The organism is Mycobacterium sp. IS-2888 (assembly GCF_001954215.1).
In the GTDB taxonomy this organism is placed as follows: Bacteria; Actinomycetota; Actinomycetes; order Mycobacteriales; family Mycobacteriaceae; genus Mycobacterium.
Genome location: NZ_MBET01000053.1, coordinates 55,503 through 109,427, shown reverse-complemented (window position 1 = coordinate 109,427; position 53,925 = coordinate 55,503). Strand labels below are relative to the sequence as shown.

At 68.1% G+C, this 53,925-nt stretch carries 62 protein-coding genes, 4 tRNA genes and 3 pseudogenes (1 of these 69 cut by a window edge); 40 read left to right on the top strand and 29 right to left on the bottom strand.

Features of this window, described 5'->3' with window-relative positions:
- Positions 1–6: 6 nt before the first annotated feature.
- Positions 7–618, bottom strand: a complete 612-nt coding sequence (locus tag A5745_RS09455; protein WP_076115846.1) for an ABATE domain-containing protein — start codon at positions 616–618, stop codon at positions 7–9.
- Between the two features lie 65 nt (positions 619–683).
- Between A5745_RS09455 and A5745_RS09450 the strand changes: the two genes are divergently transcribed.
- Both A5745_RS09450 and A5745_RS09445 read left to right on the top strand, forming a co-directional pair.
- The gene (locus A5745_RS09450) at positions 684–1,613 is read left to right on the top strand and encodes a DMT family transporter (protein ID WP_076115845.1); all 930 of its coding nucleotides are present in this window, start codon (positions 684–686) and stop codon (positions 1,611–1,613) included.
- Positions 1,614–1,629: 16 nt separating this feature from the next.
- A complete protein-coding gene (locus A5745_RS09445; protein WP_076115844.1) occupies positions 1,630–3,162 on the top strand; it encodes a long-chain-fatty-acid--CoA ligase in 1,533 nt (510 codons plus the stop codon).
- Positions 3,163–3,166: 4 nt separating this feature from the next.
- On the opposite strand, the gene A5745_RS09440 is transcribed toward A5745_RS09445, so the two are convergent.
- Positions 3,167–3,997, bottom strand: coding sequence for an enoyl-CoA hydratase/isomerase family protein (locus A5745_RS09440; RefSeq protein ID WP_076115843.1), 831 nt, complete (start codon positions 3,995–3,997; stop codon positions 3,167–3,169).
- 96 nt (positions 3,998–4,093) lie between these two features.
- Positions 4,094–4,387 carry a hypothetical protein gene (locus A5745_RS09435; protein WP_076115842.1) on the bottom strand — a complete coding sequence of 98 codons (294 nt, stop codon included), beginning with the start codon at positions 4,385–4,387 and terminating at the stop codon, positions 4,094–4,096.
- Positions 4,388–4,628: 241 nt separating this feature from the next.
- Between A5745_RS09435 and A5745_RS09430 the strand changes: the two genes are divergently transcribed.
- From A5745_RS09430 to A5745_RS09420, 3 genes and pseudogenes are all read left to right on the top strand, one after another.
- Positions 4,629–5,921 carry a hypothetical protein gene (locus A5745_RS09430; protein WP_254848532.1) on the top strand — a complete coding sequence of 431 codons (1,293 nt, stop codon included), beginning with the start codon at positions 4,629–4,631 and terminating at the stop codon, positions 5,919–5,921.
- A gap of 115 nt (positions 5,922–6,036) precedes the next feature.
- Positions 6,037–7,569, top strand: a pseudogene (locus A5745_RS25230) (NHL repeat-containing protein); the annotation flags it as partial.
- 155 nt (positions 7,570–7,724) lie between these two features.
- Positions 7,725–8,723 carry a hypothetical protein gene (locus A5745_RS09420; RefSeq protein WP_076115840.1) on the top strand — a complete coding sequence of 333 codons (999 nt, stop codon included), beginning with the start codon at positions 7,725–7,727 and terminating at the stop codon, positions 8,721–8,723.
- A 103-nt stretch (positions 8,724–8,826) separates the two neighbouring features.
- Here A5745_RS09420 and A5745_RS09415 read toward each other — a convergent pair.
- Positions 8,827–8,898, bottom strand: a tRNA-Val gene (locus A5745_RS09415).
- Positions 8,899–9,076: 178 nt separating this feature from the next.
- Between A5745_RS09415 and A5745_RS09410 the strand changes: the two genes are divergently transcribed.
- The 3 genes from A5745_RS09410 (at position 9,077) to A5745_RS09400 (ending at position 9,340) form a co-directional block, all read left to right on the top strand.
- Positions 9,077–9,149 (top strand) — tRNA-Gly (locus A5745_RS09410).
- A gap of 28 nt (positions 9,150–9,177) precedes the next feature.
- Positions 9,178–9,251 (top strand) — tRNA-Cys (locus tag A5745_RS09405).
- 14 nt (positions 9,252–9,265) lie between these two features.
- Positions 9,266–9,340 (top strand) — tRNA-Val (locus A5745_RS09400).
- Positions 9,341–9,354: 14 nt separating this feature from the next.
- On the opposite strand, the gene A5745_RS24295 is transcribed toward A5745_RS09400, so the two are convergent.
- Entirely contained in the window at positions 9,355–10,353 is a 999-nt protein-coding gene (locus A5745_RS24295) for a hypothetical protein (RefSeq protein WP_139329520.1), read from the bottom strand.
- A 232-nt stretch (positions 10,354–10,585) separates the two neighbouring features.
- Here A5745_RS24295 and A5745_RS09390 point away from each other — a divergent pair, with 232 nt between their 5' ends.
- Entirely contained in the window at positions 10,586–11,656 is a 1,071-nt protein-coding gene (locus A5745_RS09390; protein ID WP_139329519.1) for a phosphotransferase family protein, read from the top strand.
- A gap of 57 nt (positions 11,657–11,713) precedes the next feature.
- Positions 11,714–12,031, top strand: a complete 318-nt coding sequence (locus tag A5745_RS09385) for a hypothetical protein (RefSeq protein ID WP_076115837.1) — start codon at positions 11,714–11,716, stop codon at positions 12,029–12,031.
- Between the two features lie 9 nt (positions 12,032–12,040).
- On the opposite strand, the gene A5745_RS09380 is transcribed toward A5745_RS09385, so the two are convergent.
- Positions 12,041–12,349, bottom strand: coding sequence for a hypothetical protein (locus A5745_RS09380; protein WP_076115836.1), 309 nt, complete (start codon positions 12,347–12,349; stop codon positions 12,041–12,043).
- A 21-nt stretch (positions 12,350–12,370) separates the two neighbouring features.
- Between A5745_RS09380 and A5745_RS25010 the strand changes: the two genes are divergently transcribed.
- Positions 12,371–12,775, top strand: a complete 405-nt coding sequence (locus A5745_RS25010; RefSeq protein WP_254848531.1) for a hypothetical protein — start codon at positions 12,371–12,373, stop codon at positions 12,773–12,775.
- Positions 12,776–12,784: 9 nt separating this feature from the next.
- On the opposite strand, the gene A5745_RS09370 is transcribed toward A5745_RS25010, so the two are convergent.
- Complete coding sequence (locus A5745_RS09370) at positions 12,785–13,036, bottom strand: hypothetical protein (protein WP_076063813.1); 252 nt, start codon at positions 13,034–13,036, stop codon at positions 12,785–12,787.
- Between the two features lie 368 nt (positions 13,037–13,404).
- Here A5745_RS09370 and A5745_RS09365 point away from each other — a divergent pair, with 368 nt between their 5' ends.
- Positions 13,405–13,740 carry a DUF732 domain-containing protein gene (locus A5745_RS09365; protein ID WP_076063811.1) on the top strand — a complete coding sequence of 112 codons (336 nt, stop codon included), beginning with the start codon at positions 13,405–13,407 and terminating at the stop codon, positions 13,738–13,740.
- A gap of 189 nt (positions 13,741–13,929) precedes the next feature.
- Here the strand turns inward: A5745_RS09365 and A5745_RS09360 are convergent, their stop codons facing one another.
- Positions 13,930–14,286 (bottom strand): DUF732 domain-containing protein, encoded by a 357-nt coding sequence (locus A5745_RS09360; RefSeq protein WP_076115835.1) that lies wholly within the window; start codon positions 14,284–14,286, stop codon positions 13,930–13,932.
- A gap of 86 nt (positions 14,287–14,372) precedes the next feature.
- On the opposite strand from A5745_RS09360, the gene A5745_RS09355 reads away from it, so the two are divergent.
- On the top strand, positions 14,373–14,990 hold the full coding sequence (locus A5745_RS09355) for a hypothetical protein (protein ID WP_076115834.1): 618 nt from the start codon (positions 14,373–14,375) through the stop codon (positions 14,988–14,990).
- 3 nt (positions 14,991–14,993) lie between these two features.
- Here A5745_RS09355 and A5745_RS09350 read toward each other — a convergent pair whose 3' ends face one another.
- Complete coding sequence (locus tag A5745_RS09350; RefSeq protein ID WP_076063806.1) at positions 14,994–15,335, bottom strand: DUF732 domain-containing protein; 342 nt, start codon at positions 15,333–15,335, stop codon at positions 14,994–14,996.
- Between the two features lie 107 nt (positions 15,336–15,442).
- Between A5745_RS09350 and A5745_RS09345 the strand changes: the two genes are divergently transcribed.
- The 3 genes and pseudogenes from A5745_RS09345 to A5745_RS09335 all read left to right on the top strand — a co-directional run.
- Positions 15,443–16,174: a Clp protease N-terminal domain-containing protein gene (locus A5745_RS09345; RefSeq protein WP_076115833.1), complete on the top strand. Its 732-nt coding sequence runs from the start codon at positions 15,443–15,445 to the stop codon at positions 16,172–16,174.
- 27 nt (positions 16,175–16,201) lie between these two features.
- Positions 16,202–16,726: a hypothetical protein gene (locus A5745_RS09340; protein WP_076115883.1), complete on the top strand. Its 525-nt coding sequence runs from the start codon at positions 16,202–16,204 to the stop codon at positions 16,724–16,726.
- Positions 16,714–17,220 (top strand): annotated as a pseudogene (locus A5745_RS09335) (GNAT family N-acetyltransferase); the annotation flags it as partial. The gene A5745_RS09340 and the pseudogene A5745_RS09335, both read left to right, overlap by 13 nt.
- On the opposite strand, the gene zapE reads toward A5745_RS09335, so the two are convergent.
- A complete protein-coding gene (gene zapE / locus A5745_RS09330; RefSeq protein ID WP_139329518.1) occupies positions 17,204–18,280 on the bottom strand; it encodes a cell division protein ZapE in 1,077 nt (358 codons plus the stop codon). The pseudogene A5745_RS09335 and the gene zapE sit on opposite strands and share 17 nt — an antisense overlap.
- Here zapE and A5745_RS09325 point away from each other — a divergent pair.
- Genes A5745_RS09325 through msrB form a run of 4 tightly spaced genes read left to right on the top strand, consistent with a single transcriptional unit; the run spans position 18,279 to position 22,322 of the window.
- On the top strand, positions 18,279–19,043 hold the full coding sequence (locus A5745_RS09325) for a pyrimidine reductase family protein (protein ID WP_076115831.1): 765 nt from the start codon (positions 18,279–18,281) through the stop codon (positions 19,041–19,043). The two genes, zapE and A5745_RS09325, sit on opposite strands and share 2 nt — an antisense overlap.
- A 14-nt stretch (positions 19,044–19,057) precedes the next feature.
- Positions 19,058–20,617 carry an alpha/beta fold hydrolase gene (locus tag A5745_RS09320; protein WP_076115830.1) on the top strand — a complete coding sequence of 520 codons (1,560 nt, stop codon included), beginning with the start codon at positions 19,058–19,060 and terminating at the stop codon, positions 20,615–20,617.
- Between the two features lie 20 nt (positions 20,618–20,637).
- A complete protein-coding gene (aftC, locus tag A5745_RS09315) occupies positions 20,638–21,915 on the top strand; it encodes an arabinofuranan 3-O-arabinosyltransferase (protein ID WP_076063795.1) in 1,278 nt (425 codons plus the stop codon).
- On the top strand, positions 21,912–22,322 hold the full coding sequence (msrB, locus tag A5745_RS09310) for a peptide-methionine (R)-S-oxide reductase MsrB (RefSeq protein WP_076115829.1): 411 nt from the start codon (positions 21,912–21,914) through the stop codon (positions 22,320–22,322). Before aftC ends, msrB begins: the two co-directional genes overlap by 4 nt.
- A gap of 16 nt (positions 22,323–22,338) precedes the next feature.
- Here msrB and A5745_RS09305 read toward each other — a convergent pair whose 3' ends face one another.
- From A5745_RS09305 to hemE, 4 genes are read right to left on the bottom strand one after another with little or no spacing between them, the layout of a single operon-like run.
- On the bottom strand, positions 22,339–23,088 hold the full coding sequence (locus A5745_RS09305) for a class I SAM-dependent methyltransferase (protein ID WP_076115828.1): 750 nt from the start codon (positions 23,086–23,088) through the stop codon (positions 22,339–22,341).
- Positions 23,085–23,780, bottom strand: coding sequence for a hydrogen peroxide-dependent heme synthase (gene hemQ, locus A5745_RS09300; RefSeq protein ID WP_076115827.1), 696 nt, complete (start codon positions 23,778–23,780; stop codon positions 23,085–23,087). Before hemQ ends, A5745_RS09305 begins: the two co-directional genes overlap by 4 nt.
- A gap of 5 nt (positions 23,781–23,785) precedes the next feature.
- Complete coding sequence (locus tag A5745_RS09295; protein ID WP_076115826.1) at positions 23,786–25,159, bottom strand: protoporphyrinogen oxidase; 1,374 nt, start codon at positions 25,157–25,159, stop codon at positions 23,786–23,788.
- Complete coding sequence (hemE, locus tag A5745_RS09290) at positions 25,156–26,226, bottom strand: uroporphyrinogen decarboxylase (RefSeq protein WP_076115825.1); 1,071 nt, start codon at positions 26,224–26,226, stop codon at positions 25,156–25,158. The genes A5745_RS09295 and hemE overlap by 4 nt, the downstream gene beginning before the upstream one ends.
- Positions 26,227–26,278: 52 nt before the next feature.
- Here hemE and A5745_RS09285 point away from each other — a divergent pair, with 52 nt between their 5' ends.
- The 3 genes from A5745_RS09285 to A5745_RS09275 all read left to right on the top strand — a co-directional run bounded on the left by A5745_RS09285 (position 26,279) and on the right by A5745_RS09275 (position 29,060).
- Positions 26,279–27,085, top strand: a complete 807-nt coding sequence (locus A5745_RS09285; protein WP_076115824.1) for an enoyl-CoA hydratase/isomerase family protein — start codon at positions 26,279–26,281, stop codon at positions 27,083–27,085.
- Positions 27,086–27,229: 144 nt separating this feature from the next.
- Entirely contained in the window at positions 27,230–27,766 is a 537-nt protein-coding gene (locus tag A5745_RS09280; protein ID WP_233147926.1) for a DUF3000 domain-containing protein, read from the top strand.
- Position 27,767: 1 nt separating this feature from the next.
- Positions 27,768–29,060, top strand: a complete 1,293-nt coding sequence (locus A5745_RS09275) for a ribonuclease D (protein WP_076115823.1) — start codon at positions 27,768–27,770, stop codon at positions 29,058–29,060.
- Here the strand turns inward: A5745_RS09275 and dxs are convergent.
- Entirely contained in the window at positions 29,057–30,970 is a 1,914-nt protein-coding gene (gene dxs, locus A5745_RS09270; RefSeq protein ID WP_076115822.1) for a 1-deoxy-D-xylulose-5-phosphate synthase, read from the bottom strand. The genes A5745_RS09275 and dxs overlap by 4 nt on opposite strands.
- Positions 30,971–31,040: 70 nt before the next feature.
- Between dxs and A5745_RS09265 the strand changes: the two genes are divergently transcribed.
- Both A5745_RS09265 and A5745_RS09260 read left to right on the top strand, forming a co-directional pair.
- Positions 31,041–31,484 (top strand): CBS domain-containing protein, encoded by a 444-nt coding sequence (locus A5745_RS09265; protein ID WP_076063777.1) that lies wholly within the window; start codon positions 31,041–31,043, stop codon positions 31,482–31,484.
- 33 nt (positions 31,485–31,517) lie between these two features.
- On the top strand, positions 31,518–32,807 hold the full coding sequence (locus A5745_RS09260) for an SLC13 family permease (protein WP_076115821.1): 1,290 nt from the start codon (positions 31,518–31,520) through the stop codon (positions 32,805–32,807).
- Here the strand turns inward: A5745_RS09260 and A5745_RS09255 are convergent.
- A complete protein-coding gene (locus A5745_RS09255; RefSeq protein ID WP_076115820.1) occupies positions 32,804–34,009 on the bottom strand; it encodes a class I SAM-dependent RNA methyltransferase in 1,206 nt (401 codons plus the stop codon). The two genes, A5745_RS09260 and A5745_RS09255, sit on opposite strands and share 4 nt — an antisense overlap.
- Complete coding sequence (locus A5745_RS09250; RefSeq protein ID WP_076115819.1) at positions 34,006–36,000, bottom strand: APC family permease; 1,995 nt, start codon at positions 35,998–36,000, stop codon at positions 34,006–34,008. The genes A5745_RS09255 and A5745_RS09250 overlap by 4 nt, the downstream gene beginning before the upstream one ends.
- Positions 36,001–36,089: 89 nt before the next feature.
- Here A5745_RS09250 and A5745_RS09245 point away from each other — a divergent pair, with 89 nt between their 5' ends.
- Complete coding sequence (locus tag A5745_RS09245) at positions 36,090–36,773, top strand: TrkA family potassium uptake protein (protein WP_139329517.1); 684 nt, start codon at positions 36,090–36,092, stop codon at positions 36,771–36,773.
- The gene (locus tag A5745_RS09240) at positions 36,770–37,444 is read left to right on the top strand and encodes a TrkA family potassium uptake protein (protein ID WP_076063767.1); all 675 of its coding nucleotides are present in this window, start codon (positions 36,770–36,772) and stop codon (positions 37,442–37,444) included. The genes A5745_RS09245 and A5745_RS09240 overlap by 4 nt, the downstream gene beginning before the upstream one ends.
- On the opposite strand, the gene A5745_RS09235 is transcribed toward A5745_RS09240, so the two are convergent.
- Together A5745_RS09235 and A5745_RS09230 are read right to left on the bottom strand one after the other, a co-directional pair.
- On the bottom strand, positions 37,441–38,121 hold the full coding sequence (locus A5745_RS09235; RefSeq protein WP_076115818.1) for a DUF3159 domain-containing protein: 681 nt from the start codon (positions 38,119–38,121) through the stop codon (positions 37,441–37,443). The genes A5745_RS09240 and A5745_RS09235 overlap by 4 nt on opposite strands.
- On the bottom strand, positions 38,118–38,486 hold the full coding sequence (locus tag A5745_RS09230) for an OB-fold nucleic acid binding domain-containing protein (RefSeq protein ID WP_076063766.1): 369 nt from the start codon (positions 38,484–38,486) through the stop codon (positions 38,118–38,120). Before A5745_RS09230 ends, A5745_RS09235 begins: the two co-directional genes overlap by 4 nt.
- Positions 38,487–38,622: 136 nt before the next feature.
- Between A5745_RS09230 and A5745_RS09225 the strand changes: the two genes are divergently transcribed.
- Positions 38,623–39,321: a hypothetical protein gene (locus A5745_RS09225; protein ID WP_076115817.1), complete on the top strand. Its 699-nt coding sequence runs from the start codon at positions 38,623–38,625 to the stop codon at positions 39,319–39,321.
- Here A5745_RS09225 and A5745_RS09220 read toward each other — a convergent pair.
- Positions 39,318–40,052, bottom strand: a complete 735-nt coding sequence (locus tag A5745_RS09220; RefSeq protein WP_371336887.1) for a DUF3710 domain-containing protein — start codon at positions 40,050–40,052, stop codon at positions 39,318–39,320. The genes A5745_RS09225 and A5745_RS09220 overlap by 4 nt on opposite strands.
- Positions 40,049–40,513 (bottom strand): dUTP diphosphatase, encoded by a 465-nt coding sequence (gene dut, locus A5745_RS09215; protein ID WP_076115815.1) that lies wholly within the window; start codon positions 40,511–40,513, stop codon positions 40,049–40,051. Before dut ends, A5745_RS09220 begins: the two co-directional genes overlap by 4 nt.
- A gap of 25 nt (positions 40,514–40,538) precedes the next feature.
- Between dut and A5745_RS09210 the strand changes: the two genes are divergently transcribed.
- Positions 40,539–41,015: a DUF3093 domain-containing protein gene (locus tag A5745_RS09210; protein WP_076115814.1), complete on the top strand. Its 477-nt coding sequence runs from the start codon at positions 40,539–40,541 to the stop codon at positions 41,013–41,015.
- Positions 41,016–41,021: 6 nt separating this feature from the next.
- Here A5745_RS09210 and A5745_RS09205 read toward each other — a convergent pair whose 3' ends face one another.
- The gene (locus A5745_RS09205) at positions 41,022–41,324 is read right to left on the bottom strand and encodes a DUF4193 domain-containing protein (protein ID WP_003919098.1); all 303 of its coding nucleotides are present in this window, start codon (positions 41,322–41,324) and stop codon (positions 41,022–41,024) included.
- A 188-nt stretch (positions 41,325–41,512) separates the two neighbouring features.
- On the opposite strand from A5745_RS09205, the gene cei reads away from it, so the two are divergent.
- Positions 41,513–42,163: an envelope integrity protein Cei gene (gene cei, locus A5745_RS09200; protein ID WP_076063758.1), complete on the top strand. Its 651-nt coding sequence runs from the start codon at positions 41,513–41,515 to the stop codon at positions 42,161–42,163.
- Between the two features lie 14 nt (positions 42,164–42,177).
- Here the strand turns inward: cei and A5745_RS09195 are convergent, their stop codons facing one another.
- The gene (locus A5745_RS09195) at positions 42,178–43,050 is read right to left on the bottom strand and encodes an inositol monophosphatase family protein (RefSeq protein ID WP_076115813.1); all 873 of its coding nucleotides are present in this window, start codon (positions 43,048–43,050) and stop codon (positions 42,178–42,180) included.
- A 79-nt stretch (positions 43,051–43,129) separates the two neighbouring features.
- On the opposite strand from A5745_RS09195, the gene ppgK reads away from it, so the two are divergent.
- The 3 genes and pseudogenes from ppgK to marP all read left to right on the top strand — a co-directional run.
- Entirely contained in the window at positions 43,130–43,939 is an 810-nt protein-coding gene (gene ppgK, locus A5745_RS09190) for a polyphosphate--glucose phosphotransferase (RefSeq protein WP_076063755.1), read from the top strand.
- 177 nt (positions 43,940–44,116) lie between these two features.
- Positions 44,117–45,655: an RNA polymerase sigma factor gene (locus A5745_RS09185; protein WP_076115881.1), complete on the top strand. Its 1,539-nt coding sequence runs from the start codon at positions 44,117–44,119 to the stop codon at positions 45,653–45,655.
- A 229-nt stretch (positions 45,656–45,884) separates the two neighbouring features.
- Positions 45,885–46,529, top strand: a pseudogene (marP, locus tag A5745_RS09180) (acid resistance serine protease MarP); the annotation flags it as partial.
- Positions 46,530–46,543: 14 nt separating this feature from the next.
- On the opposite strand, the gene A5745_RS09175 reads toward marP, so the two are convergent.
- The 3 genes from A5745_RS09175 to A5745_RS09165 form a co-directional block, all read right to left on the bottom strand.
- Positions 46,544–46,882, bottom strand: coding sequence for a hemophore-related protein (locus A5745_RS09175; RefSeq protein ID WP_076063751.1), 339 nt, complete (start codon positions 46,880–46,882; stop codon positions 46,544–46,546).
- An 87-nt stretch (positions 46,883–46,969) separates the two neighbouring features.
- Entirely contained in the window at positions 46,970–47,326 is a 357-nt protein-coding gene (locus A5745_RS09170; RefSeq protein WP_076115811.1) for a DUF732 domain-containing protein, read from the bottom strand.
- A 42-nt stretch (positions 47,327–47,368) separates the two neighbouring features.
- Positions 47,369–47,782, bottom strand: a complete 414-nt coding sequence (locus A5745_RS09165; RefSeq protein WP_076063747.1) for a nuclear transport factor 2 family protein — start codon at positions 47,780–47,782, stop codon at positions 47,369–47,371.
- Between the two features lie 94 nt (positions 47,783–47,876).
- On the opposite strand from A5745_RS09165, the gene A5745_RS09160 reads away from it, so the two are divergent.
- Complete coding sequence (locus A5745_RS09160; RefSeq protein ID WP_076063745.1) at positions 47,877–48,272, top strand: RidA family protein; 396 nt, start codon at positions 47,877–47,879, stop codon at positions 48,270–48,272.
- On the opposite strand, the gene A5745_RS09155 is transcribed toward A5745_RS09160, so the two are convergent.
- A complete protein-coding gene (locus A5745_RS09155) occupies positions 48,239–48,640 on the bottom strand; it encodes a DUF952 domain-containing protein (protein WP_076063744.1) in 402 nt (133 codons plus the stop codon). The genes A5745_RS09160 and A5745_RS09155 overlap by 34 nt on opposite strands.
- 137 nt (positions 48,641–48,777) lie before the next feature.
- Between A5745_RS09155 and A5745_RS09150 the strand changes: the two genes are divergently transcribed.
- Together A5745_RS09150 and A5745_RS09145 are read left to right on the top strand one after the other, a co-directional pair.
- Positions 48,778–48,963: a hypothetical protein gene (locus A5745_RS09150; RefSeq protein WP_076063742.1), complete on the top strand. Its 186-nt coding sequence runs from the start codon at positions 48,778–48,780 to the stop codon at positions 48,961–48,963.
- Between the two features lie 82 nt (positions 48,964–49,045).
- Complete coding sequence (locus tag A5745_RS09145; RefSeq protein WP_076115810.1) at positions 49,046–50,020, top strand: YihY/virulence factor BrkB family protein; 975 nt, start codon at positions 49,046–49,048, stop codon at positions 50,018–50,020.
- Here the strand turns inward: A5745_RS09145 and A5745_RS09140 are convergent, their stop codons facing one another.
- A complete protein-coding gene (locus A5745_RS09140) occupies positions 50,021–50,260 on the bottom strand; it encodes a DUF3039 domain-containing protein (RefSeq protein ID WP_076115809.1) in 240 nt (79 codons plus the stop codon).
- 53 nt (positions 50,261–50,313) lie between these two features.
- Here A5745_RS09140 and A5745_RS09135 point away from each other — a divergent pair, with 53 nt between their 5' ends.
- From A5745_RS09135 to A5745_RS09125, 3 genes are all read left to right on the top strand, one after another.
- Positions 50,314–50,757, top strand: coding sequence for a DUF3099 domain-containing protein (locus tag A5745_RS09135; RefSeq protein ID WP_139329515.1), 444 nt, complete (start codon positions 50,314–50,316; stop codon positions 50,755–50,757).
- A gap of 98 nt (positions 50,758–50,855) precedes the next feature.
- Complete coding sequence (sigB, locus tag A5745_RS09130) at positions 50,856–51,869, top strand: sigma-70 family RNA polymerase sigma factor SigB (protein WP_371336884.1); 1,014 nt, start codon at positions 50,856–50,858, stop codon at positions 51,867–51,869.
- Positions 51,870–52,001: 132 nt separating this feature from the next.
- Positions 52,002–52,697 carry a metal-dependent transcriptional regulator gene (locus tag A5745_RS09125; protein WP_076063733.1) on the top strand — a complete coding sequence of 232 codons (696 nt, stop codon included), beginning with the start codon at positions 52,002–52,004 and terminating at the stop codon, positions 52,695–52,697.
- Positions 52,698–52,721: 24 nt separating this feature from the next.
- Here the strand turns inward: A5745_RS09125 and A5745_RS09120 are convergent, their stop codons facing one another.
- Positions 52,722–53,780 carry a DUF4192 domain-containing protein gene (locus A5745_RS09120; protein WP_076115807.1) on the bottom strand — a complete coding sequence of 353 codons (1,059 nt, stop codon included), beginning with the start codon at positions 53,778–53,780 and terminating at the stop codon, positions 52,722–52,724.
- Positions 53,781–53,893: 113 nt separating this feature from the next.
- On the opposite strand from A5745_RS09120, the gene sthA reads away from it, so the two are divergent.
- Positions 53,894–53,925: the 5' end (the start) of a Si-specific NAD(P)(+) transhydrogenase gene (sthA, locus tag A5745_RS09115; RefSeq protein WP_139329522.1), read on the top strand. Its footprint extends 1,375 nt past the window's final position; 32 of the gene's 1,407 nt are visible here — the first part of the coding sequence; its start codon is at positions 53,894–53,896; its stop codon lies off the right edge, out of view.

The window sequence follows — 53,925 nt, the reverse complement described above, 5'->3', positions numbered from 1 at the left end:
CGCGCGCTACTGACCCGGCCGGCCGTCCCGGGTGCGCTCGTAGAACCGTCGGACCCGCGCCCGGTTGCCGCAGTCGGCCGTACTGCACCAGCGGCGGTTCTGCCGGTGACTGCCGTCGACGAACAGCCAGCCGCAGGCAGAGTCGCCGCATCCCTTGATGCGCGAGAAAGGGACGGTGGTCAACAGCGTCACCGCTTCGGCGGCCAGCCGATGCAGCGGCGTTTGGGCGATCAGCGTCGCCTCATGCCATGCGCCGACATCCCCGTCGATCGTGAGGCGTTGGGCCCGCAGCGCGGATCGGTACGCGTCGGCGATCGCGCCGGCGTCGCGGGTCGACCCGCACCCCGTCCAGACGCGATGGAGCGCCTCTCTGAGCCGGACGGTCTGACGCAGCGCTTTGCCGGCGGCATCGCGGTGCGAGTCGGCCCACTGGGCGAGCTCACGCGCCTCGCCTGGGGACAGCACACCGGCGTGACGCGCCCACGCCGCGAGGTCGAGGTAGTCCTGCAGGTATTCCGTACGGCGCTGCGGGTCACCCCGCCACGCCACCGTATTGACCAGGTCGACCGCGGGATGACCCCCACGCAGGTCGAGTAGGGCAGCCTCCGAGCGCACCATCAGCCATCACCGCCTAATTCCTAAATATCGATTTAACCATTAGGCAGTGGGGTACGCGTATCGGTATGAGATGCGTACCTGCAGACCGGGTCGGATTGGGCGTCGGCGCGCTGTGCCTGTCCGCCTCGGCCGTGTTCCTCAAATTGGCCGCGACAACGCCGGCGACCGCGACGGCCGCACGCTGCCTGTTCGCGCTGCCGGTGGTCGTCGCGCTCGCTATCCCGGAATGGCAACGTGGCCGTGGTCTGTCACGACGCGGCCTGCTGTTGGCCGTCTGCTGCGGTGTCCTGTTCGCCGGCGACATGTTGCTGTGGACGCAGGCCATACCGGAGGTGGGGGTGGGCCTGTCGACCGTCCTGGTCAACACCCAGGTCGCCGTCGTCCCACTGTTGAGCTGGCTCGTCGACCGGGAGAGGGTCTCACTCCAGTTCCTGCTGGCGCTGCCCGCACTTTTGGTCGGCGTCGCGCTCGCCGGCGGGGTGCTGGAGCACGGGATCTCAGGCAGCAACCCTGCGCTGGGCACCGCGCACGCGATCGGTGCCGCGCTGTGCTACTCGGGATTCCTGTTTCTGCTGCGACGCGGCGGGCAGGCCGGCCAACCCATGCAGACCTACGCGGTGCTACTGGCCACGTCGGCTGCTGTGGCGGTCGCCGCCGAACCCCGGTGGCACGGCCTGGACCTGTGGCCGGGCTGGCGCGCCTTGGGGTGGTTGATGCTGGTCGCCGTGACGGGCCAGTTGCTCGGCTGGTTGTTCGTGGCTTTCTTCTCGGCCCGCGTCCCCAGCACCGTCAGCTCTGCGCTGCTATTGCTGACTCCGGTGGGCGCGGTCGTATTGGGCGCCGCCGTGCTGGGCGAGCGCCCCTCCGTGCTGCAGCTCGGCGGTTGCGCGATGGTGCTGTCCGCCGGCTACCTCGCCAGCGCGCATCGATCCGAAACCCCGGCCCGCCGCCACATGCCGGAGCGGGACCGCGTATCACAGAGTGGAACAAATTGAGATCAGCGGAGGGCTTATGGACAGCACGACGCTCGCCGGGCTGGTCGAGCAGCACGCCCGGCGGCGGCCCGACGACGTCGCGATCCGCTACGGCGAGCGGCAGTGGTCGTGGGCCCAGTGGTGGTCGCGGATTCGGCGCGCGGCCGGTGCGCTGCAAGCCGCCGGCGTGCGGCGCGGCGACTGCGTCGCGTTCCTGGACAAGAATCACCCGGCCTGCCTGGAAATCCTGTTCGCCGCGGCGTCGATCGGCGCGGTGACCACCGTCGTCAACTGGCGAGTGATGGGCGATGAGCTCGCGCACGTGCTGGCCGACAGCCGCCCGCGGTTGCTGTTCGCTGGCGCCGAACTGCGGGCCGCCGCCGAGGCGGCCGCCGCGCGAGTCGACGGCCTGGACCGCATCGTGGTGATCGACGACCAGTACGAATCCCTGCTCGCCGCAGCGCAACCCGCGCAGGCCGCCGAGGTCGACGCGGGCGAAACCGCGCTGGTGATCTACAGCTCCGGCACCACCGGGCGACCCAAGGGCGTGCTGCTCAGCCAGCGCGCGCTGGTTAATCACGCGGCGAATCTGGCGCCGGCGTTCCCGTTCGCCGACGGCGACGCGAATCTCGTGGCGATGCCCCTCTTCCACGTCGGCGGAATCGGGTATGCGCTGTTCGGCATCGCGGCGGGGGCGCCGACGATCATGACCCGCGAGCCCGACGCCGCGGCATTGATCGGGGCGGTGCGGGCTGGCGCGACCCACGCGTTCTTTGTGCCACCCGTCATCGCCCGGTTCCTGGACGCCGGCGAGTCGGCGAGCGCCGCGATCGCGGGCCTGCGCTACATCGTCTACGGGGCGGCGCCCATGCCGTCGCCCCTGCTGCACCGCGCGCTCGAAACCTGGCCCGAGACGAAGTTCGTCCAGGTGTACGGGCAGACCGAACTGTGCGGGGCCGTCACGGCGCTCGGCGACGACGACCACCGCGACCCCGACCGGCCGCACCTGCAGCTGTCCGCCGGAAAAGCCGTGCTGGGCACCGAGATTCAAGTCGTCGATCCCGAAACGGGCGAGCGGTTACCCGCCGGCGAGCCGGGCGAAATCTGGGTGCGAAGCAACCAGAACATGACCGGCTACCTGAACCGTCCGGAGGCCAGCGCCGAGACGATCACCGCCGACGATTGGGTGCGCACCGGCGACATCGGCCGCCTCGACGCCGAGGGCTACGTCTACATCGAGGACCGGCTCAAGGACATGGTCATCACCGGCGGCGAGAACGTGTACGGCCCCGAGGTGGAAAGCGTGCTCATCAAGCATCCCGCCGTCGCCGACGCCGCGGTCATCGGCGTGCCCGACGACTACTGGGGCGAATCCGTCAAGGCGATCGTGGTGACCACCGATGACGTCGACGCCGGCGACATCGTCGAGTTCTCCCGCCGGCACCTGGCCGCCTACAAATGCCCGCGAACCGTCGAGTTCGTGCCGGAACTGCCCCGTAACGCGAGCGGGAAGATCCTCAAAACCCAGCTGCGCGAACCCTATTGGAAGGACCGCACGCGAAAGGTCTAGGGATCTATAGCCGTCCCTCAACCCGCAGTTCCGGATGCACCCAATCGGGTGAGCGGCGTTCCTTGAACGCGCGGAAGCCCTCTCGCGCCTCGGCGTCGCCGAGGCTGGCGGTCATGCCGATGCGGTCGTAGAGGCCCAGGTAGTTGTCAATGCTGGACTTGATGACACCGCGGGCACGCGGCGCCGTCCGGCACACCTGCGCGAGCAGGTCTTTGGCCGTTTCGAGCAGGTCCTCGTGGGGCACGACCCTGGTTACCAGGCCCCAGTCGAGGGCCTCGGCCGCCGACAGCACCCGTCCGGTGAACATGAGGTCGCGGGTGCGTACCGGGCCGATGAGCCGCACCAGCATCTGGCTGTAATACGTGTCTGCGTAGCCGCGGAAGAGCTCGGGCACGCGGAAGGTTGCCCGCTCGCTGACCACGGACAGGTCGCTGCACAACGCGATCTGCATGCCGCCGCCCTGGCATAGCCCGTTGACCGCCGACACGATCGGCTTGCCCGAGGTGCGAACGGCGTCGAACGGCGTGACGTCCATGCCCAGCGCCGAGCCGAAGGTCATCCAGTTGTCGATTGCTCCCCCGCCGCCCATGTCGCCGCCGGGCGCGAAGACGTCCCCGGTTCCGGTGATCAGCAGCCCGGCCAGATCCGGGTCCTCGTTGAGACGGCCTACCGCATAACGGATTCCGAAGTACATCGCCGGTGTCATCGCGTTGCGCGCGTCCGGGCGATCGATCGTGCAGACGGCGATCGGCCCGTGGCGGTCGAACGACAGATACGGGGTGCCCAGCCAATCCCCTTCCGGGGCACGGGGGCTGGGTGTCGGATTCTGCGCCACGGGACTCCTCTCATGCGGCGCCGCCGTCGGTGCCGCATCGCGCCGTAGGCTCGCTACTGTAGCGATTACAGTAGGCGCCGCCGCGGCTACCCCGGGCTACAGGTACTGCAGCGTCACCGTGTCAATTGTCTCGGATGCGCTGTCGATCAGGGTGCGGAGTTTGCCCTGCAGCGTGGTCGTGGTCTCCCCCACCGGTTTCTCGCAAAAGCGGCAATTCGTTGTGAACTGCGGCTGGTCCTGCTCATCCGGCCAGAACCGCCGCGGCCCCACCTGGGCTCCCGGGTCGTAGACGACCGACTGATGCGGGGCCTCCTTGAGAATCCTGCCCACCGTGTGCATCTGTGGGCATTCGAGTTTCAGGGTGCCGATCCCCTCTTGATTGCCAACCATGGTCCACCATCCTTCACCGCCGGGTTTGGTCTCGCGCCCATTGTCGCGCGGGTTCCTGGCTTCGCGGAGGGGGCGGTGGGCTGCGTCACTCGGTGACGAGCGCGTACGTACTCGCGGCGGGGCGCACAAGAACCCCGCAAGAATCACGCAAGGTATGAGCGACATCGTTGCCGCAATTGCCAGAGCAGCCGTGAACGGCGACTGCTCCCGACCACTTACCGCTCGCGGGAAAGGAACCGAAATGATCACGAGTTCGTGCCACTTCACCGGCGGCCACGAAGCCCCGGGGTCCGGTGCCGACGGTGCATCGGTCCCGGGGAGGACATGGCGACGGCGCGCAGGCCTCGTCGCGCTGGCCGCGGTTCTGGCGGCTGGGTGCTCGTCGAACGATGCGACCGCATCGCACCAATCGCCGGGTAGCCCCACGACATCCGTGCCGGCCGCGGCTGCAGAGATGGCGGCTCATGGGGTCGAGAAATCGATCGGCGACGTGCCCTGGTCGCAAGTCGGTCCGGGCTGGATGCTCGCCACATGGAGCCCGGCCGAGAGCGTGCCTCCCGGCGGGTCGCGGCCTCCGGGCTCGCCGGCGCCCGACACTGTCCCCGTCACCCTGTACCTCGTCGACCCGGCGGGCGGTCGCTACGCGATCACCACCTTCCCTCCGAACGCCGAACCCAGTGGGGTCGACTGGTCGGGCGACGGCAGCCACGCCGTTTGGGCCTCCGCGGGCCCCGGAAAATCGACGGTGATCACCGAGCTCGACCTGCACAACGGCACCCGCACCACATTCACCGTTGATGGCTCGTCTGTCGCACCTCGTTTCACGCGCCCCGACGGCAAGGCGCTGCTGCTGACAGTGGACAAGAAACTGATGCGGGTCGACCTGGCCGGCAATCCGCAGCTGACCTATCCGACCGACAAGCTCGCGAGCGCCTACGACGGTCAGTACCTCGCAACCCCGGACGGCACGCAGCTGGTGCTGGGTACCGCCTCCGGCCTTGCTCTGATGGGCAACGACGGAACAGTCGGTAAGGAGCTGTCGTCTGCGGCAGGAAGCTGCTCACCGGTGCGATGGTGGGACGCCGACGCGAAAACCGTCCTCGCCAACTGCAGTGTCGCAAACCAGCGCGCACGGCTCTGGCTGGTCCCCATCGACGGTTCGGCACCGACCGCGCTGACCGCGCCGATAACGGACCCGGCGTCGCACGACAACGGCGACATAAGCGCATGGCAACTGCCGGCCGGCACCTATGTCCAGTACGCGGGTGGATGCGGCGCCATCCACCTCGGCAAGCTCAACCCCGATGGCACGGTGTCCAAGGTGTCGGTGCCCAACGTCGATCCGAGTCACAGCATCTACGTGATCGGCGTCCACGGCGGGAACCTCGACCTCAAAGCCACGGTCGCCGGTTGCGGGCCCGCCCAGTCGCTGCTCGAGTACGACCCCGCCGCCGGCACCACCAACGTTCTGCTGGGACCGCCGCTCAACGGCGGCGCGGTCATCAGCGCAGTGCCTTACCCGGGCGAGAAGTAGCGTGCGACCGCACCAGCGGCCGTGGCGGCAACGCGCAAACGCCACAATCGTCGCCCTCGCCGTGGCCGTCACCGGCGTCGCAGCGTGCCACTCGCGGTCGACGCCGGCGCCCCAACAAAGCGTGCTGCCGCTGGGCGGTCTCAACCACCCCGCCGGCGTCGCGGTGGATACCAACGGCGCGGTGTATGTCGCCGACAGCGGCAACCAACGGGTGGTGAAGTTGGCCCCCGGGTCGAACAGCCCGACGGTGCTGCCGTTCAGCGGGCTCAACTACCCCGACAGCGTGGCGGTGGACAAAGCCGGCTCCGTCTATGTCACTGACGACCACAACAACCGGGTCGTGAAACTGCCGGCCGGGTCCAACACCCAGACGGTGTTGCCGTTCACGGGCCTCAACGGCCCGGACGGCGTGGCAGTGGATGCGGCCGGCGCCGTCTACGTCGCCGACTACCTCAACGCTCGGGTGGTCGAGTTGACCGCCGGGTCGACCACCCAGACGGTGCTGCCATTCACCCACCTCGGCCTCCCGCGCGGTGTCGCGGTTGACGGCGCGGGCACCGTCTACGTCGCCGACTTCGGCGGCAAGCGGGTGGCGAAGCTGGCGGCCGGCGCGACCACCCAGGCCGTACTGCCATTCGACGGCCTCCGAGGCCCCATCGGGGTGGCGGTGGACACCGCTGGAAGGGTTTCCGTGACAGACTATTTCAACAACGCCGCGGTGACGTTGGCAGCCGGATCGTGCAGCCAGACGGTGTTGTCGTTCACGGGCCTCACCGGCCCCGAGAGTGCGGCGGTCGACACCGCCGGAAGTGTGTATGTGGCCGACGGCCAAAACAACAGAGTCGTGAAGCTCTCGTCGGCGCAGTCGACGGCGCCGCCGGCGTGCCGACAGACGATACTGCCCTTCACCGGCCTCGACGATCCCTGGGCCGTGGCGGTGGACAACGCCGGCAATGTCTATGTCGTCAACAACAGCCCGGGCGAGCACCGCAACCGGGTAGTCAAGCTGGCGGCCGGGTCCAACACCCAAACCGACCTGCGGTTCGCCGGCCTCGGCTTCCCCGAGAGCGTGGCGGTCGACACCGCCGGCAACACGTACGTCGTCGACAACACAACCAATCGAGTGGTGAAGTTGGCGCCGGACTCCAATACCCAGACCGTGCTGCCGTTTTCCGGCGTCGGCCCCCGGGATGTCGCGGTCGACACCGCGGGCGATGTATTCGTCACCGATTACCGCAAGAATCGGGTGCTGAAGTTGGCCGCCGGGTCTAAAACGCCAATTGTCCTGCCGTTCACCGGCCTTGGCGACCCTGGGGGGCTTGCGGTAGACACCGCCGGCGACGTCTACGTCGTCGACTTCGACAAGGTCATGAAGCTGGCGGCCGGGTCGAACACGCCAACGGTCCTGCCGTTCACCGGCTTCAGCCGAGTCGGCGGCCCGCACGGCGTAGCGGTGGACAAGGCGGGCGCCGTCTACGTCGCCGACTCGGCCAACAAGCGTGTCGTGAAGCTCGCGGCCGGGTCGAACACCCAAACTGTGCTGCCGATTGCCGGCCTCGGCGACCCGTGGGGGGTGGCGGTGGACGCGTCGGGCGCCATCTACGTCACCGACCGCGACAACGCCGAGGTGGTGAAGGTGGCGGCGGACTGATGCGTCGCACGATTTTGCCTGCACTGCAAGGTGTTTGAACCGGCACAAGAACCAAGCAAGAAACACGCAAGGCGCCCACCGCAGCCTTGGCGTGACCGACCACACCAGCCGCTCCCGGCGACCCGCTGTTCGGCGGAAAGGAAAGCCAAGTCATGAAGAACGCAAAAATCGCGGCGCTCTCCATCGCGACCGCCGCGACAGCGCTGGTGCTGCTCGCCGGGGCCGACATCGGCGTCACCGGATGCAGTAAGACGCCGCCGACTTACCGGGTGACCGCCACGGTGCCCGTCGGCAAGTGGGCGTCGGGCGTGGCGGTGGACCCGGGTACCCACACCGCCTACGTCACCAACGTCGACGACAGCACGGTGGCGGTGATCGATGGCTCGACGCGCACCGTCGCCGCCACCGTGCCCGTCGGCAAGAGTCAGGACCCGGTCGGGGTGGCGGTGGATCCGGGCACCCACGCCGTCTACGTCATCAGCGCCTATAACAAGGTGGCGGTGATCGACGGGTCGACGCGCACCGTCACGGCCACCGTGCCGGTCGGCGACCACCCGATCGGGGTCGCGGTGGATCCGGGCACCCACACCGTCTACGTCGCCAACAGCGGCCCCGCGCTGCCGGTGTCGGTGATCGACGGCTCGACGCGCACGGTCGTCGGCACCGTGCCCGTCGGCACACACCCGGTCGGGGTCGCGGTGGATCCGGGCACCCACACCGTCTACGTCGCCAATCAATTCGACAACACGGTAACCGTGATCGACGCCTCGACACGCACGGTCGTCGCCACCGTGCCCGTCGGCGGCCACCCGGGCGAGGTGGCGGTGGACTCGGGCACCCACGCCGTCTACGTCGCCAACGAAGGCGACGGAACGGTGTCGGTGATCGACGCCTCGACACGCACGGTCAGCGCCACCGTGCCCGTCGGCAAGCAGCCGGACGGGGTGGCGGTGGATCCGGGCACCCACACCGTCTACGTCACCAATAACCGCGACAACACGGTGTCGGTGATCGACGCCTCGACGCGCACCGTCACCGCCACCGTGCCCGTCGGCACGCACCCCGGCGGGGTGGCGGTGGATCCGGCCAGCCACACCGTTTACGTCGCCAACGGCGGCGACAACACGGTGTCGGTGATCGAATCTCGATAGTGGTTGCAAGGGCCCGCCGGGCGACGGATTGTCTTGTACGCCAAGGAGCGTGGGTGCACCAAACCTGTACCAAACCCGGCTGCGTTCGTGCAGGTCAGCAGGGTGGTCCCGGCTGGGATCGAACCAGCGACCTTCCGCGTGTGAAGCGGACGCTCTCCCACTGAGCCACGGGACCGGCGCCGAGAGGCGAACGACGTCGAAGGGTAGCACGACCCGGACTTCGCGGGACGCCAGCTGCGCCCGCGAGGGTCGCGCGATAGCCTGGACACGGCCCGCGTCAAGAGATTTGTGTGGGCCCGCTTACGTGGACTATCGTCGTCCTTCGCACCGGGCGACGATCTCGTCCGTTGCGCGCGGATGTAGCGCAGTTGGTAGCGCATCACCTTGCCAAGGTGAGGGTCGCGGGTTCGAATCCCGTCATCCGCTCGAAGGTGCAAGTGGCATCAATCCCAGCGGTGGAGTGGCCGAGTGGTGAGGCAACGGCCTGCAAAGCCGTGCACACGGGTTCGATTCCCGTCTCCACCTCCAAAGTTCGACTCCCAGCGCGATTAGCTCAGCGGGAGAGCGCTTCCCTGACACGGAAGAGGTCACTGGTTCAATCCCAGTATCGCGCACCAGCGGCCGCAGTGCCCTATTCGCTCATCGCGGAAAATTCCAGCCACATGTGTTTCTTGATCACGCTCACGTGAGCTAGCGTCACGACTATCAAACTGCTCAGCGCGCCTCCCGCAAGCCCCACTACGAGCGCAATCAATACCTTGTGCTGGGGCGCCGATTCCCATTGGTGGAGGATCGGCGCGGCCAATCCTTCGTAAAGTCCTACCAATACAGCAAACGAAAGAATTGGAACTCCGGTCAACGCCAGCCGCTGTTCGGTCGTATCTAGTTGGATCCCCAGGCGCGGCGCGGCTTTCGCCACCAACAAGTAAACGCAGGTAGTAAAGATGATGGCGCCCGCCGCTGAGACAAATCCGAGCAGGACCAGATTCGCCGTCAACGAAAACACCAAGAGGCCACCAATGCATTGCTGTATCCAAAAAATAAGCGCCAGCAACAAGCCGCCCCACAGTCCGATAGCGAATGGATGGGCCACTCGCACAATAACCGCACCGTTAAGCCTAATCTTTAACCTGCGGAAGGCGACGTAATTCAGCAACAGAGAAATTATCAGCGCCCCGACAAATCCTATGACTACTCCATATACGCCAATGACCGCCATTCTGGTGGCAAACGATACGGGGTGGGCGGTCGATTTTACGTTAGGCCCAGTTTCCAAAAATAAGGGCACTAAAGGAACCGTGATGCCTTCTAAGAGCGCAAACAGCCAGACCAGATGCCAAGACAAGTTGACGTCGACTTTTGCACATCGCTCCTGCATCGATCTCCTGTCGGGCGTCGCGTACTCGCTCGGGATCCCGGGCGCGCGAACAGAAAATTCGACGGCACATCGGCGTTTGACGAAGGTCTGCCCGCACCCTTGGCAAGACTTTATCGTGACATCGGGTGTGAACAGCAATTTGTGCGCCCGATAGAACCAAGAATGCACCGGCCACTGTTCGGCGCAAACTTGGTCAATCCGGCGCCCGGCACCGCGCCGTGCGGCCGACTGACCTCGCAGAATCTGACCCACAACGGCGCCACGCAAGCAGCGCCGTTGTGGGTCAGCAGAAGTGATTTAGGCGCAGGTTACTGTTCCGGGTATCGAACCGCTGCAACCAGTTATCGTGCATCCGGTCGAACCCAACATCACCGCGACCAATGCCACGGCCGCCGCGCCAGCTTTCAACATCCGCCGCTTGCTGCTCTTAGCGTTCATCGGATGCCCTTTCATCTCGGGTTGAACACCTGTCTAACAACGTTTGATGCTACCGCCGTCGGACGGAACGGGGAAGAACATTTTTGCCGTTTTGAGGTCGAGTGTCGGCGCCCATAAAGCACCGAATGCGCCGCACTATAAATGGAGTCAACAAACTGATAACATGCTGCAGCTCAAACCGAGTTTTCCGGTCAAGATCCAAAATTATGCATTCATCATGAACCCACTGGAGCGAGCGGTCGCGGGTTTCGTGGCGCGGCAACTTGGCTGTCAGCCCGACCGCGTTATCCGGGTCGATTCCTTCGCCACCAACGCGGTTTACGAGGTCGACGCGGGCGGACGTCGATTCGTCGTGAAGGCGTCGACGAGCCATGACGCGTTGGCGGCCGAGGCGTGGGCATGTGCGCGGGGCGCGGAGGCGGGCTGTGGCGCTCCGGAGATCCTGGCGCTGGGGCGCCTCGGTGGGAAGGACAGCATGAGCGCCCTGGCGATGAGCGGCGTCCCCGGCGAACCGATCGCGCCGGGGCATCCGGCGATTGTCGAGGTCGGGGCCGCGCTGCGACGCTTGCACGACACGAGATCACCAGGCTTCGGCTGGCTTGCGGAGGCGACGTGGAACGAGAGCGGCGGCTTCTCGCCGCCGCACACCTCCTGGCCCGGCTTCCTACAGAACATCTGCGGCGAGGTTCGTCGCATGGCCGGCGGCGATTCGATCGCAGGCACCGTGGCTGACGAGGCGGCGGCGGCACTGGGCGCTCACGCCGGAGCGCTGGCCGCCGTCGAGGTCGGGGCGTTGTGTCACGGCGATCTGAAGGCTTCCCACATCCTCGTCGATGCGGGCGGGCTCTCCGGCGTAATCGATTGGGGTGACGCGGTTGTCGCGGATCCCCGGTGGGACATCGCGCGGTTTGCGCATCGCGCCGATACGGCGTCGCTCTCCTTATTGCTTGAGGGGTATCGCCCCGACCGCGCGGCGAGCGACGAGCTGGCCTGGTGCATTCCGCTCTATGCGGCGCTGTGGATGCTCGTCGACGCGTCCGTCGCGCACAATCTGGGGCGCCCCGCCGAGGCGCCGCTGGCCGAGGCGATGGCGCATTTGCAACGGCTACCCGGCTAGCGCGCGCGCCGCGGAATCCGTGCAATGATCGAGTGGCAGTAGTCCAAGGGAGACGCCATGACTGCATTCAAGATCACGTCGCGGGGGTTATCCGTCTTCATCATCGGCCTGGGCGCCGCACTGACGGCCGCAGTGCTGATCGCCGCGGCGCCGCCGGCCAACGCCGGCTGCCAGTACGGAGGACCCGTTATCAGCAAGTGCGATGGACCCGTCCAGCCCGATGGCACCTGGCAACGTTGCGTGGTATCTACCCATTGGATCCTGAACGGCATGAGTTCCTACCAAGTGCCCGAAAGGCGTTGCGATCCGATGGGCCCTGGCCAGCAGCCGTGGGGTTCCGGCTTCGCCGACCCGCCTACGCACATCGACGACTGAAAGGCTCCGCTACGGGTGCTCCTGCATGACGCATTGCACGATCCCGTTGGCGACGCGCGAGTCGAATCCGGTCTGCTCCAATTTCTGAGCTTCCGCGGCAGGGGAAACACCGGCCTTGAGATCCATCTGGACCGATCCGGCGAGCTGCTGACTTTGTGGGTTGGGTTCGCTCAGCGGGATTTCCGTAATGGTTCCCACGCAGCGCCGGTACCCGCTCATATCAGCGCGGGCGGACGGCGCCTCCATCAGCACGAGCGGGGCGATTGACAGGACGGCCATTACGATGCCGGCCGCCGCGGCGACATTGGTGAATCGCATTCACGCATAGTATCGCCGAGAATGCCCAAGGTAAACGGCCATTTGGGGGTCGTCGTCCGGCGAGAAGCGTTGGTGGACAAGGGCGCCGGAATGGTAGATGGCAAAATGGAGACCCGGCTGGCAGTTGACGAGGGCAAAGCAGAGGACACAGTGAGGATCGCTACGAAAATCGTCGCCGGCGGGCTCGTCGGCCTCATGTCATTGTTTTGCGCCGGCGTCGCCCAGGGCGATAGCGACCAGGAGAAGGAGGCATGCCAGCTGATGGACGATCCCCAAGCCGCTCAATTGGGTTATGCGCCAGCCGAATACGCCTTCATGTTATTGCGTGCGAAGATGTCGGCCGAGACCGCCAGGGTTGTCATGTCCGAGGCCGCCCATGACGTCTGCCCGAATCACATCATCGACCTACCGGCCGGCTGGCGGTAACGCCCGAAGTTAGTCGGCAACCATGAGAGACGCCGCGAGCGCGTAGGCCCGGACGGCGGTCGCCAATCTCAGCCGCGAGCCGTTGAATCGAGCCCATCCAAATGACGCATCGATCAAGAGATCGGCGAAGCGGGCCAGCTCACGGTCCTCCGGCGGATTGTCGGCGACCGCGATGGCCGCTCTGCACAATCGGCCGGGGTCGACGTTGTCCTCCCGCACAACGGCTTCCGCGAGCATGATCAATTCGGTAGTGCTGTCCACTTTTCTCCCGTTTCGGTGTTGAATCCGGACGCAGTCAACCGCCCGTATAAGAGTGTGTAGCGGGTCGTATTGGCCATCTGCGTTTGCCGCCCGAGCGACAAGGCGGTCACCGGCATGATCGGTGCGGGCCGGAGACGCCAGCCGTTTCATGTTATCAACGGTGCAAACGTGACTACAGATGCAGTAGTCACTATTGAGATACAAGTGGTTCACAGCGGGGAAACGTATCGACCGGGGTTGACCTGGGACGACGCCTCGTATCGGGTTCGTCAAGAATTTATTGAGAAACCATATAGGCCCTGTGCCGATTCTGTTGTCAACGCAAAACAGCGCCCCCCACAACACACATCAGCACAAGGAGTACCCCGATGTTCACTCGCCGTTTCGCAGCCCCCGCAGCCCGCGCCACCCTGACCGCCGCCGCGCTCGGCCTCGCCGCACTCGGCTTCGCCGGCACCGCAGGCGCAACCACTGTCGATGACGCCTTCCTCGCGCAGCTGCAAGCCGACGGAATCACGCCGCCCACCGCGGCGCGCGCCATCAGCGACGGCCACGCCGTCTGCAAAGCCCTCGACAACGGCCACTCGAGCCAGGAGGTCATCAGCGCGGTGGCCCAGTCCACCGGCCTGAGCACCAAGAGCGCCAAGACGTTCGCCGTCGACGCCGCCTCGGCCTACTGCCCGCAATACGTCACCTCGACCTAACAGCCACCACCGTCGATGCGGGGGCCCGCCCGGGCCCCCGCATCGAGCCGTGTAAAGGACTGCGCCGCAGCCGTTTACGGTGGACCGCTGACCGCGGCGAAATCGCTCCCGCAGCTGTGGATCGTTTTCCCACCCAGAGCACCATGGCGTTGGCAACACAGGTGGGCTGCGCGGGGCCGGCCGCGCCCGTCAGCGCCCCAAGGCGGCGAGCGATGCGTCCTGACGCGCGCGGGCGAGGGCGGCGGGGCAGTACGCCTCCGCCGCGATGCCCGTGAACTTCGCCGCACCGTCGCCCGCGAAGCCGGGGTTGTATTGCTCCAGGTTCTTGACGACGTCCACGGCGGCCATTCCCCCGTTGACCAGATCGCACACCTTTTTGCCGGCCGCCACCGCGCGGTCGGGATCCTGATATGTCAGCCCGGCCTGGTTGAGCGCGGCGAGAAAGGCTTGATCGTTGCCGTTGCCCCCGTCGCTGTTGTCGGCGTGCGCCGGCGCGGCCATCGCGACCATGGTGGCGACGCTCAACAGCATCGGCAGACGTCTCATAGCCCCCCGATTCTGGCAGAGGCCACGCCGGTGCGCATCCCGGGCGAGTGCCGAGCCGGTGGGCGGATGGTGTTATCTAGGACGACGTGGCGGCCATCATCGTTCTCGACGTCTTTGTCGGCATCATCGCTGTGCTCGGGCTGATCGCCCTCGCGAATCGCCTACGGGCACAGCGCAAAAACCCGCGCGCCAAAGGCGTCGTGATGGTTATCGATCGGCTCACGCCGCGCCGCCGGGGCCAGGCCCGGCTCGAGGTGAGGCTGCGGATGGCGGGGCCGACCGTGCGTTACGAAGTGGGGCTCGACCTCGAAGCGGACGGCAATCGGTTCGACGTCTCGACGCCCAAACCCGCGATACGCCCGTCGATGGGCTGCGACGACGAAGAACTGTCGTGGGGTTTTGAGATTCCCGACGAGGACCTCGACAGGGTCTGGGTGATCGCCTCGTGGATGGAGGCACGCGGCACCGGCCTCAGGATGGCGGCGCTGGCGTGGAATCTGAGCACGCGCGAGGTCTACGAGTGGAGGTGGGCGGCCGACTGGCGACTCTCGCGGGCAGGCCACTGGCGGAAGCGACGATCGGCACCGACGCCCCCGCGCACCATTCCCGGGCTAGGGCCGCTGGAACTCGGCCGGGCGCCCGCAGGTCGGCGGGCACCGACCACGGAACCCGACGAGGGCGAGGCGGCACCGGCCGAAGGTTGACTCCTACGACGGCGCGGGGGTCTCAGAGCTCGGGCTCGAGCTGGTGTCCGAGGCGGTATCCGGGCAGTACGTGGTCTGGGCGATGGCCGCGAACTTGGCGGCTTTGTCCGGGTTCAGCGAGGCGTTCTTGGTTCCGAGCGTCTTGACGACAGTCGACATGTCGGTGCCTCCGCTGACCTTGTCGCACACCCATTTTCCGGCCCCTACCGCCGCATCCGAGTCGGAATAAGTGATACCGGCCGCTTTGAGTGAGGCGAGGAATGAGTCGTCGCTGCTATCGGCGTGGGCGGGCACGGCCAGGCCGATTGCCGCGGCAAAACCTGCCAGGGTCAGAAGTAGTTTCATGAGTCAGCATTGTCGCAGCGCAGGTACCCGGTCGCACTACGTGTAACAAAGCATTAACCGTCAACCCTGAGTTGACATCGCAAGGGCGTCAACCTACCGTTGACGACATGGCCGATTCCACGCCCATTGCCTATCCCGTCCGCCTCGACGAGATGATCAACGCGATCAAACAGGTGCACACTGACGCGCTTGATCAACTGGCCGACGCCGTGCTGGCGGCCGAGCATTTGGGTGAGATCGCCGACCACTTGATCGGGCACTTCGTCGACCAGGCGCGCCGATCGGGAGCATCCTGGACGGACATCGGCAAGAGCATGGGCGTCACCAAGCAGGCGGCGCAGAAGCGGTTCGTCCCCCGGGCCGAGGCCACCACGCTGGATCCCGAACAGGGTTTCGGGCGCTTCACGCCGCGGGCCCGCAACGCCGTCGTCGCGGCCCAGAACGCGGCGCACCAGGCAGCCAACGCCGAGATCACTCCCGGCCATCTGCTGCTCGGCGTGCTGGACGATCCGGCCGCACTGGCCACCGTGCTGTTGACGCGACAGCGGGTCGACCCCGAGGCCCTGCGCGCCTCGATAACGCTGCCCCCCGCCGGATCCGAGCCACCGGAGCTCATCCCCTTCAGCGGCCCGGCGCGCAAGGTACTCGAACTGACCTTCCGGGAGGCACTTCGGCTGGGCCACAACTACATCGGCACCGAACACCTGTTGCTGGCCCTGCTCGAACTAGAGGACGACGCCGGACCGCTGCACACCGCCGGTGTCGACAAACAACGCGTCGAGACCGACCTGATCGCCGCGCTCGAATCGCTGACCAGCGGCAAGAGCCCCTCCCCCTAGCCGTAGTCGGTGTGCAATCATGCGATGATGCATCGCTGGCTGATCGCCCTGTCCGCCTTACTCGTTGCCGCCGCGAGCGTCACCACCTCCGGGGTCGCGGCTCCGCCCGCGCGGGCTCAAGACGCACCGATCGGCCACATCGGCGACACGCTGCGGGTGGCCACCGACACCTACATCGCCGACGTCACCGTCAGCAGCGTGGCCCCCTGCGACCCGCCGCCCGGCTTCGGCTACACGCGCAGCGGCGTTCCGATCAAAAGCTTCCCCGGCAGCACCCCCAACCGGGCAGATGTGACGGTCCGCGCGATCCGGGTGCCCAACCCGTTCATCTTGGCGACCGTGTTCAGCTTCGACGGGGTGACTCCATTCGCCGACGCCTACAAGCCGCGTGCGACCGACGCACCCGACGCGCTGGACAACGTGCTCACGAATGCGCCAAACGGGGCGATCGTCCGGGGCGGGGTGTACTGGGACGCCTACCGCGATCCGGTCTCCAATGTCGTGCTGCTGGACAAGAAGACGGGGCAGCATCTCGCGCAGTGGAACCTCTGACGCTCGAGGTTCACCTCGCCACGACGGATTGCGTCGACGAGCTGGCCGCGGTGGCCGCGCGCACCTTCCCGCTGGCCTGCCCGCCGTCGATGGCGCCGGAGAACATCGCGTCGTTCGTCGACACCCACCTGTCGGCCGACCGCTTCTCGGACTACCTGGCCGACCCGCAATACGCCGTGCTCATCGCCACGAAGAACCGCCGAATCATCGGGTACGCCACGCTCGTTCGCGGCTTGGACGACACCAGCAGCGCCGAGCTGTCGAAGATCTACGTCCTGCCGGAGTTGCACGGCACCGGGGTCTCGACGGCGCTGATGGAGCGCGCGCTGGCCCTGGCCGGCGACTGGAGCGTGCGCCGCGTCTGGCTCGGCGTCAACCAGAAAAACCAACGCGCGCAACGCTTTTACGCCAGGAGCGGTTTCGAGGTCAGCGGCACCAGGACGTTTCAGGTGGGCGACGCCACCGAGCACGACTTCGTCATGACCCGCGAGGTGCGTCGACCCCGGCGGTCAGCGCCAACAGCCGAGACGTGGCCCGCAAATACTTCTTTCGGTACCCACCGGCCAGCATCTCCTCGCTGAAGATGGTGTCCAGCTTGGCCCCGGACGCCACCACCGGGATGCCGGCGTCGTACAGCCGATCGGTCAGCGACACCAGCCGCAGCGCGACGTTCTGGTCATCGATGCCGTGCACGCCGGTCAAAAACACCGCCGTCACGCCCTCGATGAGAGTCAGATACCGCGACGGATGCATAGTCGCCAGGTGCGCGCACAACGCGTCGAAGTCATCGAGCGTCGCGCCCTCGACAGCCGCGGCACGCGCGGCGACCTGATCGTCCGGCAGCGGCGGCGGCGCCGGGGGCAGATCGCGGTGCCGGTAGTCCGGGCCTTCGATCCGCACGGTCGTGAAAATCCTTGCCAGCGTGTTGATTTCACGCAGAAAGTCCTGGGCGGCAAATCGGCCCTCGCCGAGTTGCTCGGGCAGCGTATTGGAGGTGGCGGCCACCGACACCCCCCGCTCGACCAGCGACGAGAGCATCCGCGAGATCAGGGTGGTGTTGCCCGGGTCGTCGAGTTCGAACTCGTCGATGCACACCGCCGTGTAGTCGGCCAGCAGATCGATGCACTCGGCGAAGCCGAACACCCCGGCCAGCTGGGTCAGCTCCCCAAACGTCGCGAACGCCTTGGGGTCCGGCAGCTCGTAGTAGGCCGAGGCCAGCAGGTGAGTCTTGCCCACCCCGAAACCGCCGTCCAGATACAGTCCGACGCCGGGCAATACCGCCCGCCTGCCGAACAGCTTTCGGCGACCGGCCCGGCGTTGCACCGCCTCTCCGCAGAAATCCCGGCAGGCCACGACGGCGGCCGCCTGGGTGGGTTCGGCCGGATCCGGGCGGTACGTCGCGAAGCTCACGTCGGCGAACGTTGGCGGCGGCCGCAATTGGGCGATCAGCCGCTCGGGCGACACGGTGGGATGCCGATCGACCAGGTGAGCCACCCGGCCGGAAGCGGACCCGTGCATGCAGGAACTGTAGCGGCGTGCTGCAATCGAGCCCATGCCCCTTCCTGAGGCGCCGCCGCTGACGCTGCTCGGCTCGGCACGCGAACTCGACGACGGCGAACTCCCGCAGCTCTACGCGTATCCCGACAAAGACGGGACATGGGTGCGCGCGAATTTCATCACCAGCCTCGACGGCGGCGCCACCGCCGACGGCAAAACCGGCACCATGGCGGGGCCCGGAGACCGATTCATCTTCCACCTGCTCCGCGAGCTCGCCGACGTCATCGTGGTCGGCGCGGGCACCGTGCGGATCGAGGGATACTCCGGGGCGCAGTTGGGCGCCGTCCAGCGCCAGCGCCGACAGGCCCGCGGTCAAAGCGAAGTCCCGCAATTGGCGATCGTGACGAAGTCGGGTCACCTCGACCGGGACATGGGGGTGTTCACCCGCACCGAAGTGTCACCGCTGGTGCTCACCTGCACGGCGACCGCCGATGCGACACGCCGCCGGCTCTCCGGTCTTGCCGAGGTGATCGACTGCTCCGGCGGCGATCCGGACCGGGTCGACGAGGCCGCCCTGCTGGCTATCCTCGGGGCGCGCGGCATGCGCCGCGTCTTGACCGAGGGCGGGCCGATGCTGCTCGGCGCGTTCGTTCAGCGCGACCTGCTCGATGAGCTGTGCCTGACCATCGCGCCCTACGTGGTCGGCGGCCTGGCCCGGCGCATCGCGACCGGCCCAGGCCAGGTGCTGGCCCCGATGCGCTGCGTGCATGTTCTCAGCGACGACGCCGGCTACCTGTACACCCGCTACGTGAAGGTCTAGCTACTGTGGTCGGCATGAGTCGGCAGCTGGCGTCCGCGGCGATCCTGGTCGCGGCGAGCGTCGCGGTGGCCGGTTGTGTCCCGGGCCTGGGCGCAGACCCGCGGTTCGCCACGAATTCCGGTGCCCGCCCCCAGGGCGCGGCCACGACGAAGCCGCCGCCGGCCGGTCCGCCGCCGATCGCCGCGCCCAAGAACGACCTGTCCTGGCACGACTGCACGTCTCAGCTTTTCAATGACGCGGCGCTGCGGCCCCCGGCCGGAATCCAACTCGACTGCGCGAACTACGACGCCGACCTCGACCCCGTCAACGGCGGGTCCGGAACGGTGACCATCGGCGTGGTCCGCGCTCGGTCGAGCCAGACCCCGAAGGACGCCGGGCCCCTCGTCTTCACCACCGGCTCCGACCTGGCGTCCTCGGCGCAGCTGCCGGTCTGGCTCTCGCAGGCGGGCGGCGACGTGCTGCAGACCCACCCGATCGTCGCGGTGGACCGTCGCGGCATCGGCATGTCGAACCCCATCGACTGCCGGGATCACTTCGCCCGCACGGCGATGCGCGATCAGGCGCAATTCCAGACCGGCGACGACCCGGTGGCCAACCTGTCCGACATCGCCAACACCGCGACCACCAATTGCACCGACGCCATCGCGCCCGGCGACAACGCTTACGACAACGCACACGCCGCGTCGGACATCGAGCGGCTGCGCAGCCTGTGGGACGTGCCCGCCGTCGCGTTGGTCGGCATCGGCAATGGTGCCCAGGTGGCGCTGGCCTACGCCGCATCGCGGCCCGACAAGGTCGCGCGATTGATCCTCGACTCGCCAATTGCCTTGGGCGTCAACGCCGAAGCGGCGGCCGAGCAACAGGTCAAGGGCCAGCAGGCCGCGCTCGACGCGTTCGCCGCGCAGTGCATTGCGGTGAACTGCGCGCTCGGCGCCGATCCCAAGGGCGCCGTCAGCGCGCTGCTGGCCGACGCCCGCGCGGGCAAGGGGCCCGGCGGCGCGTCGGTGGCGCAGGTCGCCAACGCCGTCACCGTCGCGTTGGGCTTCCCGTCCGGCGGCCGCGTCGGCGCCACCACCAGCCTGGCCAACGCGTTGTCCGCGGCGCGTTCCGGCGACGCCAATCAGCTGAACAGCTTGATCAACCACGCCGATGCCACGCAGGACTCCGACGGCCAGTTCGTCAACTCCTGCAGCGATGCGATCAACCGCCCGACCCCGGACCGGGTTCGCGAACTGGTCGTCGCGTGGGGCAAGCTCTATCCGCAGTTCGGCACGGTCGCCGCGCTCAATTTGGTCAAATGCGTGCACTGGCCCACCGGTTCGCCGCCCGCGCCGCCGAAGAAGCTCAAGGTCGACGTCCTGCTCTCCGGTGTGCAGAACGACCCGATCGTGGGCAGCGAAGGGGTCGCCGCGACCGCCGCCACGATCATCAACGCCAACGCGGCCAGCAAGCGGGTGATGTGGCAGGGCATCGGCCACGGCGCCAGCATCTACTCGCCGTGCGCGGTGCCGCCGCTGATCGGCTATCTCAACAGCGGCAAGCTGCCGGGGACCGACACCTACTGCCCCGCCTGATACTTGGTCCCCTCCCCCCGGTGTACGGTGCGCTGGTGACCGCGCTCTCCGACGCCTTCCGACCCCGCACCGGCGCACCGAGTACGGCGACGATATTGCGGTCGGCGCTGTGGCCGGTGGCCATCCTGTCGGTACTGCACCGCAGCATCGTGGTCACCACCAACGGCAACATCACCGACGATTTCAAGCCGGTCTACCGCGCGGTGCTGAACTTCCGGCGCGGCTGGGACATCTACAACGAACACTTCGACTACGTCGACCCGCACTACCTGTATCCCCCGGGCGGCACGCTGCTGATGGCGCCGTTCGGATACCTGCCGTTCGCGCCGTCGCGCTACCTGTTCATCCTGATCAACACCATCGCGATCCTGATCGCCTGGTACCTGCTGTTGCGGCTGTTCAAGTTCACGCTGTCCTCGGTGGCCGCCCCCGCGCTGCTGCTGGCCATGTTCTGCACCGAGACCGTGACCAACACGCTGGTGTTCACCAACATCAACGGCTGCGTGTTGCTGGCCGAGATGCTGTTCCTGCGCTGGCTGCTGGACGGCAGGGTGAGCCGACAATGGTGGGCCGGGTTGGCGATCGGCCTGACGCTGACGCTCAAACCCGTGCTGGGCCCGCTGCTATTGCTCCCGCTGCTGAACCGGCAGTGGCGGACGCTGGTGCCGGCGTTCGCGGTTCCCGTCGTCATCAACCTGGCCGCCTGGCCTTTGGTGAGCGACCCGATGGACTTCGTCACCCGCACGGTGCCGTACATCATGGGCACCCGCGACTACTTCAACAGCTCGATCGAGGGCAACGGCGTGTACTTCGGGCTGCCCACCTGGCTGATCGTGTTCCTGCGAATCCTGTTCACGCTGATCGCGATTGGCGCCATGTGGCTGCTGTACCGCTACTACCGCACCCGCGACCCGCTGTTCTGGTTCACCACGTCGACGGGCGTGCTGCTGCTGTGGTCGTTCCTGGTGCTGTCGCTGGCCCAGGGCTACTACTCGATGATGCTGTTCCCGTTCCTGATGACGGTCGTGCTGCGCAACTCGGTGATCCGCAACTGGCCGGCGTGGCTGGGGATCTACGGCTTCATGACGCTGGACCGCTGGCTGCTGTTCAACTGGATGAGATACGGCCGCGCCCTGGAATACCTGAAGATCACCTACGGCTGGTCGCTGCTGCTGATCGTGACGTTTACGGTCCTGTATTTCCGGTATCTGGACGCCAAGGCCGAGGACCGCCTCGACGACGGGATCGATCCCGCGTGGCTGACGCCCAAGCCCATCCGAGCTAGCGTGGATGCATGACTAGCCCGAAGTTGCACCTGACCGACGACGAGTGGCGACAGAAGCTCACGCCCGAGGAGTTTCAGGTGCTCCGTCGCGCCGGCACCGAGCGGCCGTTCACCGGCGAGTACACCGACACCAAAACCGAAGGCGTCTACCAGTGCCGGGCGTGTGGGGCCGAATTGTTCCGCAGCACAGAGAAATTCGAGTCGCATTGCGGCTGGCCGTCGTTCTTCGACCCCGCCAACTCCGACGCGGTGATACTGCGTCCCGACCATTCGATGGGCACGACGCGCACCGAGGTGCTGTGCGCCAACTGCCACAGCCACTTAGGCCACGTGTTCGCCGGCGAGGGTTACCCCACGCCCACGGATCAGCGGTACTGCATCAACTCGATCTCGCTGCGCCTGGTGCCTGCGGGGAACTAACGCGGGAGGACCTGCGTCAGTCTGCGCGGGTGGCGTGGCATTCCCAGAACGGCGCGTGCACCCGGCCGTTGACCAGCCACGGCTCCGTCGCGTGAAACCACTCCAGCATGGGCTGCACCTGGTCGGCCATGTCGGGGTTGCGCGCGATCATCATCTCAATTGTCTGGACGCTCATGTTGACCAAATAGGTGGTCGGGCCCAGGTAGGTGATCTCCCACCCGGCGTCGGGAAACACCCCACGAAAGTCGTCCTCGGACAAGGACCGCATCATCTTGAAGCCGTTGACGTTGTGCTCGCCGAACTCGAACATGTACAGCCGCGCCCCGGGCCTGGTCGCCCTGTGCAGCGCCCGCGCATACGACTTCTTCATCTCGGGCTCGGTGCTGAAGACGTGGTAGAAGGCGCAGTCGACGACGGTGTCGAACCGGCCGTCGAGCCCCTCCAGCTTGGTGGCGTCGGCCACCTCGAAATTCACTGATACCCCGGCCTTTTGGGCGTTTTCCCGCGCGCGCTCGATGGCGCCCGCCGACCCGTCGATGCCGGTCGCCGAGTAGCCCGCCGACGCGTAGTAGATCGCGTGGTGGCCCGGTCCGGTGCCCGGGTCGAGCACCTCGCCCTTGATCGCGCCCAGCGCGACCAACCGCTGGACGACGGGCTGCGGGCCGCCGATGTCCCAGGGCGTGGCGGCCGGCAACCCGTGCGACATCCGCTCGTCGCGGTACATCTCCTCGAAGCGGGTGGGGTCCGTCGGATCGGGTTGGGTCATGGCAGCGCGTTCACCAGTTGCTCGACGGGCACCCGCGGACCGGTGAAAAACGGTGTCTCCGCACGGGTATGACGTCGCGCGTCGGTGGCGCGCAGCTCGCGCATCAGGTCGACGATGCGATCCAGCTCGGGCGCCTCGAAGGCCAGGATCCATTCGTAGTCGCCGAGCGCGAACGCCGGCACCGTGTTGGCCCGGACGTCCTTGTACTCGCGGGCGGCCATGCCGTGCTCGGCGAGCATCCGGCGGCGCTCCTCGTCGGGCAGCAGGTACCACTCGTAGGACCGCACGAACGGATACACGCAGATGTAGGCGCCGGGCTCCTCGCCGGCCAGGAAGGCCGGGATGTGGCTCTTGTTGAACTCGGCGGGCCGGTGCAACGCCACGCTGCTCCACACCGGCGAGCACGCGCGCCCCAGGGTGGTGGTGCGCCGGAAGTCGGCGTAGGTCGCCTGGAGCGCTTCGACGCGTTCGGCGTGCGTCCAGATCATGAAGTCGGCGTCGGCCCGCAGGCCCGACACGTCGTAGAGGCCGCGGACCACGACGCCGCGCTCTTCCTGCAGCTTGAAAAACGTCGACGCGTCATCGATCACGGCGTCGCGCTGCTCGCCGAGTTCGCCGGGACGCACCGAGAACACCGAGAACATCAGGTAGCGAAGCTGCGAATTCAGCTCGTCGTAGTCAAGCTTGGCCATGAAACCTATCGTGCCACTTCCGCATCCGCGGCCTCGACGGCCCTGATGATGCGCTCGGCAGCGCGGCCCGCCGCCCCGATGCACGCCGGCACGCCGATCCCGTCGAGGTAGCCGCCGGCCACGGCGAGCGTCGGCGGCAGCCCGGCGCGCACCTCGGCGACCACGTCGGCGTGGCCCGGGCCGTACTGCGGCATCGCGTCGATCCAGCGTCGCACCAGCGCATCGACCGGCTCGACGTCCAGGCCGAACACCACTGCCAGGTCGCTGACCGCCCAGGACAGCAGCTGCTCGTCGGAGGCGCTGGACGCGAGGTTGTCGCCGTAGCGACCGAACGACAGCCGCAGGAACTGCGTGTCGCCCGCGATCCCCCACTTGCGTGACGACAGCGTGAGCGCCTTGGCGTGCAGGCGCTCACCACTCGCGACCAGCACGCCGGAGCACTCGGGAAGCGGCGTGCTGCCCGGCACCGCCAGCGCCACCACCGCCGACGACGCGCTGCCGATCCGACTCGCGGCGGCGCCGCTGCGCGGGGCGGTCTCGGCCAGCAGGCGCGCCGCCCGCGGCGCCGGAACCGCGACGATCACCCCGTCGGCGTGCCAGGAGGCGCCGCTGTCGTCGAGCAGCGACCAGCCGCGCCCGGCCCGTTCGAGCCGGTCCACCGCGGCTCGGACCCACCGCGGCCGGGCGCGCTCGACGAGCTCGTCGATCAGCACCCGATAGCCGCCGTCGAGCGCGCCGAACACCGGTGCGTCGCTGGCCGGCGGCAACCCCTGGGCGACCGCGTCGGTCAGGCTGGCGGCACCGCGGTCCAGCGCCGCCGCCACGGTGGGCGCGGCCGCCCGCAGCCCGATCGTCGCCGCCGAGCCCGCGTACACCCCGCCCAGCAACGGGTCCACCGACCGGGCCACCGTCTGTTCGCCGAATCGGTCGCCGACCAACTCGGCCACCGCGGGGTCGCCGCCGGGCCGCCAACCGAGGGGGCGGCCTGGTTCGGCGTCGATGCGCGCGACGGTCGCGTCGTCGACCAATCCGGCCAGCGAGGACCCCGACGACGGAATCCCGGCGACCGTGGCCGCCGGCAGGGGGTGCAGCTCGTGGGCGCTGTAGATCAAGGGACGGGCGCCGGAGGTGGTCAGCTGGCGCCCCGACAGGCCCAGTTCGGCCAGCAGCGCCGGCATCTCGGGCCGGCGCCGCACGAACGCCTCGGCGCCGGTGTCCATCGGCCGTCCGGCCACCAGCTCGGTGCGCAGCACCCCGCCCAGGTTCTCGCCCGGATCGAACAGCGTGATCGCCGCGTCGTCACCAGCCGCCGCGCGCAGCCGGTAGGCCGCGGTCAACCCCGAAATCCCGCCGCCCACAACACAATACGAGCGCGTCATAGCGAGTGGACCAGCGCCACCAGCTCAGTCAGCACGCCGGGGTCGGTCTCCGGCAGCACCCCGTGGCCGAGATTGAACACGTGGCCCGCGGCGCCCGCGTCGATGGCGCGGCGCCCGTCGTCGACGACGGCCCGTGCGGCGCGTTCGGTCACCGGCCAGCCGGCCAGCAGCACCACCGGATCGAGGTTGCCCTGCAGCGCGGTGCCGGGTTCGACGCGGGTGGCGGCGTCGGCGAGCGCGGTGCGCCAGTCCACCCCGACGACGCTCGCCCCGGCCGCCGACATCGCGCCCAGCAACTCGGCCGTCCCGACCCCGAAGTGCGTCATCGGCACGCCGCATTCGGACAGGGTGGCGAACACCCGACAGCTGTGCGGCAGCACGTATTGGCGGTAGTCGGCCAGCGACAGGGTGCCCGCCCACGAGTCGAACACCTGGATGGCGTCCACCCCGGCACCGATCTGGCCGCGCAGGAAGGCGATGGTGAGATCGGTCAGCTTCGACATCAACGCGTGCCAGCTCGCCGGTTCGGCCAGCATCATCGCCTTGGTGCGGGGATGGTTGCGGCTCGGCCCACCCTCGACCAGATAGGACGCCAGCGTGAACGGCGCGCCGGCGAAGCCGATCAGCGGAACGTCGCCCAGCGCGTCAACCAGTAGCGAAACGGCCTCACACACCGGCTGAATCGCTTGTGGGTCAAGGGGATTCATGGCGTCGATGTCGGCGTCGGTGCGCACCGGCTGCGCGATCACCGGGCCGACGTCGGTGACGATGTCCAGATCGACACCCGAGGCGCGCAGCGGCACCACGATGTCGGAGAACAGGATCGCCGCGTCGACGCCGTAGCGGCGTATCGGCTGCAGGGTGATCTCGCAGGCCACCTCGGGCTCGAAGCAGGCCGCCAGCATGCTGTGTCGCTCCCGCAGCGCCCGGTACTCGGGCAGCGAGCGGCCGGCCTGCCGCATGAACCACACCGGCACCCGGTTGGGCTTGCGCCCGGTGACGGCGGCCAGATACGGCGACTCGGGAAGCTCGCGACGAGCGCGCGCGGGGTTGTCGGGGTCCTTCATTGGCCTCAATGCTGCCACGAGGCCCGCCATTCGCTTGCGTAACATCAACCCGATGCCAGTCAACTACGGGGACTTCCCCAGCCTTCGGTGCGAAACCGGCGAGAACGGCGTCCTGACGCTGGTTCTCGACGCGCCCGGGCTGAATTCGGTCGGCCCGCAGATGCACCGCGACCTCGCCGACATCTGGCCGGTGATCGACCGCGACCCCGAGGTGCGCGTCGTGCTGGTCCGCGGCGAAGGCAAGGCGTTCTCGTCGGGCGGCAGCTTCGACCTGATCGAGGAAACCATGGGCGAATTCGAGGGCCGGATCCGCATCATGCGGGAGGCCCGCGATCTGGTGCTCAACATGGTCAACTTCGACAAGCCGGTGGTCTCGGCGATCCGCGGCCCGGCCGTCGGCGCCGGCCTGGTGGTGGCGCTGCTCGCCGACATCTCGGTGGCGGGCCGGACCGCGAAAATCATCGACGGCCACACCAAACTCGGGGTGGCGGCCGGCGACCACGCCGCGATCTGCTGGCCGCTGCTGGTCGGCATGGCCAAGGCCAAGTACTACCTGCTCACCTGCGAGACCCTGCTCGGCGAGGAGGCCGAACGCATCGGCCTGGTCTCCACCTGCGTCGACGACGACGACGTCCTGCCGACCGCGACCCGCCTCGCCGAGAACCTGGCGCAGGGCGCCCAACACGCGATTCGCTGGACCAAACGCAGCCTCAACCACTGGTACCGCATGTTCGGTCCGACCTTCGAAACCTCCCTTGGCCTGGAATTTCTCAGTTTCGGCGGCCCCGACGTGCGGGAGGGCCTCGCCGCGCATCGCGAGAAGCGTCCGGCTCGATATCCCAGCGGAACCGGCGGCTGAGCAGGCGCAATGCGGGCTGGTAACGGGTTGGTCGCGACGCGCGCGGGAATCGGCGCGCCTGTTTCGGCGTGTCCTGGGGTAGGTCTACCGTCAAACGCTGTGACCTCTGCTGAACCGGCCCCATTCCGCGAGGCGGTGGCGGCGATGAACGCCGTGACCGCGCGGGCGGAGATCGAGCTGGGCCCCATTCGGCCGCCGCAGCGCCTGGCCCCCTACAGCTACGCGCTGGGGGCCGAGGTCAAGCATCCCGACGTCGAGGTTGTTCCCGAGCGCTCCGAGGGCGACGCCTTCGGCCGGCTGATCCTGTTGTACGACCCGGACGGCGCCGACGCCTGGGACGGCACCATCCGCCTGGTCGCCTACATCCAGGCCGACCTGGACCCCAGCGAGGCCGTCGATCCCCTGCTGCCGGAGGTGGCGTGGAGCTGGCTGGTCGATGCGCTGGAATCCCACACCGACAACGTCACCGCCCTCGGCGGTACCGTCACCGCCACCACGTCGGTTCGTTATGGCGACATCTCCGGACCGCCCCGCGCCCACCAGCTGGAGCTGCGGGCATCCTGGACGGCGACCGACCCGGGGGTCGGAGTCCACGTCGAGGCGTTCTGCGACGTGCTGGAGCACGCCGCGGGCCTACCACCGACCGGAGTCACCGACCTGGGCTCCCGGTCACGCGCCTGACATGGGCGAACCCGCGGCCGATGCGCCCGGCGGCACCGAACCCAGCCCCACGCCGCTCCTGCACCCCACCGACGGAATTCCCGACCTGTCCGTCACCGTCGCCGAGATCAAGGCGGCCGCGCGACGCCTGGAGGCGGGCTGCGGCCCGTTCGCGGTCGACGCCGAGCGCGCGTCGGGTTTCCGCTACTCCAACCGGGCCTACCTGATTCAGGTCCGGCGGGCCGGGGCCGGCACCGTGCTCATCGACCCGGTCAGCCACGGCGCGGACCCGGTGACCGCGCTGCGCCCAGTCGCCGAGGTGCTGGCGACCGACGAGTGGATCCTGCACGCCGCCGATCAGGATCTGCCGTGCCTGGCCGAGGTCGGGATGCGGCCGCCGGCGCTGTACGACACCGAGCTGGCCGGCCGGCTGGCCGGGTTCGAGCGGGTGAACCTGGCGACCATGGCCCAGCGGTTGCTGGGCCTGGGGCTGGCCAAGGGCCACGGCGCGGCCGACTGGTCCAAGCGACCGCTGCCCGCCGAATGGCTCAACTACGCCGCACTCGACGTGGAACTGCTCATCGAACTACGCGCGTCGATCGCCGACGTCCTGGCCGAACAAGGCAAAACCGATTGGGCCGCACAGGAATTCGACTACCTGCGCAGCGAAGGCCTCAGAGAGTCGCCGGCGTCGCGGCGCGACCGCTGGCGGCGCACGTCGGGGATCCATCGGGTGCGTGACCCGCGCGGCCTGGCCGCGGTTCGCGAACTGTGGACCACCCGCGACCGCATCGCGGCGCGCCGCGACATCGCGCCCCGGCGCATCCTGCCGGACTCGGCCATCATCGACGCGGCGCTGGCCGATCCGAAGACGGTCGACGACCTGGTGGCCCTGCCCGTGTTCGGTGGGCGCAACCAGCGCCGCAGCGCCGCGACGTGGCTTGCGGCGCTGCAGGCGGCCCGGGAAAGCCGGAATCCCGCCGACGACGTCGAGCCGCCCAACGGGCCACCGCCGCCGGCGCGCTGGAGCCGACGCAAACCCGAAGCCGCCGCGCGCCTGGAGGCGGCCCGGGCGGCGCTGTCGGAGGTCTCCGAGCGCGTCAAGGTTCCCACCGAGAACCTGGTCTCGCCCGACCTGGTGCGACGGCTGTGCTGGGACTGGCAGGACATCCAGCAGGGAGCGGCCGACCCGCTCGACGCCGTCGACGGATTCCTGTGCGCCGGCCACGCCCGGACCTGGCAGCGAGAGCTCGTGGACCCAGCGCTGGCGCAGGCGCTGCGGGCGCCGGCGGACACTGGCGACGCCGGCGCTTAGTCGAGGTGCTCGCGGATCTCGGCTTCGGTCAGCGGACTGCCCAGGGCGGCAACCCAACCGGTGATGCGGCGGGCCACATCCTGGTCGGTCAGCCCGAGGTCGGCCAGCACCTCGCCCCGCGAGGCGTGCTCGTAGAACTCCTGCGGCAACCCGACGTCGCGGCACGGGACGTCGATGTCCGCCCGCCGCAGCGCGGCCGAAACCGCCGAACCCACGCCGCCATTGACGCCGTTGTCCTCACACGTCACGACCAGCTTGTGCTGCGCCGCCAGGTCGAGGACACCCTCGGACACGGGCAGCACCCAACGCGGGTCGATCACCGTCACGCCGATCCCCTGGTTGTGCAGCCGCTTGGCCACCTCCAGCGCCATCGGCACGAACGCGCCGACTGCCACCAACAACACGTCGTGGTTCGACCCGGCCGCCGGCACCGCGAGCACGTCGATGCCCGATCGGCGCTCTAGCGCCGGAATGTCTTCGCCCACATCGCCTTTGGGGAATCGGATCGCCGTGGGCCCGTCGTCGACATCGAGCGCCTCACCGAGTTCCTCACGCAGCCGGGTGGCGTCGCGGGGCGCGGCCACCCGCATGCCGGGAACGATGCCGAGCATCGACAAATCCCACATGCCGTTGTGGCTGGGGCCGTCCGAACCGGTGATCCCGGCCCGGTCGAGCACCATGGTCACCGGCAGCCGGTGCAGCGCCACGTCCATCATGATCTGGTCGAACGCCCGGTTGAGGAACGTCGAATAAATGGCGACCACCGGGTGCATGCCGCCCATCGCGAGCCCGGCCGCCGACGTCATCGCGTGCTGCTCGGCGATGCCGACGTCGAACAACCGATCCGGGAAGCGTTGCCCGAACGCCGTCAGCCCGGTGGGGCCGGGCATCGCCGCCGTGATCGCCACGATGTCGCGCCGCAGCTTGGCGTACTCGATCAGCGCGTCGGCGAAGACCTTCGTCCAGCCCGGGCCGGCGATCTTGGTGACCTGCCCGGTGGCCGGGTCGATCGGGACGGTCGAGTGCATCTGCTCGGCCTCGTCGGCTTCGGCCGGGGCGTAGCCCATGCCCTTGCGGGTCACGACGTGCACGATCACCGGGCCCCCGAAGCCGCGGGCATGGCGCAGCGCCGCCTCCACCGCGCGCTCGTCGTGACCGTCGACCGGGCCGACGTACTTCAGGCCGAGGTCGGTGAACAGCAGCTGCGGCGACAGCGAGTCCTTGATGCCGGCCTTGACGCTGTGCATGAAGCGGTAGGCGATCTTGCCGAAGAGCGGCATCGAGCGCACCACGTCGCGGCCCTTTTCCAGCATCTGTTCGTACGCCGGCTGCAGCCGCAGCGAGGCCAGGTGGTCGGCGACACCGCCGATGGTGGGCGCGTAGCTGCGGCCGTTGTCGTTGACCACGATGATCACCGGACGCCGGGTCGCGGCGATGTTGTTCAGCGCCTCCCAGCACATCCCGCCGGTGAGGGCGCCGTCGCCGACCACCGCGACGACGTGCCGGTTGCGGTGCCCGGTCAGCTCGAATGCCTTGGCCAGGCCGTCGGCATACGACAACGCGGCGCTGGCGTGGCTGGACTCCACCCAGTCGTGTTCGCTCTCGGCGCGCGACGGATACCCCGACAGCCCGCCCTTCTTGCGCAGGGTTTCGAAGTCGTGGCAACGCCCGGTGAGCATCTTGTGGACGTAGGCCTGGTGGCCGGTGTCGAAGATGATCGGGTCGTGCGGCGAATCGAATACCCGGTGCAGCGCGAGGGTCAGCTCGACGACGCCCAGGTTCGGCCCCAAGTGCCCCCCGGTGGCAGCGACCTTGTGGATCAGGAACTCGCGAATCTCGCCGGCCAGATCGCGGAGCTGCTGTTGGGAAAGGTGCTGCAGATCAGCAGGCCCGCGGATCTGTTCCAGCATCCCGTTAGTCTACGCAGCGGCCGCGGGATCACTAGTTCTCGCCGCGGCGCCCCGACGTATTGTCTGCACTATGCGTGCCGCGGAACTCGCCGAGGACTTCCCGGTCGTCACCGTCGACTCCGGCGCGCTGGACGCCGCCCGCCTGCTCGCCGAGCACCGCCTGCCCGGAATCGTCGTCACCGACGCCGCGGGAAAACCGTTCGCGGTGCTGCCGGCGTCCCAGGTGGTGCGGTTCATCGTGCCCCGCTACGTGCAGGACGACCCGTCGCTGGCCGGCGTGCTCAACGAATCGATGGCCGACCGCGCCGCGGACAAGTTGGGCGGCAAGAAGGTGCGCGACGTCCTACCGGACCACCTGACCGACGTGCCGTTCGCGGATGCGGACGACACGATCATCGAAGTCGCCGCGGTGATGGCGCGGTTGCGCAGTCCGCTGATCGCGGTGGTCAAAGACGGTACGTTGTTCGGCGTGATCACCGCATCGCGCCTGCTGGCCGCGGCGCTCAGACACTGACACCCCCAAAGCCTTGAGCACACAGGACAATCGATGAGCGTCGTCGCGGTCGTCGTGTTCGTCGTCGCCTATGCGCTGATCGCCAGCGACCGCGTCAACAAGACGTTGGTGGCGCTGGCCGGCGCGGCGGTCATGCTGCTGCTGCCGGTGATCCATTCCGACGACGTGTTCTACTCCCGCGATACCGGAATCGACTGGGACGTCATCTTTTTGCTGCTGGGCATGATGATCATCGTCAGTGTGCTGCGGCAGACCGGCGTGTTCGAATACACCGCGATCGTGGCCGCCAAGCGAGCGCGCGGCTCGCCGCTGCGCATCATGATCCTGCTGGTGCTGGTGACCGCGTTCGCGTCGGCGCTGCTGGACAACGTCACCACGGTGTTGCTGGTCGCCCCTGTCACGCTGCTGGTGTGCGACCGGCTGGAGATCGGTCCGGCACCGTTTCTGATGGCCGAGGCTTTCGCGTCGAACATCGGCGGCACGGCCACGTTGATCGGCGATCCGCCCAGCATCATCATCGCCAGCCGGGCGGGCTTGTCCTTCAACGACTTTCTGATCCACCTGACGCCGATCGTGATCATCATCGTCGGCGCCTTCGTCGCGCTGCTACCGCGGCTGTTCCCGGGCGCTTTCGACGTCGACCCCGAGCGGGTCGCCGACGTCATGTCCCTGGAAGAGCGCGAAGCCATCCGCGATCCCAGGCTGCTCATCAAATGCGGGGCGGTCCTGGCCGCGGTGCTGGCCGGGTTTGTCGCGCATTCGGCGATACACCTGGAGCCGTCGCTGGTGGCGCTGCTGGGCGCCGGCGTCCTCATCGTGATTTCGGGGCTGGACCATTCGGACTACCTGTCCGGCGTGGAATGGGACACGTTGCTGTTCTTCGCCGGCCTGTTCGTCATGGTCGGCGCCCTGGTGAAGACCGGGGTCGTCAAGGACCTGGCCCGGCTGGCCACCGAGGCGACCGGTGGGCACGCCCTGTTGACGACGATGTTCATCCTCGTGCTGTCGCTGGTGCTCAGCGGCGTCATCAACAACGTTCCCTACGCCGCGACGATGGCACCCGTTGTCGGACAGCTGGTTTCGTCGATGACGGGCCATGTGCACCCGCAGGTGCTGTGGTGGGCCCTCACGCTCGGCACCGACCTCGGCGGCAACCTCACCGCGGTCGGCGCCAGCGCCAACGTGGTCATCCTCGGGATTGCGAAACGGGCGGACAGCCCCATCTCGTTTTGGGAATTCACCCGCAAGGGCGCGATCGTCACCGTGGTCTCCGCGGCGCTGTCCGCGCTGTACTTGTGGCTGCGGTATTTCGTGTTGAGCTAGCCGCGCGTCAGCAGCGCCACGCATTCGCTGTGATGGGTCAGGGGGAACGCATCGAACACGGTGATCTTCTCGACGCGGTAACCGTGGCCCAAGTACAGGCCGATATCGCGCGCGAAAGACGCTGCCTCACAGCCGATGTGCACCACCCGGGGCACCGCGGCGGCGGCCAGCAGGTCGATGACCTCGCGTCCGGCGCCCGACCGAGGCGGATCCAGCACCGCGACATCCGCTCTTGAATCGGTGCGTTGTGAAGCCAACACCCGCCGCACCGAATCGGTGACCACGTCGACCTGGGGCAGGTCGACGAGCGCGGCCCGCGCGGCCCGCGTCCCCGCGCGGGAGGTGTCGACCGTCAGCACCCGCCCGGACTCCCCCACCGCGTCGGCCAGCGCCGCGGCGAAGACGCCGGCGCCACCGTAGAGATCCCATACCGTCATGCCCGCGGCGGGCCGCGCCCAGTCGGCGACCAGACCGCTGTAAACCGCCGCGGCGTCCCGATGCGCCTGCCAGAACGCGGTGACCGGAACCCGCCAGCTCCGCATACCCACCCGCTGCACCGCCTCGTAGCCGCCCTGCACCACGTTGGTCGCGGTCCGCTTGCCCTGCCGCAACGTGCACACCACGTGGCGCTCGCCGTCGTCGTCGACGGCCACGTGCAGCTGGGCGCCGGGCGGCCAGTCGGGCTCACCCAGACCATCCAGCATCCCGGCGGGCAGCTGCGCGCAGCGCAGGTCGGTCACCAGCTCGTCGCTGTGGTAGCGGTGGAAGCCGGGTCGACAGTCGGCGCCCACCTCGAGCCGGACACGGGTGCGCCAACCCGTGGGGCCGCGCTCCGAGAGCGGCTGGGCCTCACCGCTCCAGCCGTATCCGCCGAGGCGCTGGAGTTGATTGGCCACGACGTGCGCCTTGAGCGCGCGGGCCGCCTCCGGGCGGGCGAACGCCAGGTCGCAGCAGCCGGCGCCGTCCACCCCGGCGATCGGGCACAGGGACTCGATCCGGTCGGCCGACGGCTCGATCACCTCGATAACCTCTGCGTGCCAATACGATCCGCGATCCGCGGTGACGCGCACCCGCACCCGCTCGCCGGGCAGCGTGTAGCGGACGAACACGACCCGGCCTTCGTGGTGCGCCACGCAGCTGCCGCCGTTGGCGGGGGCTCCGGTGTCCAGCGTGAGTTCGCGGGGCTGTGCTTCGGTGCTCAATCGAAGATTCCGCGACGAGCGTCGCCGGGTGCGGCGTGCGGTTGAAACGCCTTGAGCCGCTCGGACGAAGTCAGCTGCCAGGGAACGGAAGTAACCATGACGTTGGGCATGAACAGCAGCCGACCCTTGAGCCGTAGCGCGCTCTGGTTGTGCAGCACCTGCTCCCACCAGTGGCCCACCACATACTCGGGGATGAACACGGTGACCACCGTCCGCGGCGACTCCTTGCTGACCCGTTTGACGTAATCCAGTACGGGACGGGTGATTTCACGATAGGGAGAGGCGATGACCTTCAGCGGCACGCTGATTTCGCTGTCCTCCCACTTGTGCACCAGGTCGCGGGTTTCCGCGTCGTCGACGCTGACAGTGAGCGCCTCGAGCACATCCGGGCGGGTGGCGCGCGCGTAGGCCAGCGCGCGCAGGGTAGGCAGGTGCAACTTCGACACCAGGACCAGCGCGTGGTTACGGCTGGGCAACACCACGTCGTGTTGGGCGGCCGCCTGCTCCTCCAGCTCCCGGCCGACGGTGTGGTAGTGGCGGTGAATCAGTTTCATGATGATGAACAGCAGGCTCATCGCGAACAGGGCGATCCACGCCCCGGCGATGAACTTGGTGACGAGGACGACCAACAACACCGCGCCGGTGGACAGCAATCCGACCGTGTTGACAATCCGCGAACGCATCATCTTGCGCCGCACGCGCGGATCGGTCTCGGTGCGCAGCAGCCGCGTCCAGTGCCGGACCATGCCGATCTGGCTCAGCGTGAACGAAATGAACACGCCGACGATGTACAGCTGGATCAGCGCGGTGACCTCGCCGCGGAACGCGATGATCGCCAAGAGCGCCGCGCCGGACAGGAACAGGATTCCGTTGGAGAATGCCAATCTGTCTCCGCGGGTGTGCAATTGGCGCGGCAGGTAGCTGTGCTGCGCCAGGATCGAGCCGAGCACCGGGAAACCGTTGAACGCGGTATTGGCCGCCAGGACCAGGATCAGCGCGGTCACCGTGGCGATGAGCAGGAAGCCGATGTGAAAGCTGCCGAACACCGTCTCGGCCAGCTGCGTGACCAACGTCTTCTGGTAGTAGTTCGGCGGGGCGCCGGTCAGCTGCCTTGCGGGGTCCTCGACCAGTTTGACCCCGATCTGCTGGGCCAACACAATGATGCCCATCAGCAGGGTCACCGCGATCCCCCCGAGCATCAGCAGGGTCGTCGCCGCGTTGCGCGACTTGGGTTTCTGAAAGGCCGGCACGCCGTTGCTGATCGCCTCGACACCGGTCAGCGCCGCGCACCCCGACGAAAACGACCGCGCCACCAGGAACGCCAAAGCGAGGCCGACGATCTGGCCGTGCTCGGCGTGCATCTGGAAGCCGGCGGACTCGGCCCGCAGCGGGTTGCCCAGCACGAAGATCCGGAACAAACCCCAGCCGATCATGACGAGGACGCCGATGATGAACGCATACGTCGGAATGGCGAAAGCCAGCCCGGACTCGCGGACCCCGCGCAGGTTCAGCGCCATCACGAGCAGGATGGCGGCCACGCAGAAGAGCACCTTGTGTTGGGCCACGACCGGGATCGCCGACCCGATATTCGACATCGCCGACGCCGTCGAAACGGCGACGGTGAGAACGTAATCCACCATCAGGGCACTGGCCACCACGAGGCCGGCGGTGTCGCCGAGGTTGGTGGTGACCACCTCGTAGTCGCCACCGCCCGACGGGTAGGCATGCACGTTCTGGCGGTAGCTGGCCACCACGACCAACATGACCGCGGCCACCGCAAGGCCGATCCAGGGCGTCAACGCATAGGCGGTCACTCCGGCCACCGAGAGCATCAGGAAGACTTCCTCGGGCGCATACGCCACCGAGGACAGGGCGTCGGAGGCGAACACCGGCAAGGCGATCCGCTTGGGCAGTAGCGTGTGACTCAGCCGGTCGCTGCGAAACGGCCGGCCGATCAGCAACCGGCGCGCGGCTGTTGAAAGTTTGGACACGAGAGCCAAGGGTAAGCCCACCCCGGTTTGCCGGTAGCGTTCCCTAGGCGAGAAGCAACGCATACAGAACCCAGCCGAGAGGACCTCAAGTGCGGGTGGTTGTGATGGGCTGCGGCCGGGTGGGCTCTTCACTGGCCGACGGCCTGTCCCGGATCGGGCACGACGTCGCGGTCATCGACCGCGACAGCGCCGCCTTCAACCGGCTTAGCCCGGAGTTCGCGGGCGAGCGGGTACTGGGCCAGGGATTCGACCGCGACGTCCTGCTGCGGGCCGGCATCGAGAAGGCCGACGCCTTCGCCGCGGTGTCATCCGGGGACAACTCCAACATCATCTCGGCCCGGCTGGCCCGGGAGACGTTCGGCGTCAACCGCGTGGTCGCGCGTATCTACGACGCCAAGCGCGCCGAGGTCTACGAACGCCTCGGCATCCCGACGATCGCCACCGTGCCGTGGACCACCGATCGGCTGCTCAACGCGCTGACCCGGGAGAGCGAGACCGCCAAGTGGCGCGATCCGACCGGCACCGTCGTCGTCTCGGAGGTGGTGCTGCACGAGGATTGGGTGGGACATCGGGCCACCAATCTGGAGCAGGCCACCGGCGCACGCGTGGCGTTCCTGATCCGGTTCGGAACCGGGGTGTTGCCGGAGCCCAAGACCATCATCCAGGCGGGCGATCAGGTCTACATCGCCGCGATATCCGGGCGCGCCGCCGAGGCGGTGGCCATCGCCGCGTTGCCGCCCGGTGAGGACCTCGAGGCGGGAGCGGGCCGATGAAGGTAATGGTCGCCGGGGCAGGGGCCGTGGGCCGCTCGGTCACCCGCGAGCTGATCGGCAACGGGCACGACGTGACGCTGATCGAGCGCAACCCCGAACACGTCGACGTCGACGCCATCCCGGCCGCGCACTGGCGGCTGGGCGACGCCTGCGAGCTGAGCCTGCTGGAGTCGGCGCACCTGGAGGATTTCGACGTGGTGGTCGCCGCGACCGGCGACGACAAGGTCAACGTGGTGCTCAGCCTGCTGGCCAAGACCGAGTTCGCGGTGCCCCGGGTGGTGGCCCGGGTCAACGATCCCCGCAACGAATGGCTGTTCACCGACGCCTGGGGCGTGGACGTGGCGGTGTCCACCCCGCGGATGCTGGCATCGCTGATCGAGGAGGCCGTCGCCGTCGGCGATCTGGTGCGGTTGATGGAGTTCCGCAAGGGTCAGGCCAACCTGGTCGAGATCACCCTGCCCGACGACACACCGTGGGGCGGCAAGCCGGTGCGCCGGTTGCAGCTGCCCCGGGATGCCGCGCTGGTGACGATCCTGCGCGGGCCCCGGGTCATCGTGCCCGAGGCCGACGAACCGCTGGAGGGCGGCGACGAACTGCTCTTCGTCGCGGTCACCGAGGTGGAGGAAGACCTGCGCAAGCTGCTGCTGCCCGCCGCCCCGCCCGCCGACTAGTCGAGGCCGGTGTCCGCCTCGACCGAAGCGGCGGGGTCGCCCGCCTCACCCGCCGCGGATATCGCTCGCTGAGCGGCCTTGACCGCCGCGTAGGTGAGCAGCCCGGCAAGGATCGTCAGCGGCCAGCCCATCCCGATCCGCGCCACGCCCAACCAACCCGTCCGACCGGCGTCGTAGAGCTGCTGCTGAACCACGTACCGGGCGGCGAACACCAGCATCCAGCCGAGCGTGGCGATGTCGAACGCGTACACGGCCCGGGAAACGCCGCGCCACCCGTGGTCACGGCCGCTGGCCCAGGTCCACAGGTAACCGACCACCGGGCGGCGGATCAGGATGGACACCGCGAACACCACCGCCCAGAACAGCGATCCCCAAATGCCCAGCAGGAAATAGCCTTTCGACTCACCCATCAGGTACGCGACGAGCGCGCAGAAGGCGACTCCGAAGAATCCGGAGAACGCCGGATTCGGGGATTCGTGCCGGATCAGCCGCCACAGCAAGACCAGCGCGGCCACGCCCAGCGCGGACCCGATCGCGGGCAGCAGGCCGAACAACGAAGAAACCGTTACGAAAGTCACAACCGGCAGCGACGAGTAGACGACACCACTCACCCCGCCCGCCTGTGCCAGCAGCCGTTCCAGTGTGGTGCGATTGCCGGTCTCGCCGGGAACGCTCACCGCTGAATTTCGTAGTGCGGGTTGTAGATGGCCTTAGTGCCGTTCTCCAGCTTGCCCAGCCGGCCCCGCACCCGCAGCGTGCGGCCCGAGTCGATGCCGGGGATCCGGCGCTGCCCCAACCACACCAGCGTGACGGTGTCGGTGCCGTCGAACAATTCGGCGCGGACCCCGCCCGCGCAGGCCTTACCGTTGCATTCCACGCTGCGAAGCGTGCCCACCATCGTGACTTCCTGGCCGCGCTCGCAATCGATCACGCGCTGCGCGCCGGTGCTGGCCACCTCGTCGGACAACTCCTCGGAGTCGAGTTGTTCCGGGTCCTCCGTCAATCGACGGGTGAGCCGGCGTAGATATCCCTGGGCCCCCATGGCCACTCCTGACAATGCTGTAAAAGCTTCGGCGCTTCCTCTATGCCAACGGACACCGTAGACCTCTTGGTTCCCCCGCGCCAACCGAACCCAAACCGGATTTTGGGCGCCCGTCGGCGCCGGGCACTATCGAGGGGTGGCTGTCGATCTGCGCGGTGTCACCACGGTGTTGTTGCCGGGCACCGGATCCGACGACGACTACGTCTACCGGGCGTTTTCCGGGCCCCTGCGGGACGTCGGCGCGTTGCTGGTGACCCCGCCGCCGCGCCCGGACCGGTTGATCGACGGCTATCTGTCCGCGCTTGACGACGCCGCCCGCGACGGCCCCATCGCCGTCGGCGGCGTGTCGATCGGTGCCGCTGTGACGGCGGCGTGGGCGCTCGCACATCCCGAACGCACCATCGCCGTCCTGGCCGCGCTGCCGGCCTGGGCCGGCGCCCCGGGATCCGCCCCGGCGGCTCTCGCGGCGCGGCATTCGGCGGCACGGCTGCGAGCCGACGGGTTGGCGGCGACGACCACGCAGATGCGGGCCTCCAGCCCGCCGTGGCTGGCCGACGAGCTGGCCCGCTCGTGGCGGGCCCAGTGGCCGCAGCTGCCCGACGCGATGGAGGAAGCCGCGGCCTACGTCGCGCCGAGCTGCGCCGAGCTGGCCGGGCTGGCCGCGCCGCTGGGGGTCGCCGCGGCGGTCGACGATCCCATACACCCGCTGCAGGTCGGTGTCGACTGGGCCCGCGCCGCGCCACGCGCGGCGCTGCGGACGGTGACGCTCGATCAGATCGGCGAGGACCCCGCGGCACTGGGCGCGGCCTGCCTGGCCGCCCTGGGAGACCTCTAGCCGCCGGTGGTGGTGCGCAACTGCTGCATGGCCGAGCCCTCGGCGCTGCGGCGCGCGGCGGGCTCGCCGGGCGGCTGCTGGGCGTCGGCTTGTTGCTCGGCCTGCTGGGCCGCCGCCGCCCGCAGCTGCTCGACCATCGGCTCGGGCAGCTGCACCGGCAGCGGCGTCCGCACCGGCAGCGGTGTGTCGCCGCGGCGAACCACGGTGTCCGCCAACGCCGCCCGCGCCTCCTGCTCCAGCGCCTCGATGGTCTCGGGCGCCCCGTTGACGACGCAGCGGATCATCCATCGGTAGCCGTCGACGCCGATGAAGCGCACCACACCGGAGGCGACACCGACGACTTCCCGGCCCCACGGGCCGTCCTTGATGCTGACTTGGGCCGAGTCCTTGCGCAGCGAGTCGGCGAGCTCGCCGGCCACCTCGCGCCACAGCCCGCCCGTCTTGGGCGCCGCGTACGCGGCGATGGTGAAACGGCCGTTGGGCGTGACGACCCAGACCGCGCTCGGGACCCCGGTCTCGGTCAACTCGACTTGGAGCTGGCCGCCGTCCGGCATCGGGATGAGCACCGAGCCCAGGTCGAGTCGGGCCAGCTCGGCGACCGCGGGGTCGTCGAAGTCCTCGATGTCGAACGGGCCCTCGAGCTCGTCGTCGGTATCGTCCTGCGCCTCGATGTTCTCGGCTGCCGTCGGTTCGATGTCGTCCTTGTCGGAGCGTCTACCCAGTGCCATCACAAACTCGCATGTCCGCCGGAGGAACCGTGACCGCCGTCGCCACGGGATGTTCCGGCCAGCCCGGCCTCGTCGAACGACGAGACCTCCACCAAATCGACTAACTCGACCCGTTGCACCAGCAACTGGGCGATACGGTCGCCGCGATGCACCAGGATGGGCTCGGCCGGGTCGAGGTTGATCAACGCAACCTTGATCTCGCCGCGATAGCCCGCGTCGATGGTGCCCGGGCTGTTGACGATCGAAAGCCCTACGCGCGCAGCCAATCCCGAGCGCGGATGGACCAGCCCGACCATCCCGTGCGGAATCGCGACCGCGACCCCGGTTCGCACCAGGGCCCGGTGCCCGGGCTCCAGCCTGACGTCCTCGGCGCTGTAGAGATCGACGCCGGCATCGCCGTCGTGGGCGCGGCTGGGCAGCGGGAGCTCGGGATCGAGACGGACAACAGCCAGAGTGGTCGACACGGGGCCACAGATTACCCTTGACCGCGTGTCTGGTACGCGCGTCGCGCCACACAGCGTGCGATATCGCGAACGGCTGTGGGTTCCATGGTGGTGGTGGCCACTGGGTTTCGGCCTGGCCGGGCTCATCGCCTTCGAAGTCAACCTCGGTGTTCGCTCCCTACCCGCGTGGCTGCCTTTCGTCGCCCTGTTCGCGGTGGCGGCCGCCGCGCTGTTGTGGCTGGGCCGCGTCGAGATCAAAGTCACCGCCGGCGCCGACGGGGTCGAAATGTGGGCGGGCGACGCGCATCTGCCGGTCACCGTGATCGCCCGGTCCGCGGAAATAGCGCGCTCGGCGAAGTCGGCGGCACTGGGGCGCCAGCTCGACCCGGCGGCCTACGTGGTGCATCGGGCGTGGGTTGGCCCGCTGATCCTCCTGGTCCTCGATGACCCAGACGACCCGACGCCGTACTGGCTGGTGAGCTGCCGTCACCCGGAGCGGGTGCTGTCCGCATTGCGGAGCTGACCTGGCTCAGGCCGCGCAGTCGGTACAGATCATCACGCCGTTCTTTTCGCTGGCGAGCCGACTGCGGTGTTGCACCAAAAAGCAACTCGAGCAGGTGAACTCGTCGGCCTGCTTCGGAATAACGCGTACCGACAGCTCTTCACCGGAGAGGTCGGCGCCAGGCAGTTCGAACGACTCGGCGGATTCGGATTCGTCCACGTCGACGACGGCTGACGCCGCTTCGTTCCGTCGTGCTTTGAGCTCCTCCAGCGAATCCTCCGAGACGTCGTCCGTCTCGGTGCGCCGTGGAGCGTCATAGTCGGTAGGCATCGTCCTATCCCCTCTATGCCCGCGTTCCCGCGTTACCCAAGGAACGCTTTGTACCAGCGTCGAACGCATCCACCAAATGATTCGTGCCCGGATCACGGCCCATTAAGTTGTGATTTACGTCACACCCCCGGATTGACCCTTGTGTTCGCGTCTAAACAGTGCGTTTGGGGTGCCGCTAGAGTGCACCTGTGGTCGCACAAATCACCGAGGGTACCGCCTTTGACAAGCACGGTCGGCCCTTTCGGCGACGCAATCCCCGCCCCGCGATCGTGGTGCTGATTTTCCTGGTTGTGGCGACGGGCGTGGCGTGGACGATCGCGCTGACCCGGCCCGCCAAGGTGCACGAGGTCGCCGTGTGCAACCCGCCTCCGCAGAAGGAGGGATCCGCGACGCCGCAACTCGGTGAACAGATGTCGCGATCCGCCATGGCGGACGTCACACCGGCCAAGCTCACCGACACGAAGGTCCGCGTCCTCAACGCCAGCGGCCGGGGCGGTCAGGCCGCCGACGTGGCGGGCGCGCTGAAGGATCTGGGCTTCGCCGCGCCGACCGCCGCCAACGACCCGATTTACGCGGGCACCCGACTGAACTGCCCGGGCCAGATCCGGTTCGGGACGGCCGGGCAGGCCGCCGCGGCGGCGGTGTGGCTGGTGGCGCCGTGCACGGAACTGTTCAACGACAACCGAGCCGACGAAACAGTCGACCTCGCCGTCGGCACCGACTTCTCCGGGCTCGCGCACAACGACGACATCGACACCGTGCTCGCCGGCCTGCGCCCGGGCGCCGCCGACGCGTCGGATCCCGCGCTGCTGCAAAAGATTCACGCCAGCAGCTGCTGAATCCCCCGGCGCGCTCAGTCCGGGATCGGTTCCAGGCCGTTGAACCGCTCGAGCGCCGCCAGCAGCTCGTCGGCGATGGCGGGGGCGGCCGCGACCACCAATCCGGTGCCGCCGACCGATCCGTTCGGCGCCGGCAGCAGCACCCGGGCCCCCGCTTCGGCGGCGATCAGGGCCCCCGCGGCGGAGTCCCAGACCTGCAGCCCGTGCTCGTAGAACGCGTCCAGCCGGCCGGCCGCGACCATGCACAAATCCAATGCGGCGGAACCGATCCGGCGCACGTCGCGGACCACCGGCAACATCCGCGCCAACAGCGTCGCCTGGGTGGCGCGGCGCCGCCTCGAATACCCGAAACCGGTGCCCAGCAACGCCATCGACAAGTCGTCGACAGCGCTGCACCGCAACCCACGCGTCCCGCGCCCGTCGGTGACGTGGGCGCCGAGGCCGTTAGCCGCCGAGTACACCCGGCCGGCGACCACGTCCGCGACGGCTCCCGCCACCGACACACCGTCGACCTGAACCGCGACCGAGACCGCGTAGGCCGGGATGCCGTAAACGAAATTCACCGTTCCGTCGATGGGGTCCAGCACCCAGGTGACCGTGTCGGCGGTGGCCGCCGAGCCGGTCGGCCCGCCACCCTCCTCGCCGAGAATCGGTTCCCCAGGCCGTAATTGGGCCAACCGGTCGCGCAACAGCCGTTCGGTTTCGGTGTCGACCACCGTTACCGGATCGGTCGGGGTGCTTTTCGAGCGCACCGCGCCGCTGTCGGGGGCGCCGGCCGCGGCACCGAACACCTCGGCGCGGCGAGCGCGCACGAACTCGGCGGCCTCGGCGGCCAGGGTCTCGGCGACGGAACGCAGCGGCGCGGGGTCGCCGTCATATCGCGTCACCCACCTATCGCATCACAGTCGCCGCCGCCGCGGCGGGGCTAAGGTGAGCTCACAGCGCAAGTCTCGCCGAGGAGATTCGATGACCAGCACCGACTCGACCACGGACACGCCCGCCACCGACGCGGCGGGCGGCACACCGCAACGTCGTGGATTCGGCATCGACGTCGGCGGCAGCGGAATCAAGGGCGGAATCGTTGACATGGACACCGGACAGCTGATCGGCGACCGGTTCAAGCTGTTGACCCCCCAACCGGCCACACCGCCGGCCGTCGCCAAGACCATCGCGGCGGTCGTCAACGAATTCGGCTGGACCGGCCCGCTCGGGGTGACCTACCCCGGCGTCGTCACCCATGGCATCGTCCACACGGCGGCCAACGTGGACAAGTCGTGGATCGGGACAAACGCCCGCGACGTCATCTCCGCCGAGCTCGACGGCCAGGAGGTCACGGTTCTCAACGACGCCGACGCCGCGGGCCTCGCCGAAGAGCGGTATGGGGCGGGCAAAGGACACTCGGGCCTGGTGGTGCTGCTGACGTTCGGAACCGGGATCGGGTCCGCGGTCATCCATAACGGGACGCTGATCCCCAACACCGAATTCGGCCACCTCGAGGTCGGCGGCAAGGAAGCCGAGCAACGGGCGGCGTCGTCGGTCAAGGAGCGCAACGACTGGAGCTACGAGAAGTGGGCCAAGCAGGTGAGCCGGGTGCTGGTCGCCATCGAGAACGCGATGTGGCCAGACCTGTTCATCGCGGGCGGCGGCATCAGCCGCAAGGCGGACAAATGGCTGCCCCTGCTGACAAACCGCACCCCGGTGGTGGCCGCGGCCCTACTCAACAGCGCCGGCATCGTCGGCGCGGCGATGGCGTCTACGTCCGACGTGACGCACTGAATTTCGCCCGGTGGGCCGGTACAACCGCGCACTGTCGTTACAATGGTCACCGGCGACCGCCCGACCGATAGCGTGCCAGTACTCACGCCGAGATCAACGCCGACATTCGACATAGCAGACACTTTCGGTCCACCATGCCCAGACCCACCGGAAGTGAGCCCAACCGAAGGGGTGTACGTGGCAGCGACCAAGACCAGCACGGCGACTGAATCGCCGGCGAAACGCACCGCCACCAAGTCCCCCGCCAAGCGCTCGGCGGCAAAGGCCGCCAATGGCTCCGCGCCGGCAAAGCGCGCCACTCAGGCGACGGCTAAGACGGCATCGCGGAGCACCAAGTCCGCCACGGCCACCGAGCCCGCCGCGGCGACCGGCGCCGCGAAGAAGACGCGCGCGGCCGCCAAGAGCGCGCCGGCCAAGGCGCCGTCGGGCCGCGGGACGAAGGCGTCGTCCAAAAAAGCCGCCGCGGAGGAACCGGAAGCCGATCTGGAAGCCGTCGACTCCGACGCCGCCGAAGACTTCGACGGCGAACCCGACATAGAGCCCGGCGAGGACATCGAGATCGACGCCGCCGACCTCAACCTCGACGACCTGGAGGAAGACGTCGCGCCCGACGCCGAGCTGGAGCCGGCCGCGGAAGGCGACGCCGCACCCGCCGCGGCCGCCGGCGAGCCTGCCGCCGAAGAGGACGAGGAGATCGCCGAGCCCAGCGAAAAGGACAAGGCCTCCGGTGATTTCGTCTGGGACGAAGACGAGTCCGAGGCATTGCGACAGGCCCGCAAGGACGCCGAACTCACCGCGTCGGCGGACTCGGTTCGCGCGTACCTGAAGCAGATCGGCAAGGTGGCGCTGCTCAATGCGGAGGAAGAGGTAGAGCTGGCCAAGCGGATCGAGGCCGGCCTGTACGCCACCCAGCTGATGACCGAGCTGGCCGAGCGCGGCGACAAGCTTCCCGCCGCCCAGCGCCGCGACATGATGTGGATCTGCCGCGACGGCGACCGCGCGAAGAACCATCTGCTGGAAGCCAATCTGCGGCTGGTGGTTTCACTGGCCAAGCGCTACACGGGCCGCGGCATGGCGTTCCTCGACCTGATTCAGGAAGGGAACCTGGGCCTGATCCGCGCGGTCGAGAAGTTCGACTACACCAAGGGCTACAAGTTCTCCACCTATGCGACGTGGTGGATCCGCCAGGCCATCACCCGAGCCATGGCCGATCAGGCCCGCACCATCCGCATCCCGGTGCACATGGTCGAGGTGATCAACAAACTGGGCCGCATCCAGCGCGAGCTGCTGCAGGACCTGGGCCGCGAGCCCACGCCCGAGGAGCTCGCGAAGGAAATGGACATCACGCCCGAAAAGGTGCTGGAAATCCAGCAATACGCGCGCGAGCCGATTTCGCTGGACCAGACCATCGGCGACGAGGGCGACAGCCAGCTGGGTGACTTCATCGAAGACAGCGAGGCTGTGGTGGCCGTCGACGCGGTGTCGTTCACGCTGCTGCAAGACCAGCTGCAGTCGGTACTGGAAACCCTCTCGGAACGCGAGGCCGGCGTCGTGCGGCTGCGTTTCGGCCTCACCGATGGCCAGCCCCGGACGCTGGACGAGATCGGGCAGGTATACGGCGTGACCCGGGAACGCATCCGCCAGATCGAGTCCAAGACGATGTCAAAGTTGCGCCACCCCAGCCGTTCTCAGGTGTTGCGCGACTACCTGGACTGACACCGCGAACTGGGCACGCCCGCCGACCACATCATCCCGTACTCGCGCGGCGGCTCTTTTTGTCGATCGGGCTCCCGTTACGTTCGCTTCGAACGGGGTACACCTCCCAGGTGGTCGGCGGAGTTGGTAACGGAGGGATGTGCCCGTGCGCCGAACGCGTGGGGCGGTAGCGGCTCCGACGGCGTTCATGTTGCTTGTGGCCGCGACGGCGGTCTCCGGCTGCGGGATCGTCGACACCCCCGACGCAGACCTCGCCAACAATCCCGTAGTCGCCGCGACGAAGTCGAGCGTGGTTACAGTCCGTGCCGTCGCGCCTTCGTGTCAGAAGGAACAGGAAGGCAGCGGGTTTGTGGTCTCCGACCACACCGTGATGTCAAATGCACATGTGGTCGCCGGCTCCGACAGCGTGACCGTGCAAGACACCGACGGCACGTCCTACGACGCCACCGTGGTGTCCTACAACCCGCGCGTCGACATTTCGATTTTGACTGTGCCCGGCCTTCCGGCGCCGCCGCTGGCCTTCGCTAACGCCCCGGCCGCCACTGGCACCGACGCGCTGGTGATGGGCTTCCCCGATGACTCGTCATTTGAGGCCACGCCGGCGCGTATCCGGGAGGTCATCGAACTCACCGGGCCCGACATTTATCGCACGACGACGATAACCCGCCAGGTGTACACGATCAGGGGCACTGTGCGCCAAGGCGATTCCGGTGGACCGATGGTCGACCTCAACGGACACGTGCTCGGGGTGGTGTTCGGCGCGGCAGTCGACGACGCCGGAACCGGGTACGCGCTGACCGCTAACGAGGTGTCGGGCGAACTGCAGAACATCGGCAACACCACCGCGGCGGCGACCGGTTCTTGCGTCAACTGATTGAGCAGCCTCGTTCAGAAGTTGTTGCAGGTAGCGAAGGTCCGCTGCAGAACCGGGATGTACGGCCCGGCATGTGGACCGTTCACGATGTCGTGGGCGATTTGCCTCCGCCGATCGGGTGGCGAGGCGAGGAAGTCACGCAGTCCGGACTGCATCTGCGGTGACGAGTTGAAAAAGGCGGCGATCGTCGGGTCTTGCGCGTTCAATGCGGCCACGAGCTGGTCATAGGTGCAGGTGGTGTTGACGGCCGGACCCAGATCGGGATCCGCGGACGCGACGCCGACGCCGGCGGTCAACGCTAGTGTCAGACCACCAACCGCTACGGCAAGTCTGGTCAACGACAGTGTGGGCATGCGTGGACTCCTTCCCTGACCCAGGCTACGTCACTTTTCGTGCAGGACAGCGAAAGTCGCGCTGAAAGCATCCACGCCGTGCCGGCGCTAGCGCCCGGCCCCGTCGGCCAGGCCGCCGCCGGACATGTACTGGGGGCAGTAAGCGGCGGCCGCGAGTGCGGTGAACTTCGCGGCGCTCGTCCCCTGGAACGACGGGTTGCGGTTGCGCAGTTCGGTGATGATCTCCGCGGCGGACTTTCCCTCGTCGACGAGCTGGCAGACCGATTTCCCAGCGGCCACGGCACTATTCGGGTCCTGGTAGGTCAGACCGGCCTGTTGGAGTTCCGCGAGGAAGGCTTTGTCGGTGCCGACGTCCCCGCCCTCACCGTCGCCGTCGTCGGCGTGGGCCGGGGCGGCGAGGCCGATCAGGACTACCGCGCTTGCCACTGCGGAGCGAAGTTTCATGACCCCTCGAGTGTCCCAGACTCGCGTCGGGCGCGCATCCGGCTAGGCGAGCCGCTGCAGCGCCCCGCTCGGGTCGTAATAGAGCTCCTGGCGGGCGATCAGGCCGCCGCGGTAACGGTAGACGACCACGTACGTCGAGCGCAGGCGTTGGCCACCTGAATCCCAGTCGAACCGCACGCGCACGAACGCGACGTCCCCGCCGGGCGCGATCGCCCGCTCGGTCGCCTCGTAGCGGATGGCCGAGCAGCCACGGATGGTGAGCGCGATGAACTCGAGCGTGCGCTCGATGCCTTCGATCTCGGCGGGCCAGTCGAAAAGACGCACCGTGGGACTCACATACACCACGTCGGGTTGATAGAGGTCCCGCGCGATCGCCGGATCGCTCTCGGCGAATGCCCGCGCGAAGCACGCCTCCTGCGCGAGCAGCGCATCCTCGGAGATGCCGCGTGTGGTCATCACCGCTCCCTCCGCCGGGCAACCCGTGCCGCCGAGCTTAATCGCCTGCCGTCCAACGTGTTTCGTGGGCTCATCGGTGGACTAGGGTGACCGTATGTCAGCCGACCGAAAAGTCGTCTCTTCCGGCTCCGAATTCGAGGGGGTGGTCGGCTACTCGCGCGCCGTGCGCGTCGGCCCACACGTGGCGGTGGCCGGGACAACCGCGCCCGGGCCGGCGGGCGACATCGCCGGCCAGACCCGAGAGGCGTTGCGCCGCATCGAGATTGCGCTCCAACAGGCCGGCGCCGAGCTCACCGACGTGATTCGGACGCGCATCTATGTCACCGACATCGCCCGCTGGCGCGAGGTTGCGGCGGTGCACGCGGAGGTCTTCGGTGAGGTGCGCCCCGCGGCGACGATGGTCGAGGTCGCCGCGCTCATCGCCCCCGAGCTGCTGGTGGAGATCGAAGCCGACGCCTACGTGGACTCCCCGGCCGACTCCGTGCCCTGACCCCCGCCGACCGCCGGGAACGTGCCGTCGGGCCCCGGCGCGTAGGCCGTGACGCTCGTCACAGCCGCCACCGGGAGTGGGCCGTACAGGTGCGGAAACAACATCGACCGGGGATCCGTCGGCACGCCCGGTTCCCACCGCACGGGTGCATCCAACAGGGCCGGATCGATGTGCAGCAGCACCAGGTCGTCGCGGCCGCGGTAGAGCCGGTTGGCCGGCAAATGCACCTGGTCGGGCGTCGAGAGATGGATGAACCGCTCCCCGGCATCCGAGCCGGGCGCCGCCGGGCGGATCTCGCCACGCACGCGGGCATCCGCCCATGCTTGTGCGCCGCACAAATGCACCAACACGCCGGGAGCGAATGTCACGTTCGGTCACCTTAGAGCGAATGCCTAAACGCAGGCGGGAAAGCCCGTGAGAAACGACACACCCGATAACGATCGGGGAACAACGCGAAAACCCCGAACGTCTGAGACAGTGAATGTACGAAGGAACGGGAGAAGCCATGAATGCAACTTTGACCAGTCCCGAGCTGACTAGAGCAGACCGCTGCGACCGCTGCGGTGCCGCCGCTCGGGTACGCGCCAAGCTGCCTTCCGGAGCTGAGCTTCTCTTCTGCCAGCACCACGCCAACGAGCACGAGGCCAAGCTCACCGAGCTGTCGGCCGTGCTGGAGGTCAGCGGCAACTAGGTCTGCCCAACTCACCCACCCGCCCAACTCACCCACCCGCAATGTGGAGGGCGGGCGCGGTGATCGGTAATGCTGGACTCCTATGAGCGATCAGATCGCAAGGCCGTCCCGCCACCACATCTGGCGAATCAGTCTTCGGACACTATCCAAGAGCTGGGACGACTCGATCTTTTCGGAGTCGGCACAGGCCGGCTTTTGGTCCGCGCTCTCGCTGCCGCCGCTGCTGTTGGGGATGCTGGGCAGCTTGGCCTACGTAGCGCCGCTGTTCGGGCGGGACACCTTGCCCTCGATCGAAAAAAGCATCATCTCCACGACGCACAGCTTTTTCTCGTCGAGTGTGGTCAACGAAATCATCGTGCCCACGATCCGCGACATCACCGCCAATGCGCGAGGCGAGGTGGTGTCGCTGGGTTTCGTGATCTCGCTGTGGGCGGGGTCGTCGGCGATTTCGTCCTACGTCGACGCCGTCGTGGAGGCCCACGACCAGACCCCACTGCGGCACCCGGTGCGGCAGCGGTTCTTCGCGCTGTTTCTCTACGTCGTGATGCTGGTGTTCGCGGTAGTTGCCGCGCCGGTCATGGTGATAGGGCCGCGCAAGGTGAGCGAGCACATCCCGTTCTCCTTGGCCAACGTGCTGCGCTACGGCTACTACCCCGCGCTGATTCTCGGCCTGGTGGTCGGGGTCGTGCTCCTGTATCGGGTATCGCTTCCGGTTCCGCTGCCAACGCACCGGCTGGTGTTCGGGGCCGTGCTGGCGACGGCGTTCTTCGTGACCGCCACCCTGGGCCTGCGGTTCTACCTGACGTGGATCACCAGCACCGGCTACACATACGGCGCGCTGTCCACCCCGATCGCGTTCCTGCTGTTCGCGTTCTTCGGCGGCTTCGCCATCATGCTGGGCGCCGAACTCAACGCCGCGATTCAGGAGGAGTTTCCGGCGCCGGCGACGCATGCCCACCGGCTGCGCAACTGGTTGCTGGCGCGGACGCGGTCCGTCAAGAATTCCACCGATTCTTCACCGCAGCACGGCTCCGCCGCGGCCGAACCGCCGGCCTGATCAGCCCTTCTTGAGCTTGTCGTAGACCTGCTTGCAGTCCGGGCAGACCGGTGAGCCCGGCTTGGCCGCCCGCGTGACGGGAAACACCTCACCGCACAAGGCCACCACGTGGTTGCCCATGACCGCGCTCTCGGCGATCTTGTCCTTCTTGACGTAATGGAAGTATTTGGGGGTATCGCTGCCGGTCCCGTCGTCGACGCGTTCGTCGGTCTCGGTGCGTTCGATCGTCTGGGTCTGCATACCCCTCATTGTGCACTGCCGGCCGAAAAACCGGCCACGCCGGAATCGATCGCGTGTGGGACAGTGGAGGAATGAAGCGCGGCTCCGATCCGGGGTTCGACGACGACAGGTTCGATGACTTCGACGGCCACAAGGGCCGGCCGGTGCTCATTACCGCCGCCGAACCCTCGTACGAAGAGCAGCACCGCGCGCGAGTACGTAAATACCTGACGCTGATGGCGTTCCGGGTCCCTGCGCTCATCTTCGCCGCGCTGGCCTACGGCGCCTGGCACAACGGCCTGATCTCGCTGCTGATCGTCGCGGCGTCGGTGCCGTTGCCGTGGATGGCCGTGCTGATCGCCAACGACCGCCCGCCGCGACGCGCCAACGAGCCCCGGCGGTTCGCCAACGAGCGGCGGCGCACCCCGTTGTTCCCGACGGCCGAGCGGCCCGCGCTCGAGGCCCGCCGACACCCGTTGGACCACCAGGGGCCGGGCGGCGACACAGGTTCGGCTTAGGTTCCGGACCATCGGAACGGACTTCTCAGGACATTCTCAGGTCTGGGCCACATTCCTGCACGTCAAAGCGTGTGAGATTCGGATCGGCGGGAACTCCAATGGCGGGTCTGTCGTTTAACGACGTGACAGTACAAGCCAATCGGGAGGTCGCTATGGCGAACGCCACCACTACCAGGATTGACGGCGATCTAGATGCCCAAAGCCCCGCAGCGGATCTAGTGCGCGTTTATCTGAACGGTATTGGTAAGACCGCCTTGCTCAACGCCGCCGGCGAGGTTGAACTAGCCAAGCGCATCGAGGCTGGGCTTTATGCCGAGCATCTGCTGCAAACGCGTAAGCGCCTCGGCGAGAACCGCAAACGCGACCTGGCGGCCGGCGCGCGCGCCGGCGAGGCTGCGCGCCGTCACCTGCTGGAAGCGAATCTGCGTCTGGTGGTTTCGCTCGCCAAGCGTTACACGGGCAGGGGCATGCCGCTGCTGGATCTCATTCAGGAAGGGAACCTGGGCTTGATCCGCGCAATGGAGAAGTTCGACTACACAAAGGGATTCAAGTTCTCGACGTACGCCACGTGGTGGATCCGCCAGGCCATCACCCGCGGCATGGCCGACCAGAGCCGCACCATTCGGCTGCCGGTTCACCTGGTCGAGCAGGTCAACAAGCTGGCGCGGATCAAGCGGGAGATGCACCAGAACCTGGGGCGCGAAGCCACCGACGAAGAGTTGGCCGCGGAATCCGGCATTCCGGTCGAAAAGATCAACGACCTGCTCGAGCACAGCCGCGATCCGGTGAGCCTGGACATGCCCGTGGGCTCCGAAGAAGAAGCCCCGCTGGGTGATTTCATCGAGGACGCCGAGGCGATGTCCGCCGAGAACGCGGTGATCGCCGAGCTGTTGCACACCGACATCCGCAGCGTGCTGGCGACGCTCGACGAGCGCGAGCACCAGGTGATCCGGTTGCGTTTCGGCCTCGACGACGGCCAACCGCGGACCCTGGACCAGATCGGCAAACTGTTCGGTTTGTCCCGCGAGCGGGTGCGTCAGATCGAGCGGGACGTGATGGCGAAACTGCGCAACGGCGAGCGCGCCGATCGGCTACGGTCGTACGCGAGCTAGCACCGCTAACCCAGAACCAGGTAGCAGACAGTATGCCCGCCGCATCAGCGGCGGGCATACTGCTTGCCTAGGACGTGTTAAACCCATTCGCGCAGCTGGCCAAGTAGACTCAGCGTCAACGGAGGGTGCTGAATGAACGAGCTGGTCGATACCACCGAGATGTATCTGCGCACAATCTACGATCTCGAGGAAGAGGGCGTGACGCCGCTGCGCGCCCGGATCGCCGAACGGCTCGATCAGAGTGGGCCGACCGTCAGCCAGACCGTCTCCCGCATGGAGCGCGACGGATTGCTTCACGTGGCCGGCGACCGCCACCTGGAGCTCACCGACAAGGGCCGGGCGTTGGCCATCTCCGTGATGCGCAAGCACCGCCTCGCCGAGCGGCTGCTCGTCGACGTCATCGGTTTGCCGTGGGAAGAGGTGCACGCCGAGGCGTGCCGGTGGGAACACGTCATGAGCGAGGACGTCGAACGGCGACTGGTCAAGGTGCTCAACCACCCGACCACCTCCCCGTTCGGCAACCCGATTCCCGGTCTCTTGGACCTGGGCGTGGGCCCGGATTCCCGGGCCGAGGACGCCGACCTGGTCCGGTTGACCGAGTTGCCCGCCGGGTCGCCGGTGGCGGTGGTCGTCCGCCAGCTCACCGAGCATGTCCAGGGCGACATCGACCTGATCACGCGGCTCAAGGATGCCGGTGTGGTGCCCAACGCCCGGGTGACCGTCGAGACCAGCCCCGCCGGCGGCGGGGTGACCATCCTGATACCGGGCCACGAAAACGTCACCCTGCCCCACGAGATGGCCCACGCCGTCAAGGTCGAAAAGGTCTGAGCCACAGCCCGATCCACGCAGCGGCTAGCCCGCGCGCCGGCGGAATGCGCGCCGCGGCGGCAGCCGCACGCCGAGCCGCTTGGCCAGGCGATATCCGGTGACCGCCAGCTCGCGGATCTGCTCCGGCCGCAGACCGGACTGCAGCGCGGTGTCCAGCATGCCCGCCATCCGATGCTCCGGCGCGCACCGCAGCGCGGCATCCAGCGACACGCCGGCGAGCGGCCCGTCGCCGCGTGCGTAGGCACTGAACGCGAGCAACACCAGCGCCTCGACGCGCCACGGCAGCGGCAGGTCGCGCGCCAGAGCGGCCCACAGCGATTCGGCGTCGCCGGCCTTCTGGCCGACCGCAAGGGCATACAGGATGTCGCGGACCTGCGGGTCGCTCAGAGCGCAGCCCAAGTCCGCCACCTCGGCGTCGGACAGCGTTTGGGCGCCGGCGACCCGGGCGGCGGCGGCCATCACGCTGCGCAGGTCGCGGCGGCAGCGGCCCGCGGGGTCCGCGCCTGGCGTGGCCTCGCGCGCGGCCGCACGCTCGGTCACCGCGACCACCAACTCGGGACGCTGCGCCCGCTCGTCGGGCGCGACGACCGCCTGCAGGTCGGCGCGGCGGCGATAGAGCCGCCGGCCGTCGAGCACCGCCGCGGCCGCCAACGGCGACGCCGATGGGTCGTCGACCGCACCGCCCGCACCGCAGCCGTCCACACAGTGCCAGCGCCCGCCCGCGGCCACCCGATCCACCACGTGCACCGCCCACAGCTCGATGTCGTGTCGTGCCAGCGCCTCGGTGAGCGCGGTGCTCAGCTGCCGGTGTTCCTCGTTGCACCCCGGGCAGTCCGCGCCCTCGGCGTCGACGATCACGGCGATGGCGGCCTCGGGCCCGGCCGCGGCGGCGACCTCGGCGAGATGGCCCACCCGGTCGACGAGTTCCGGGCCGAGGTCGACCCGCAGCACCGAACCCAGTTCGCCGTCGCCCACCGACACCAGGACCAGTGAATTCTCCGGAACGAAGCCGAGAACGGCTGGTAGCGCGGCGATCAGCGCGCCGGGATGGTTGAGGTCGAAGTCTGCTCGATGCGTCGTCATGGGCCCCACGCTGACGGCCGTCACCGTCAGGCCGTGCTCGCGCCCGATGATCGGGCCGGCCGTCTGTGGAGAAAGTCGCGACTGTGGGCCTTATCGTCTATCCCATGGGTTCGATGCAGGAGTACGACATCGTCGTCATCGGTTC

Excerpts from the sequence above, each read along its gene's own strand:
- A5745_RS09455 (WP_076115846.1), bottom strand. The coding sequence starts at position 618 with ATGGTGCGCTCGGAGGCTGCCCTACTCGACCTGCGTGGGGGTCATCCC.
- A5745_RS09450 (WP_076115845.1), top strand. The coding sequence starts at position 684 with ATGAGATGCGTACCTGCAGACCGGGTCGGATTGGGCGTCGGCGCGCTG.
- A5745_RS09445 (WP_076115844.1), top strand. The coding sequence starts at position 1,630 with ATGGACAGCACGACGCTCGCCGGGCTGGTCGAGCAGCACGCCCGGCGG.
- A5745_RS09435 (WP_076115842.1), bottom strand. The coding sequence starts at position 4,387 with ATGGTTGGCAATCAAGAGGGGATCGGCACCCTGAAACTCGAATGCCCA.
- A5745_RS09430 (WP_254848532.1), top strand. The coding sequence starts at position 4,629 with ATGATCACGAGTTCGTGCCACTTCACCGGCGGCCACGAAGCCCCGGGG.
- A5745_RS09420 (WP_076115840.1), top strand. The coding sequence starts at position 7,725 with ATGAAGAACGCAAAAATCGCGGCGCTCTCCATCGCGACCGCCGCGACA.
- A5745_RS09390 (WP_139329519.1), top strand. The coding sequence starts at position 10,586 with ATGCTACCGCCGTCGGACGGAACGGGGAAGAACATTTTTGCCGTTTTG.
- A5745_RS09385 (WP_076115837.1), top strand. The coding sequence starts at position 11,714 with ATGACTGCATTCAAGATCACGTCGCGGGGGTTATCCGTCTTCATCATC.
- A5745_RS09380 (WP_076115836.1), bottom strand. The coding sequence starts at position 12,349 with ATGCGATTCACCAATGTCGCCGCGGCGGCCGGCATCGTAATGGCCGTC.
- A5745_RS25010 (WP_254848531.1), top strand. The coding sequence starts at position 12,371 with ATGCCCAAGGTAAACGGCCATTTGGGGGTCGTCGTCCGGCGAGAAGCG.
- A5745_RS09365 (WP_076063811.1), top strand. The coding sequence starts at position 13,405 with ATGTTCACTCGCCGTTTCGCAGCCCCCGCAGCCCGCGCCACCCTGACC.
- A5745_RS09360 (WP_076115835.1), bottom strand. The coding sequence starts at position 14,286 with ATGAGACGTCTGCCGATGCTGTTGAGCGTCGCCACCATGGTCGCGATG.
- A5745_RS09350 (WP_076063806.1), bottom strand. The coding sequence starts at position 15,335 with ATGAAACTACTTCTGACCCTGGCAGGTTTTGCCGCGGCAATCGGCCTG.
- A5745_RS09345 (WP_076115833.1), top strand. The coding sequence starts at position 15,443 with ATGGCCGATTCCACGCCCATTGCCTATCCCGTCCGCCTCGACGAGATG.
- A5745_RS09340 (WP_076115883.1), top strand. The coding sequence starts at position 16,202 with ATGCATCGCTGGCTGATCGCCCTGTCCGCCTTACTCGTTGCCGCCGCG.
- A5745_RS09325 (WP_076115831.1), top strand. The coding sequence starts at position 18,279 with ATGCCCCTTCCTGAGGCGCCGCCGCTGACGCTGCTCGGCTCGGCACGC.
- zapE (WP_139329518.1), bottom strand. The coding sequence starts at position 18,280 with ATGGGCTCGATTGCAGCACGCCGCTACAGTTCCTGCATGCACGGGTCC.
- A5745_RS09320 (WP_076115830.1), top strand. The coding sequence starts at position 19,058 with ATGAGTCGGCAGCTGGCGTCCGCGGCGATCCTGGTCGCGGCGAGCGTC.
- msrB (WP_076115829.1), top strand. The coding sequence starts at position 21,912 with ATGACTAGCCCGAAGTTGCACCTGACCGACGACGAGTGGCGACAGAAG.
- A5745_RS09305 (WP_076115828.1), bottom strand. The coding sequence starts at position 23,088 with ATGACCCAACCCGATCCGACGGACCCCACCCGCTTCGAGGAGATGTAC.
- hemQ (WP_076115827.1), bottom strand. The coding sequence starts at position 23,780 with ATGGCCAAGCTTGACTACGACGAGCTGAATTCGCAGCTTCGCTACCTG.
- A5745_RS09295 (WP_076115826.1), bottom strand. The coding sequence starts at position 25,159 with ATGACGCGCTCGTATTGTGTTGTGGGCGGCGGGATTTCGGGGTTGACC.
- hemE (WP_076115825.1), bottom strand. The coding sequence starts at position 26,226 with ATGAAGGACCCCGACAACCCCGCGCGCGCTCGTCGCGAGCTTCCCGAG.
- A5745_RS09285 (WP_076115824.1), top strand. The coding sequence starts at position 26,279 with ATGCCAGTCAACTACGGGGACTTCCCCAGCCTTCGGTGCGAAACCGGC.
- A5745_RS09280 (WP_233147926.1), top strand. The coding sequence starts at position 27,230 with ATGAACGCCGTGACCGCGCGGGCGGAGATCGAGCTGGGCCCCATTCGG.
- A5745_RS09275 (WP_076115823.1), top strand. The coding sequence starts at position 27,768 with ATGGGCGAACCCGCGGCCGATGCGCCCGGCGGCACCGAACCCAGCCCC.
- dxs (WP_076115822.1), bottom strand. The coding sequence starts at position 30,970 with ATGCTGGAACAGATCCGCGGGCCTGCTGATCTGCAGCACCTTTCCCAA.
- A5745_RS09265 (WP_076063777.1), top strand. The coding sequence starts at position 31,041 with ATGCGTGCCGCGGAACTCGCCGAGGACTTCCCGGTCGTCACCGTCGAC.
- A5745_RS09260 (WP_076115821.1), top strand. The coding sequence starts at position 31,518 with ATGAGCGTCGTCGCGGTCGTCGTGTTCGTCGTCGCCTATGCGCTGATC.
- A5745_RS09240 (WP_076063767.1), top strand. The coding sequence starts at position 36,770 with ATGAAGGTAATGGTCGCCGGGGCAGGGGCCGTGGGCCGCTCGGTCACC.
- A5745_RS09230 (WP_076063766.1), bottom strand. The coding sequence starts at position 38,486 with ATGGGGGCCCAGGGATATCTACGCCGGCTCACCCGTCGATTGACGGAG.
- A5745_RS09205 (WP_003919098.1), bottom strand. The coding sequence starts at position 41,324 with ATGCCTACCGACTATGACGCTCCACGGCGCACCGAGACGGACGACGTC.
- ppgK (WP_076063755.1), top strand. The coding sequence starts at position 43,130 with ATGACCAGCACCGACTCGACCACGGACACGCCCGCCACCGACGCGGCG.
- A5745_RS09175 (WP_076063751.1), bottom strand. The coding sequence starts at position 46,882 with ATGCCCACACTGTCGTTGACCAGACTTGCCGTAGCGGTTGGTGGTCTG.
- A5745_RS09170 (WP_076115811.1), bottom strand. The coding sequence starts at position 47,326 with ATGAAACTTCGCTCCGCAGTGGCAAGCGCGGTAGTCCTGATCGGCCTC.
- A5745_RS09165 (WP_076063747.1), bottom strand. The coding sequence starts at position 47,782 with ATGACCACACGCGGCATCTCCGAGGATGCGCTGCTCGCGCAGGAGGCG.
- A5745_RS09160 (WP_076063745.1), top strand. The coding sequence starts at position 47,877 with ATGTCAGCCGACCGAAAAGTCGTCTCTTCCGGCTCCGAATTCGAGGGG.
- A5745_RS09150 (WP_076063742.1), top strand. The coding sequence starts at position 48,778 with ATGAATGCAACTTTGACCAGTCCCGAGCTGACTAGAGCAGACCGCTGC.
- A5745_RS09145 (WP_076115810.1), top strand. The coding sequence starts at position 49,046 with ATGAGCGATCAGATCGCAAGGCCGTCCCGCCACCACATCTGGCGAATC.
- A5745_RS09140 (WP_076115809.1), bottom strand. The coding sequence starts at position 50,260 with ATGCAGACCCAGACGATCGAACGCACCGAGACCGACGAACGCGTCGAC.
- sigB (WP_371336884.1), top strand. The coding sequence starts at position 50,856 with ATGGCGGGTCTGTCGTTTAACGACGTGACAGTACAAGCCAATCGGGAG.
- A5745_RS09125 (WP_076063733.1), top strand. The coding sequence starts at position 52,002 with ATGAACGAGCTGGTCGATACCACCGAGATGTATCTGCGCACAATCTAC.
- A5745_RS09120 (WP_076115807.1), bottom strand. The coding sequence starts at position 53,780 with ATGACGACGCATCGAGCAGACTTCGACCTCAACCATCCCGGCGCGCTG.